Raw genomic sequence first — 57,671 nt, forward strand, 5'->3', positions numbered from 1 at the left:
CCCGGCCGCCCCGGCGGATTTACTTGAGGTGCTTGCGCAGCTTGCTCGGCCCGGCCTTCTTGCGGCCCTTGTAGGGGTTCTTGTCCGATTGCGAGCGCAGGGTCAGGCGGATCGGCGTGCCCGGCATGTCGAAATCGTCGCGCAGCCCGTTGATCAGGTAGCGATTGTAGCTTTCGGGCATCTTGTCGGGATGCGAGCACATGACGACGAATCCCGGCGGCCGGGTCTTGGCCTGGGTCATGTAGCGCAGCTTGATCCGCTTGCCCTGCGGCGCCGGGGGCGGATGGGCCTCGACCATGCCGGTCAGCCAGCGGTTGAGCTGGGCGGTGGTGACGCGCCGGTTCCAGACGTCATAGGCCTTGAGGATGGCCGCGTTCAGCCGGTCGAGCCCGCGGCCCGTCTTGGCCGACAGCGTGACCAGCGGTGCGCCGCGCAGCTGGGGCAGCAGGTGTTCGAAGGCCTCGCGCAGGGCCTTCAGCTTGGCGTTCTTGTCGTCTTCGAGGTCCCATTTGTTGATCGCCACGACCACGGCCCGGCCCTCGCGGGCGGCCAGGTCGGCGATGCGCAGGTCCTGCTGTTCAAAGGGAATCGCGGCATCCAGCAGCACGACGACCACCTCGGCGAACTTGACCGCGCGCAGACCGTCGGAGACGGAGAGCTTTTCCAGCTTTTCCTGCACCTTGGCCTTCTTGCGCATGCCGGCGGTGTCGAAGATCCGCATCGGGGTGCCCTGCCAGTCGATCTGCAGCGAGATGGCATCGCGAGTGATGCCGGCCTCGGGGCCGGTCAGCAGGCGGTCTTCGCCTAGGATCTTGTTGATCAGGGTCGACTTGCCGGCATTGGGCCGGCCCACGACGGCAACCTGGAGCGGCTTGTCCATCCCTGGCAGGACGGCCGCGCCGTCTTCGTCGACCTCGACATCGGTGACCGGCGCGGTCTCGGCGGCCTTTTCCTCGGCCGCGTCGGCATGGGGCATCAGCGCGGCATAGAGATCGGTCATGCCCTCGCCATGTTCGGCCGAAATGCGCAGGGGCTCGCCCAGGCCCAGTTCCCAGGCCTCGATCACGCCGGCATCGGCGGCAGCACCTTCGGCCTTGTTGGCGGCCAGGATGACGTGATCGGCCCGTTTGCGCAGGATGTCGGCAAAGACCCGGTCGGCGGGCGCCAGCCCGGTGCGCGCATCGACGACAAAGAGGCAGACATCGGCCATGTCCACCGCCCGTTCGGTCAGCTTGCGCATCCGGCCTTCAAGGCTTTCGTCGGTGGCCTCTTCCAGGCCGGCCGTATCGATGACGGTAAAGCGCAGGTCACCCAGCCGGGCCTCACCTTCGCGCAGGTCACGGGTCACACCGGGCTGGTCGTCGACCAGCGCAAGGCGTTTGCCGACGAGGCGGTTGAACAGGGTGGACTTGCCCACGTTGGGGCGTCCGACGATGGCGAGGGTCAGGGTCATGGAACCGGCCGATAAGGGAACAGACGCGCCCCTTACCCTATAACGGGCTCAGCGGAAAGCGAACAATTGTCCCCGGGTGCTGACGACATAAAGCGTGTTGCCGGCGACAACGGGGTCGGTGGTCGCCCCGCCCGGCACTTCGATTTCGGCCAGCAGCGACCCGTCGGTGGGCGAAAAGGCGCGCAGGAAGCCGTCATTTGAGGCGATCCAGATCCGGCTGCCGGCCAGGATCGGGCCGTAATGGGCATAGACCGGGCCGCGCTTGAGGGGCTTGTCCTTGATGTATTTCGGCAGGTCGACCGACCAGATCGGCGCGCCGTCCGAGGCATCCATGCGCACCAGCTGGTTCGAATCGGTCAGGGCAAAGAGGCTCCCCCCGGCCGGCCAGACCTGGGTGATGGCACCAAAGGGCGCCGTCCAGCGGCGTTCGCCGGTCGAGGCATCCAGCGCGGCGATCCGGCCCGAGGCATTGCCGACATAGACGGTGTTGCCCACGACCATCGGCGCGCCGGTCACGTCGCCGATGCGCGCGGCGGAACGGCCGGGGCGCTGACCGGCCACGGTGCTGTTCCAGCGGCGCAGCCCGCCCTGGCGGAAGGCGCCGACGATGTCGCCCGAGCCAAAGGCAAAGACGACGAGGTCATCGGCCAGGGCCGGCGCCGGAGCGCCCAGCACGTTGGCGATGCTTTCGGTCACGCTGAGCTGCCAGCGAATACGGCCGTTCGACCGTTCGACCGCCCAGCCGGTATCGTCTCCGGCCACGACATAGACCAGGTCACCGACAACCATCGGCTTGCCGCTGCCCGTGGCGTCAAGCTCCTGCACCCAGCGGGTGCCGCCCGTGGCCGCATCGAGGGCGACAAGATCGCCAAAGCCCAGCGAGACGTAGAGCGTGCCGTCGTCATAGGCCAGGCCGCCGCCGGTGGCATCATCCTTGCCGGCATAGGCCGGGCGGGCATCGACCGACCACAGCACGGCGCCGTTGGGCGCCACGGCGGTCACCTGGTCCCGCGAATCGAGCGTGTAGATCCGCCCGCCGCCGACAACGGGCGCGGCTGTGATGCGGTGCTTGCGGTCGTCGCCCTCGCCGATATCGGTGGCCCAGGCCATGACCGGCACCGGGCGCAGGGCGGCATTGGTCGTGCGGTGGGCCGGCGTGCCCGGGCCCTGGGCCCAGGAGGCATTGCTGACCTGCGCGGGCAGCGAGATGGCAACCGAACGGTTGGCATCGGGATCGGGGTCCTTTCCGAAGGCCGTGACCTCGGCGATGTCCTCGCGGTCGCCCGGCAGCACGACCTCGGGTTCCGAGCAGCCGGCCAGTGCCACGGCGATCGCAAGCGCGGGCAGCAGGATCCGGCCGCGCCCGGTGGTGTTCTCGATTGCCTTGTTCATCAGCCTGTCTGCCCGTTCGTTCCGTGGCCGGCCCCTGCCCCCCGCAGGCGTGCCGGCAGCCTTCTTTTCAGTCGTCCGGCACCCGTGCGGGGCCGTCCCGTTCGCTCGTTCGCGACCCTGGCGGGCGCTGGTCCTTTCAAATGACGGCCGCCCGGTCGGGCGGCGGCCAATGTCGTCATCCGGTGGGGAAAGTTCCGGCCAATGTCCCGGCCGGCCCCGCGGGTCGATACCCGGGATCAGCCCCGGCTGTCGGCCGGTTCACCCCCGAGCGCCACAATCACCTGCGAGGCGCGCTGTTGCAAGTCCGTGGTGACCTCGGCGTCGTCGAGGATGGCCTGCAGCCGGTCGATCGCGGCCTGGTCGTTGCCTTCGCGGATATCCAGCACGGCCAGTTGTTCCTCGGCCAGCAGGCGCAAGGGGCTGCCCGGGGTGGCCAGGGCCTCGAAGCCGGTGCGCAGTTCGGCCGGATCGGCGCTCTCGGATTTCAGGGTCAGCGCCTTGAAGGCCGCGATGTTGCGATAGATCAGCGGTAGGTCGCCATCGAGCGAAATGCCGTCCAGCAGGTCAACGGCCTGTTCGGCCCGGTCATCCGCGGCCAGCGCCGCGGCGCGCAGGAAATCGACAACAGCCCGGCCGCCGGCATCCTCGGTTTCCACCGTTTCCAGCGCCTCGGCCCGGCCGGCGGCATCGTCGGCGGCCAGCGCGGCGGTGATGGCATCGCCCAGGGCTTCGGCCGCGGCCTGGTCGCGCGACTTGGTATATTCGTTCCAGGCCGCCCCGCCGACGATCAGGACAATGGCGAGAATGCCGATCCAGCCGTATTTCCGCATCATGGCAAAGAGCCGGTCGCGGCGCACCTCTTCGGTGACTTCGTCGATAAAGCTGTCGGTGTCGCTCACGCCTCTTGGCCTCCAGTCATTGGTGCCCGGGGGCACGTCCGCGGGCCGGACCGGCCCGTCTTGTCGTTTCCGCCCGTCGCATCGGCGGCCCTGCCCCCGGTCGCGGCCCCGACGGCGATCCGCAGGCCCGCCGTGGTGGCGTTGCGCCCGCTATATCGCGGCGAAAATGCCAAGCCAAGGGGCACGGATGACGGGATCGCGCCACATCGGGGCGAAAAAATCGGGAAATATGTTGATCTGAACTGGTCAGTTCAGAATATGCTCGCCATATATCGCCTGACATGAGGCCAGCCGGGTAGGGCTGTGATGAGTGACGAAGAGGCTATGGCATGCGATTGATCCCCACTCTGACGGCGCTGGTGGTGACGGTAGCCCTGTATTTCCTGGTTCTGGAGCGCGACAAGCTCCTGGCCTTTGCGCGCGGGACCGACCCGGCGACCGAGGCAACCCAGGACGGGGCCGACGCCCCCGCGGGTGATACCGGCATTGCACAGGACAATTCTGCAGAGAATATGAAGACGGCCGCCGACGCGGCGGTGCCCGGCGACGACACGCCGCCGGCGATGGGCGTGGTGGTGCGCCGTTCGGTCGCCCAGCCGGTCGACAGCGCGGTGATCCTGCGCGGCGAGACCCAGGCCATGCGCGAGGTGGCCGTGCCGGCCGAAACCTCGGCCGTGGTGATGTCCGAGCCGCTGCGCAAGGGCGCGCGGGTCGAGGAAGGCCAGGAACTCTGTGTCCTGGACCCGGGCACGCGCCATGTGACGCTGGCCGATGCCAAGGCCCAGCTGTCGCTGGCGCAAAGCCGCATTCCCGAAAGCGAGGCCCGGCGGATCGAGGCCGAGGCAGTGCTGGAACAGGCGCGGATCGATCTGAACGCGGCACAGAAACTCTCGGAAGGCGGTTATGCCTCGGATATCCGGCTGGCCGGGGCGCGGGCGACGATCCGCTCGGCCGAAGCGGCGGTGGCCGCGGCCGAGGCCGGGCTGGAAAGCGCGCAGACGGGAATCGAATCGGCCCAGGCCCAGGTGGCCTTTGCCGAGAAGGAAATCGAGCGGCTGACCATCCGGGCGCCCTTTGCGGGCTACCTGGAAAGCGACACGGCCGAGCTGGGCTCGTTCCTGGCCGCCGGCGGGATCTGCGGCACGGTGATCCAGCTCGATCCGATGAAACTGGTGGGCTACGTGCCCGAAACCCAGGTCAACCGGGTCAGCATGGGCGCAACGGCCACGGCCCGGCTGGCCGATGGCGGCGCGGCGGAAGGCACGGTGTCGTTCATCAGCCGGTCGGCCGATCCGGTCACGCGGACCTTTTCGGTCGAGGTGTCGGTCGACAATGCCGACCTGGCCATCCGCGACGGCCAGACCGCCGAGATCGCCGTCGCCTCGGAAGGCACCCGGGCGCACCGCCTGCCCCAATCGGCGCTGACGCTGAACAATGACGGCAAGCTGGGCGTGCGGATCGTCGACTGGGAAGGCATCGTGCAGTTCCAGCCGATCACCGTCCTGCGCGACGATGTCGACGGGATCTGGGTGACCGGCCCGACCGAAGAGGCCGACGTGATCGTCGTGGGCCAGGATTTCGTGACCGCCGGCCTGAAGGTGGCAGTCAGCTATGAAGACGAGAGCGACGGGGAAGATCAGCCATGACGGGAATCGTCGACTGGGCCGCGTCGCGGGCGCGGATGGTCATTGCCTTCATCGTGTTGTCGCTGCTGATCGGCGGCTTCTGCTATGTCAGCCTGCCCAAGGAAGGCGAGCCGGATATCGAGATCCCGGCGCTCTTTGTCTCGGTCCCCTTCCCCGGGATTTCCGCCGAGGATGCCGAAAGCCTGCTGGTCAAGCCGATGGAAACCGAGCTGGCCGATATCGACGGGCTGGACAAGATGACGGCCACGGCGGCCGAGGGCTATGCCGGGGTGGCGCTGGAATTCGAATTCGGCTGGGACAAGACCTCGACCATGGCCGACGTGCGCGACGCGATGAACTCGGCCTCGGCCGATTTCCCCGAAGGCGCCGAGCAATACACGATCAACGAGATCAATTTCTCGGAATTCCCGATCGTCATCGTCAACCTGACCGGCCCGGTGCCCGAACGGACCATGGCGCGCATCGCCAAGGAGCTGCAGGACCGGCTGGAAGGCCTTGATTCGGTGCTTGAGGCCGGCATCGCGGGCAATCGCGACGAGATGGTCGAGGTGCTGATCGATCCGCTGCGGCTGGAAGCCTACAACGTGACGGCCGCCGAGCTGATCAACGTGGTGCAGAACAACAACCAGCTGATCGCCACCGGCGATTACGAGACCGAACAGGGCAGTTTCGGCGTCAAGATCCCGTCGAACTTCAAGGATGTCAGCGACATCTACCGCCTGCCGGTCAAGACCAACGGCGACCGGGTGATCACGCTGGGCGACCTAGCCCAGGTCAATTTCACCTTCGAGGACCGCGAGGGCACGGCCCGGTTCAACGGCGACGACACGGTTGCCCTGCAGGTGGTCAAGCGCAAGGGCTACAACCTGATCGACACGGTCGACCAGGTGAAGGCCGAGCTGGCAGACGCGCGGACCGACTGGCCGCCGCAGCTGCGCGCGGCGGTCGACCTGGGCACGTCCAACGACCAGAGCCGGCAGGTGGCGTCCATGGTCAGCCAGCTGGAAGGCTCGGTGCTGACGGCCATCGCGCTGGTCATGATCGTCGTGCTGTCGGCGCTTGGCACCCGGGCGGCGCTGCTGGTGGGCTTTGCCATCCCGACGTCCTTCCTGCTGTGCTTTGCCCTGCTGGCGATGATGGGCGTGTCGATTTCCAACATCGTGATGTTCGGCCTGATCCTGGCCGTGGGCATGCTGGTCGATGGCGCGATTGTCGTCGTCGAATATGCCGACAAGCGGATCAAGGAAGGCTCGGGCCCGATGCATGCCTATGTCGAGGCGGCGCAGCGGATGTTCTGGCCCATCGTGTCGTCCACCGCGACAACCCTCTGTGCCTTCCTGCCGATGCTGTTCTGGCCCGGCGTGGCCGGTGAATTCATGGGCATGCTGCCGGTCACGCTGATCTTCGTGCTGTCGGCCTCGCTGGTCGTGGCGCTGGTCTACCTCCCGGTCATGGGCGGGGTGACGGGGCGGATCTCGCGCACGTTCGGCTGGGCCTCGGACGCCCTGCGCGCCCGCCTGCCCTGGGTCGTGCGGGCCGCGCTGGTGCCGCTGGCGCTATACGGGCTGTTCCTGAGCGCGATGCAGGTGCTGAACCCGGCCTACCTGCTGCCGGCCGGCGCGGTGTCGCCGACGATGGGCTCGCTGTTCGGCGGGCTGCTGTTCCTGGTCTTTGCCTTTTCGGCCTCGGTCACCCTTGGCGCGGCCCGGATCGAACGGCGCGAACGCCCCCCCCGGGCCGGCCATCACCGCACCCCGCTGGGCTGGCTGATCACGGCCATTGCCGGCAATCCGATCATGCCGATCGTCACGGTCGTGGTGGTCTTCATGGGGGTCATGGCCGTGTTCCAGGCCTATGGCGAGAACCAGCTGGGCGTGGAATTCTTCGTCGAGACCGAACCGGAACAGGCCACGGCCTATGTCAGGGCGCGGGGCAACCTGTCGCTGGCCGAGGCCGACCGGCTGGTGCGCCGGGCCGAAGAGGTCATCGGCAGCCATCCGGCGGTGATCAACGTGTTCTCCTTTGCCGGCGAAGGCGGGCTGAACCAGAACACCGGCGGTTCCGAAGCCCCGGCCGACACCGTGGGCCAGATCCAGTTCGAGATCCTGCCCTGGGAAGACCGGCCGAAACTGTCCGAGCCGATCATCGATGGCGTGCTGGACCGCGAGATCGCCGATCCGCGGTTCGATGGCGACCTGGTGATCGACCAGCTCGAAGCGCGGCTGGCGCAGATCCCCGGCATCCAGACCGAGATCCTGCCGCTGACCGGCGGGCCGGCCTCGGCCAAGCCGGTGCACCTGCGTATCAAGGCCGATGGCTGGGACCCGCTGGTCACGGCCACCGAACAGGCCCGCGCCCGGTTCGATGCCACGCCCGGCCTGATCCAGGTCGAGGACACCCTGCCCCTGCCGGGCATCGACTGGCAGATCGATGTCGATGTCGAAAAGGCCGGGCGCTATGGCGCCGACGTGGCCAGCGTGGGCGCGATGGTCCAGCTGGTCACGCGGGGCATCCTGCTGGACACGATGCGCGTCGACAGTTCGGACGAGGAAATCGAGATCCGCGTGCGCCTGCCGCGCGAGGACCGGGTGCTGTCGACGCTGGACAGCCTGAAGGTGCGCACGACGCAGGGCCTTGTGCCGCTGTCCAATTTCATCACCCGCCAGCCCGTGCCCAAGCTGGCCACGATCAGCCGGGTCGACCAGCAGCGGTTCTATGACGTCAAGGCCGACGTGGCGCCGGGGCTGGCCAAGGTGGTGACCACCGGGCCCGACGGTGGCGAACAGCGGCTGGCCGTGGTCAAGGATGCCGCGATGGTCGACGGCACGCCCGACCGGCTGTTCACCGCACCCAACGGCACCGATTACGCGTTGGTCGCGCTGACCGGGGCCGAGGATGTCGCGGCGCTGGAAACAGCGTTGGACGATGGGGCGCGTTTCGTGCCGATCAATGCCAACGAGCGTATCGCCGTGCTGACCGAATGGCTCGACAGCGATCCCCTGCCCGCGTCCGTCAGCTGGGAATGGACCGGCGACCAGGAGGAACAGGCGGAAAGCGAGGCCTTCCTGTCCTCGGCCTTTGCCGCGGCGCTGGGGCTGATGTTCATCATCCTGCTGGCCCAGTTCAACTCGATCTACAATTCGGTGCTGGTTCTGCTGGCGGTGGTGCTGTCGACGACCGGCGTTCTGATCGGGATGATGGTCATGCAGCAGCCGTTCTCGATCATCATGACGGGCACGGGGATCGTGGCCCTGGCCGGGATCGTGGTGAACAACAACATCGTGCTGATCGACACCTACCAGGAATATTCGCGCTACATGCCGCGGATCGAGGCGATCATCTACACCACCGAGAGCCGCATCCGGCCGGTGCTGCTGACGACGATCACGACGATGGCGGGGCTGGCGCCGATGATGTTCGGGATTTCGCTGGATTTCATCCAGGGCGGTTACACGATCGACAGCCCGACGGCGCTGTGGTGGAAACAGCTGGCCACGGCGGTGGTCTTCGGGCTGGGCGTGGCCACGGTGCTGACGCTGGTGGTGACGCCGTCGCTGCTGGCGATCCGGGTGTGGTTCGCGACCTACGTGGGCTGGTTCGCCACGCTGCTGGCGCGGCTGTCGATGGGCCGGTCCAGCCGGGCAGCGCGCGACTGGGCGCTGCGCCGGGCGGCGCGCAAGGCGAAGATCCCCGAGATCCTGTGGGGCGACGAGCGCGAGGGCGATGACACCGCCGGATCGCCGGCCATCTCACCGCCGCTCAAGGCGGCCGAATAAGCGGCCGCCCTCACCGGCCCTTCCGGGCCGTCTCGGCACGGGCCAGGCCGTGGGGCGTATAATGCGCCGGCGCCGCGGATCATCTCCGCGGCGCCGACCCGTTGATCAGGCGATCTCGACCAGGGTGACGTCGAAGTTCAGAACCTGGCCGGCCAGCGGATGGTTGGCATCCAGCGTGACATGGCTGTCGGAGGTACCGGCCACGACGACGGGCATGGTCTGGCCGTCCTGGGTGGTGACCTCCAGCTGGGTGCCGGGATCGGTGGGGATGTGATCGGGGATGGCGTCGCGCGGGACGGCCTGGATCTTGGCGTCGTCCCGCGGGCCATAGGCCTCTTCGGGCGCGATGGTCACGGCGCGGGTCTCGCCCACTTCCATGCCGACGACACCCTTTTCCAGCCCGGGGATGATCTCCCCCGAGCCCAGGATGAAGCCCAGCGGTTCGCGGCCCGCGGATTGATCGAAGACGGTGCCGTCGTTCAGACGGCCCGTGTAATGGATACGCAACGTGTCTCCGGCCTTGGCGGCTTGGGTCATGGTCTGTCCTCTGGATTGGTATGAATTTGCCGAGGCCGCTTCGTCACGGGTGCTCGGTCGTCCGTCGGGCCGCCATGGCGACCCGCCCGGGCCCCTGCCACGACGGCAGGGCCCGACCACCGCAAGGATGCGGTGGCACATGGCCGGACCCTAACAAGCCCTCGGGCCAAGCGCAAATGGGCGGGATCCGGATCAGCGGCGGACGGAAAAGACCGTCCAGTTGTCGACCTCTCCCATCCAGATCGCGTCGAGCGAATTGGGCAGGACCTGGGCGTCGATGCCCGGCGGACAGGCAATCAGGATGGCGTCATCGTCCATGAAGGGATTGGTCACCTCGGTCTCGCCGGCCTGGAGACACGGATCGCCCGGCCCGGGATAGCCCTGACCGAAAAGCGCCAGGGAGGCCGGGCCCTCGGGCCGGCCCGGTTCGACCGGCACGTCGCAACCCGCCAGCCAGAGCGCGGAACCAAGGGCAAGGGACATGAAAAGGCGCATGGAGATACTCGCAGGGCTGAATGACAGGTGACCGCGCCGAGTGTCAGCCATGGCGCCGCCCGTGGCAAGGGCCCGCCCTTGTCCGGCCGTGCGCCTCAGGCTGATGGCCCGCCGGGTATTTGGGACCAAGAAGAAGACACAAGCGCGCGCCCCTGCTTCTTCTTGGTCTTAAATACCCGGCCTTGTCCCATCCACTTGGCAAGCCTTCCGGCAAGGGCGGCGGTCAGGCGGCGTCTTCGGCCTGTTGTCGGTCCCACAGCTGGGCATAGCGCCCACGCCGGGCCAGAAGGTCGGCATGGGTGCCCTGTTCGACGATCTCGCCTTGTTCCAGGACTATGATCCGGTCGGCCTCGGCGATGGTCGACAGGCGGTGGGCGATGGTCACCACCGTGCGGCCTTCGCCGGCGCGGCGCAGGGCGCCCTTGATTTCCTGTTCGGTATCCGTGTCCAGGGCCGAGGTAGCCTCGTCCAGCAGCAGGATCGGCGGGTTCTTGAGCAGCGCACGGGCAATGCCCACGCGTTGCTTCTCGCCGCCGGACAGTTTCAGCCCGCGTTCGCCGACGCGGGTGTCGTAGCCCTCGGGCAGGCCCTGGACAAAGTCGTGGATCTGGGCCGCCCGGGCGGCGGCCTCGATATCGGCCTGGGTGGCATCGGCCCGGCCATAGGCAATGTTGTAGCGGATCGTGTCGTTGAACAGCACCGTGTCCTGGGGCACCACGCCGATGGCCGCATGCAGGCTGTCCTGGGTGACATCGCGCAGGTCCTGGCCGTCGATCCGCAGCGCCCCGCCGGTGACATCGTAGAACCGAAAGAGCAGCCGGCCGAGGGTCGACTTGCCCGAGCCCGTCGCGCCGACGATGGCCATGGTACGCCCGCCCTCGACGGCAAAGCTGACCCCCTTGAGGATCTCGCGCTCGGGCTCGTAGTGAAAATGCACGTCCTGCAGCTCGATCCGGCCGTCGCGGATCACGAGCGGAGGGGCGCCGGGCTTGTCGGTGATCTCGGACGGCTGTTCGAGCAGGTCGAACATCTGGCCCATGTCGACCAGGGCCTGGCGGATCTCGCGGTAGACGAAGCCCAGGAAATTGAGCGGGCCGATGATCTGCATCATGTAGGCGTTGACCATGACGAAATCGCCGACGGTGTAGGTGCCGGCCTCGACGCCCCGGGCGGCCATGACCATGACCGTGACCAGTCCGGCATTGATGATCAAGGCCTGGCCGGCATTGATGGCGCTGAGCGAATAGGCCGTGCGGATGGCGGCTTCTTCATAGCCGGCCATGGCCTGGTCATAGCGGTCGGCCTCGCGCCGTTCGGCGCCGAAGTACTTGACGGTCTCGAAATTCAGCAGGCTGTCGATGGCGCGCTGCGAGGCTTCGTTGTCCTGGTCGTTCATGACCTTGCGGATCTTCACGCGCCATTCGGTGACGGCGAAGGTGAACCAGACATAGGCGCCGAAGGTGCCGACCAGGACCACGAGGAACCGCCAGTCGAAGACCCCGACGATGATCGCGCAGATCAGCACCAGTTCGAGCACCAGCGGGCCGATGGAAAACAGCAGGAAGCGGAGCAGGAAGGCCACGCCCTTGACGCCCCGGTCCATCACCCGGCTGAGCGCGCCGGTACGACGGGTGACGTGATAGCGCAAGGACAGGGCGTGGATGTGGCGGAAGGTGCGCAGGGCCAACCGGCGCAGGGCCTGTTGCGAGACCCGGGCAAAGAGCAGGTCGCGGAGTTGTTCGAACCCGACCTGCATCAGGCGCGACAGGCCGTAGGCCAGGGTCAGCCCGACCGCGCCAAGCGCCAGGATCGGCACGCCGCCATCCTTGGCCAGGGCGTCGACGGCGCTCTTGTAGAAGAGCGGGGTCACGACGGCGACGAGCTTGGTGCAGATCAGGGCGGCCATGGCCAGGGCCACGCGCATGCGGATGTTGGGCTCGCCCGGAGGCCAGAGATAGGGCGCGACATCGCGGATCACCCGCAGCCCGGCGCGGCGGTCCTGGGCGGCTGTGCTGGCGTCGGTCATGGGCGGCTTCCGGGGATGGCTGATGAGGGTTCAGACATAGGCGGCGGGGCGGAGGAAGGCCAGTGTGAAGGCAGTGGCCCATGCCCGGGGACGGTGCGGGCGGAGGTGGACGGCCGGATATTTGGGAAGAGAAAGAAGCAGGAGGTCGGGCCTGGGTGGGGAGTGATGTGCGGTGGTTTGGGGGGTAGCCCTTGCCGGGGGACGGTGCGGGCGGAGGTGGACGGCCGGATATTTGAGAAGAGAAAGAAGCAGGAGGTCGGGCCTGGGTGGGGAGCCGTGTGCGGTGGTTTGGGGGGTAGCCCTTGCCGGGGGACGGTGCGGGCGGAGGTGGACGGCCGGATATTTGAGAAGAGAAAGAAGCAGGAGGTCGGGCGTAGATGGAGAGCGGTGTGCGTTGTTTGGCGGGCCAGTAGCCTCGTTCGCTGGCTGAGCCGGCCGGCGGGTATTGGAAGGGTGGCGCTGCCGGGGGCCGGTCAGTTGGGGATGGCGAAGACCTGGCCGGGGTAGATGAGGTCGGGATCGCGGATGTTGTCCCGATTGGCCTCGAAAACCTTGACGTAGAGGAAGCCCGAGCCGTAGCGGTCCTGGGAAATGGCCCAGAGCGTGTCACCGCGCTGGACGGTGACCGCGGCGATCGAGGCGGCGGCGGATTGGCTGTCGTCCCGGGCGGCGGCGAGCACGGCCGGGGCTTCGCGTTTGAACGGGGTTTCCAGGCGTCCTCCGACCTGGCCATCGACGGCCAGCTGGTCGAGGCGCAGGGTGTAGACGCCGGGGCGCACGCCGGTGACCTCGCCCTGCCAGCGGCCGTCATCGCCGATGGGCAGGTCGGCCACGGCGACATTGTCGATATAGACACGCACGGCCGCGCCTTCGGGGGCCCTGCCGGACAGCAGGACCTCGCCGCCGTCGGTGTAGCTGATCGTGTCGAGCGACAGGCGGTCGAGCGCCTCGGGGCGCTGGGGCGTGCCCGGGCGCAGCAGTTCGACACCATCGGCGCCGGCGCGCAGGACGGCCACGGCGGCCGGGGTCTGGGGCGCGGGGGGGGCCGCGAAATCGCTGGGCTCCTGGCCGGGTGTGTCTGGCGCCGCGGGTGCATCGGGACTGGCTGGGGTGTCGGCGGTCACCGGGCGTGGGGCGGTCTGGGGATCGGCGCCGCGGCTGGCGTCGGCCAGGGCGGCCTCGGGCCCTTCGGGCCGGGCGGCCGGGATGACGGGGGCGCCGCCTTCGGCGGCTGTGGGCAGGGATGTGGCGCCCGTGGCGGGGCGGCTGTCGGGTTCGGCCGGGTCGGCGGACATGGTGGCCGGCCCCGGTTGGGCGGTGCCGGGACCCGCGGCGGCCAGCGTTTCGGGTGCCGGCCGGGGCATGGGGGCCAGGATGATGCGATCCTCGGACCAGGCCTGGGCATCGCCCAGCCGGGCCAGGAGGGTCAGCAGGCGCGGCTGATCGGAAGGGTCGAGCGACAGGAAGGCGGCGAACTTGCCCGACGTGTCGATCACGGTGCTGTCAAGCTCGACGTCGTCGAGATGCAGGATGGCCGTGGCGCCGGCCGGGCCGGTGCCGGCAATGACCGTGGTGCCGTCGGGGTCGACGCGGACCAGGTCGAACCGGGGAGCGGCGAGCGCGGGCGCCTCATTGGCGGCGGTGTCGGTGGGGCCCGGCTGGACGGCGGGTTCGGCGTTCGGGGTGTCGATGGTGCCGTCAGAGCTGGTATCGGCCGTGTTGTCGGTTGTCGTGGCACGGGCGGTATCGGCGGGTATCGTGGTGCCCGGGCTGTTGCCACTGGCCCCGGTGGAAGAGTCGGATGCGCCATCGGCGGAAACAGGCGCAGGCGGATCGGCCGGGGCCTCACCGGCTTGCGGGGCGCCGGCGCTTGCGGCAGGGTCCGACACAACGGCCGGCTGGACCTGGCCGCGCAGGTAGACGTCGCGCCCGACAAGGCCCACAACGGCCAGCCCGGCCACGGCCACAGCCATGCTGGCCGCGGGCCCCATCCCGAAAAAGCCGGTCCTGACCGCCATCCTTGTCCTTTCCCATGCCCAAACAGGCCCGGATCACGCCCGGCCCGCAGCTGTCCCCATGCGGCACCTGCCGCCAGTCTCGCACGGCATCCGCCGTCCGTATCCTACGGCGCGTGCCCCGTCAGTACGGGGCGCGGCGCTGCCGTAAACCCGCGGCGCCCGGTCACCGTTGCCATGCGGCCTGCGCCACACATCCCCGGCCCGGGTGCCTCAACTTTTGCCGGGTCATCCCGTCCCGGGTTGAAGCCATTGTATCAACGGGGCAATCTGCGGTCAAAATCCGGGCGCATCCGTCGCGGAGATTAATCCCACCTGTTGCTGACATGAACAAGGACAGAACATGGCGCCCAAATCCGTCTGTGTCTATTGCGGTTCCCGCCCCGGCCGAAACCCGGCCTATGCCGAAGCCGCCAAGGGATTCGGCCAGGCCCTGGCCGGCGCTGGCTGGCGGCTGGTCTATGGCGCGGGCGATGTCGGGCTGATGGGCGAAGTCGCCCGGGCGGCCCAATCCGCGGGGGGCGAGACCTTCGGGGTGATTCCCACCCACCTGATGCAGCTGGAAGTCGGCAAGACCGACCTGACGCGTTTCGTGATCACCGAGACGATGCACGAGCGCAAGAAGGTCATGCTGATGAATGCCGATGCCGTCGTGCTGCTGCCCGGCGGCGCGGGATCGCTGGACGAGATCTTCGAGGCGCTGACCTGGCGCCAGCTGGGCCTGCATGGCAAGCCCATCGTCGTGCTGAACACCGACGGGTTCTGGACGCCCTTTCTGGGCCTGGTCGATCACGTGGTCGCCGAAGGCTTTGCCGATGCCTCGTTGCGCGGCTTCCTGCAATCGGCAGACACGCCCGAAGCGGCGATGGACATCCTGCGCGCGGAGCTGGCCTGAGGGCGGCTCAGCCCGCCCCGCCGGCGGTGCCTTGGGCGATGAGCTCGACCAGGGTGACCTCGGGCGGTGTGCCGATGCGCAGGGGCATCTTGGAATAGCCCACACCTGACGAGATCACCAGGTGGCGCGGCCCGTCGGTGATATGTCCGAAGACAAACCGCCGGTCGATCGCCCGCGGCAAAACCGGCGCATGGCCGAAGACCCGGATCTGGCCGCCATGGGTGTGGCCGGAAAAGGTCACGGCCACGTTGTCGGGCACCCGGGCAAAGACCTGGGGTTCGTGGGCCAGCAGCAGTGTCGGCGCGCCCTCGGGCACGCCCGACAGGGCCGCATCCAGGTCGTCGCGGCCGATGAACTCGCGCTTGCTGCGATAGATCGCCTCCTGGCTGTCCAGCCCGGCCAGCCAGACCCCGTTGGCCAGCTCGCAGGCGCTGTTCGTCAGCACCGTAATGCCCGCGTCCTGCAGGGCCTGCCCGGTTTCCACCGGCCCGGCCTCGCGGGCCTGGGCGGCCGGGTCTTCCCACCAATCGTGGTTGCCCAGCACGGCAAAGGTGCCAAGCGGTGCGCTCAGCCGGGCCAGCCGGGTGGCGATCTCTTCGAGCGGCGGGGTGATGGTGCGGGCCATGCTGGGCCCCGGTGTCAGATCGCCGGGCAGCAGCACCAGGTCGGGCGACAGCGCCTGCGCCCGGGCGATCACCTCGTCCAGCCGGGCCAGCGGCATGTAGGGCGCGCCCATGTGCAGATCAGAGATCATCACCACGCGCATCGGTCGGGTCCAACCCCGGGGCGCAATGCGCCAGCTGCGCGTGATCAGCTTTTGGCGCGGGGCGACAAGCCCTTGCCACAGCTTCTGAAAAAGGCCTGCCGGGGCATCCGGCAGGCCTTTCCCGTTGTTGTCGATTGTCCCGTTGGGGGACATGCCGATCACATCCGGCTGGCGACGTTTTCCCAGTTCACCAGGTTGTCCAGGAAGTTGGTCAGGTAGGCCGGGCGCTTGTTGCGGAAGTCGATGTAGTAGGAATGTTCCCACACGTCGCAGCCCAGCAGAGCGGTCTGGCCGAAGCACAGCGGGTTCACGCCGTTTTCGGTCTTGGTGACCTTGAGCGAACCGTCGGTGTCCTTGACCAGCCAGGCCCAGCCCGAGCCGAACTGGCCGGCGCCGGCAGCGGAGAACTGCGATTTGAACTCGTCGACCGAGCCAAAGGCTTCGACCAGGGCTTTTTCCAGCTCACCCGGCATGGCCGAGGCGCCCGGGCCCATCATTTCCCAGAACTGGTTGTGGTTCCAGAACTGCGATGCGTTGTTGAAGATGCCGTTCTGGGCAACGGCCGAAGGATCATAGGTGCCCTTGATGATCTCTTCCACCGACTTGCCTTCCCATTCGGTGCCGGCGATCGCCTTGTTGCCGTTGTCGACATAGGCCTTGTGGTGGATGTCGTGGTGAAACTCCAGCGTTTCCTTGGACATGCCCTTGTCGGCAAGTGCGTCGTGGGCATAAGGAAGATCAGGAAGTTCGAAAGCCATTTGGGCCTCCCCAGTTAATGAATTGGCTGACAGGTACATGCGGCCATGGCCGCGGCAGGTCAAGGCTTGCGCTAAGAAATGGTCCGGGCGACATGTCCGGTGACAAACCAGCGGTGGCAGAGCAGGCATGTGGACATCATTGCGCAAGACCCTTTACCGGGCGCGTGGCTATCTGGAAACGGATCTGGCCGGGCAGAGGTTCCGGCTGGACCCCTATCATTCGACATTCTGGCGCAAGGCCGCGGCGGGCCGGTGGGAACCCGAGACCTTTGCCACCCTCGCCGCCCATCTGACGCCGGATTGCGATTACCTCGACATCGGCGCCTGGATCGGTCCGACGGTGCTGTATGGCGCGCGCCATGCCCGGCGGGTGATCGCGCTGGAACCCGATCCGGTGGCCTTTCGCGCCCTGTCCTGGAACGTCGAGCTCAACGCCATGGAAAACGTCTCGGCCCTGCCCCTGGCGCTGGCCGACCGGGTCGGCGTGATGCGCATGGCCGGGATGCGGGGCGAACGGGGTGACAGCACGACCAGCCTGCTCAATCCCGGCGGCGAGGCCGGGTCGGACGTGGTGACGATGGATTGGCAGACCTTCGCCGATGCCCGCGACCTGTCGGGTGTCGGGCTGGCCAAGATCGATGTCGAAGGAGCGGAATTCGGGTTGGTGCCCCAGATGGCAGGCTGGCTCGAGGCGCAGCGCCCTGCCCTTTTGCTGTCGACCCATGCGCCCTGGCTGGCCGCCGACGAGCGCGCCGGCCGGATGCGGGCGCTGGTCGATGCGCTGGGGTTCTACGCCCGGTGGCAGCGCCCCGACGGCGAGCCGGTCGACCCGGCCGAGCTGCGCGACGGTGCCACGCTGGACCGGTTCGACACGCTGCTGCTCAAGGGCTGAGCCCACCGCCCGCGCCCGGATTTTTCGAAAAATCCGGGGCCCCTCGGGTGCGGAGCGCTCCGGGTCAATTGGCCGGGGATCTGGCGGCGCTCGGCGCCTGGCCTCCATCCCGCGTCACGCCCCGAAACATCCCCCGCGCAGCCGGCGATCAGCCCGCCGGCACGGTCTTGGTCGGCTGGCATTTGCCCCGGCCGCCCATGCCCTGGTTGTCGGCCCCGGCATAGTTGACACTGACCAGGATTTCCCTGCGGTCAGCGAAATACCGCACGGCGAAATCGGCCCGGGACGACAGGTTGCCCTTGAACTTCATGTCCAGCCCATAGTGGATCTCGTACCGGCCATTGCCGCTCTTGGTATAGCGTTCGACGATCGGCTTCTTGTCGTGGTAATTATGGATCAGACCGTCGTAAACCACGGCAAGATTTCGGCTTTCGTCCAGCTGCAGGAACATCTCGTCGCTGTTGCCATAGCCCCGGCCGTAATTCGACATCTTGCAGCTGAAGGCCGAAACCTGCGCCGCGGCCGCCGTGCCCAGCATCATCGATCCGGCCAGAACCATCGTGGCCAGCCCGGCCCCGGAACGCACCATGTTCATGTGACATACTCCCTGCAGTTGCATTAACCCCGCAAGGAGTAGGCACCCCGGACCCGGCATGAAAGACCAAAGGCCCGAGGGTTGCGCAACGTCAACCGGTTCAGGCTGCCGGCGGGGTGAACAGGTGCACTTCGGAGCCCGGCTGGGCGGCAATCCGCAGCAGGTCATGGACGTAATCGCCGACCGAGCGGAAGCAGATCACGTGAAAGACCCCGTCCTTGCCCAGCCAGATCGCCCCGGCCACCTGGCCCAGCTTGGTCCGCCGCACCATGCCCGGGGTGAACCCCTCCGGCGACATGTCGAGCGGGCAGATCTTGGCCAGCACCTCGCGGGCCAGCGGCCCCGAGACCGTGAACCGCACGCGCATGTCCGACACGTCCAGCGCCATGGCGTGATGCCCGGCCATCGCCGCGCCCAGGGCATCGAGATGGCCGGCAAGATCCGCCGCCGGGCACAGCGCCAGCAGCTCGTCGGGCGACATCCACAACAGCCCGGCCTCGTCCTTGAACCGCCCTTCCAGCGGCCCGGGCATCGCCACGCCCAGGCGGTCGGCGGCCTCTTTCAGCACCGCGGCCGCGTCCTTGTCGCCGCGCAGGGCAATCATGCCCTGCCCCGCCACGGTCCCGATCTCGGCGATGCCGGTCTCGTTGACTGCCTCAGCCATGGAGCTTGCCTCCGTCCTTGTCGTAAAACACCGGGTCGGTGATCTCGGCCCGGTAGGGTTTGCCGTCGGTGCCCGGGAAGCTGAGCACCTCGCCCATGCGGTCGGGCCCGTTCAGCACCAGCCCCATGGCAATGCCCCGGCCCAGCGTCGGCGAGTAATAGGACGAGGTCACCCGCCCCTGCACGTTGCGCTGGCCGTTGGCGTTCTTGCCCTCGGCCACGGCATAGGCCCCGTCGGGCAGGACGGCATCGTCATGGGCCAGCAGGCCGACCAGCTTCCAACGGTCGGGATCGGTCATGTGCACCCGTTCCTGCCCGCGCTTGCCGATGAAATCGTCCTTCTTCTTCGAGATCGCCCAGTTCAGCCCCAGGTCCTGGGGGATCACCGTGCCGTCGGTCTCGTCGCCGATCATGATATAGCCCTTCTCGGCCCGCAGCACGTGCAGCGCCTCGGTGCCGTAGGGCTGGATGTCATGGGCCGCGCCGGCCTCGACAATGCGGTCCCACAGCGCCTGGCCCTGGCCCGCCTTGACGGCAATCTCGAAGCTGAGTTCACCCGAGAAGGAAATGCGGAAGACCCGCACGTCGAACCCGGCCAGCTGGCCATCAGCCCAGGCCATGAAGGGCAACGCCTGGCTGTGCAGGGCCATGCCGCCCAGGCTTTCCAGCACCGTGCGCGCCCGCGGGCCGACCACGGCGATCTGGGCATATTGCTCGGTCAGGTTGGCCGTCCAGACCTTCCAGTCCCACCATTCGGTCTGCAGCCATTCCTCCATGTGGGCATGGATATGCTCGGCCCCGCCGGTCGTCGTGTGACACAGCCAGGTGTCCTCGTCGATCCGCGCCACGACACCGTCATCCATGAGGAAGCCGTTTTCGTTGCACATCAGCCCATAGCGGCAGCGGCCCGGTTTCAGCGTCGACATCATGTTGGTGTACATCATGTCGAGGAACCGGCCGGCATCGGGACCCTTGACCAGGATCTTGCCCAGGGTGGAAGCATCAAGGATTCCAACACCTTTTCGGACGTTCTTCACCTCGCGCGTGACAGCGTCATGCACCGTCTCGCCGGGCCGCGGATAGGCATAGGGCCGGCGCCACTGGCCGACCGGCTCGAAATCGGCGCCATGGGCCTCGTGCCAGCCATGCATCGGCGTCTTGCGCAGCGGCTGGAACACCGGGCCGCGCGCCTCGCCGGCAATCGCGCCCATCGAGATCGGCGTGTACGGCGGGCGGAACGTGGTGGTGCCCGTGGTCGGGATATCCTGATCCAATGCCGCAGAAAGCACGGCCAGACCGTTGATATTGCTCAGCTTTCCCTGATCCGTGGCCATGCCCAGCGTGGTGTAGCGCTTGGTGTGCTCGACGCTCTGATAGCCTTCCTGCGCGGCCAGGTTCACATCCGAGACCTTGACGTCGTTCTGGTAATCCAGCCAGGCCTTGGCCCGCAGGTCGTGGCCGGCCGCGGCGGGCATCATCCAGACCGGGCGGATCGGCGTCTCGGGCGCGTTGGCCGCCACCGGGCGGCGGCGCGTGCGTGCGGCCTTGCCGATCTCGCGGGCGGCATTGCGCCCGGCATCATGGCCGCAACCCAGCACGTCGCCCAGGGCCAGTTCGCCATTGGCCGCCCCGGCGGGCAGGACGAAACCTTCGCCATCGGCGCCGGTCGGCGGGCGCTTGGGATCGGGGCGGAACATGGCCGCGGCCTCGTCCCAGATCAGCTTGCCGCCGCAATGGGACCACAGGTGCACCACCGGTGACCAGCCGCCCGACATGGCAACGGCATCACAGGCCAGCTCGCGCTCGACCGCCCCGCCGGCCCCATCCTGCGAGCAGATCATGACCTTTTCCACCCGGCCCGAACCCTTGACCATGGCAATGGCCCGGCCGGTCTCGATCTCGATGCCCAGGGCCGCGGCCTGCGCGGCCAGCTCGCCCCCGCCCAGCGGGCGGGCGTCGACGATCAGCGGCACCTCGATGCCGGCGGATTTCAGGGCGATGGCCGTGCGATAGGCATCGTCATTGTTGGTCACCACGACAACCCGCTGGCCGACCGCCACGCCGTAGAGTTCGAGGTAGTCGCGCATGGCCGAGGCCAGCATGACCCCCGGCAGGTCGTTGCCCGCAAAGGACAGCGGCCGTTCGATCGCCCCGGTCGCCGTGATCACCCGGCCGGCGCGGATGCGCCACAGCCGGTGGCGCGGGCCGGGCAAGGTCGGGCTGTCGTCGCGCAGCCGCTCATAGCCCAGCACGTAGCCGTGATCGTAGACGCCCGAGCCCATGCAGTTGAGCCGCAGGGTGACGTTTTCCATCGCGGACAGCGCGGCGATTGTCTGGTCGACCCAGTCGGCCGCCTCCATCCCGTCGATCTCGCCGCCATCGCTCAGCACGCGCCCGCCCCAATGGGGCGATTGTTCCATCAGCAGCACCCGCGCGCCACCCGAGGCCGCGGTCAGCGCGGCCTGCAGGCCGGCCACGCCACCGCCCAGGATGACGATGTCGGTATGCACGTGGACATGTTCATAGCTGTCCGGGTCGGCTTCGGTCGGCGCCTGGCCCAGACCGGCGGCCTTGCGGATGAAGGGCTCGTAGATGTCCTTCCAGAATTCGCGCGGATACATGAAGGTCTTGTAATAGAACCCTGCCGGCAGGAAGCGCGACAGCCGGGCATTGATCGCCCCGATGTCGAAGTCGAGCGACGGCCAGCGGTTCTGCGACTGGGCGACCAGCCCGTTGAACAGCGGCGTCGTCGTCGCCCGCTGGTTCGGTTCGAACCGCGCGCCCTCGCCCAGCCCGACCAGGGCGTTGGGCTCTTCGGGTCCGGCCGCCACCGGCCCGCGCGGGCGGTGGTACTTGAACGACCGGCCCATCACCAGCTGGCCCGCCGCCAGCAGGGCCGAGGCCAGGGTATCGCCGGGATGGCCGGTCAGGCGCTTGCCGTCGAAGGTGAAGGGAAGCGTCTGGCCGCTGTCGATAAGCCGGCCCTTGCCGGCGATCCGCGTGCTGGTCATGCCGCGTGGTCCTTGTTGTCGGTCGTCATTTCGCGCTCAGGTCCCGCCAGGTCCAGTCCGGCCGCCGGGCCGTGATCCGGTCCAGGATGTCCTGCGGGGGTTGCGTGGTCTGGGCCGGATAGGTGCCGAAGACTTCCAGCGTCACGGTGCAGCGGGCGGCGTGGAACCACTTGCCGCAGCCATAGGCATGGCGCCAGCGTTCGAAATGCACGCCCCGGGCGTTTTCACGGTGGAACATGTAGGCCGTGAAATCGTCATCCGTCGCGCCCGGCCCGTGGCGGGTCAGGTGCGCCTCGCCCCCGGGGCTGAGTTCGGTTTCCTCGGTCATCGCCCCGCAACAGGGGCATTGCAGCGTCAGCATGGGGTCATTCCTTTGGCGGCAGGCCGGCCACATGGGCCAGGGACGCATCGGTCAGTCTTTGGCGGAGGGTGGCATCGTCGAAGGCGCCGTCGTCGAGCCGGACAAAGCCGCTCATCCGGCGGCGGCCCTGCATCATCGGCGCGACACCGTCGATGGCCAGGAAATCCGGCTCGGCGGTCTTGCCCGGGCGATAGAGCGCGCCCTTGGGCCCGTAGCCGCCCAGCATGTTGCCATGAAGCAGGAAGCAGATGCCGCCGAACATGCGCTTTTCGCCCAAGCCCGGCTCGACGCCGAAATCGGCGCGCATCAGGTCGGCGCGGGCTTCGTCATAGGCCATGGGCGACCTCCCGGCGATATGCGGGGCGGAGCGGCCCTGGGTGCATCCGTGCGAGGTGGCGCGGCGCCGGGCAGATTGGCACAAGGCAGGCCAACGCAGCGGAAAACGGCGCGGGACGGATCAGCCTGGGGCCGGATGGCGCGGGGTTAACCGGCAAGGGGCCACGTGGCGCGGGGCGGATCGGAACGGGGCCGGACTGCGCAGGGCTGATTGGCACCATGCCGGAACGATCGGCCGGGCCATGTGCCACGGAACAGGCTCCCAAACGGTCGGTGCCGGATGCCGGGCCGGCAAACCGGGGCCCGGACATGAAAAACGGATGGGCACGAGGCAGGCCCATCCGGTACTTGTCAAAGAACTGAACTCTCGGCCCGCGCGACGGCTGCGGGCGGCCACGGGCGTCAGTTGCCCGGGTTGACCTCACCTTCGATTTCCGCGCCGCCGGGCAGCTCGATGCGCACGTCGGGCTCGTCACCAATGGGCATGTTGCCGGTGTAGACAACGTAGCCGATGGCGATGAGGGCCACGACGACGGCGCCCAGGATGAAGGCGATCGCCGTGTTGCCGTTTCCGGTCGATTGATGTGTCTGGTCGGACATGTCGGCCTCCTGCAAGTGTCGGTTGCAGGGGTAACCGCGCGGGCCGGCGAAAGGTTCCCGGCCCGGTGCCGGGTTGCCCCGACGTCCGCCGTCCCGCGGCCCAAGATTTTTCCCGGAAAAATCTCGTACCCGTAGCGATAAGCGGCCTGGCCGGTCAATGCGCCACCCCCGCCGCCACGCTTTCGTCGATGAACCGCCCCTCGCTGAACCGGTCCAGCGAAAACGCCTCGCAGAGCGGCGCCTCGCCCTTGGCCATCAGCTCGGCAAAGCCCCAGCCCGAACCGGGGATGGCCTTGAACCCGCCTGTGCCCCAGCCGCAATTGATGAAACAATTGCCCAGCGGGGTCTTGGACAGGATCGGCGAGCGGTCGCCCGTCATGTCGACGATGCCCCCCCATTGCCGCAGCATCTTCAGCCGCGAGATCATCGGGAAGGTCTCGATCAGTGCGCGCACGGTTTCCTCGACATGCTGGAACGACCCGCGCTGGGTATAGTTGTTGAACCCGTCGGCCCCGCCGCCGATGACCATCTCGCCCTTGTCCGACTGGCTCATGTAGCCATGCACGGTATTGGCCATGACGACCACGTCCATGCAGGGTTTGATCGGCTCGCTGACCAGCGCCTGCAGGGCCACGCTTTCGACCGGCAGCCGGAACCCGGCCATCTGGGCCAGAACGCCCGAATGGCCGGCCACGACGATGCCCAGCTTGTCGCAGGCAATGGCCCCCTTGGTCGTCTCGACCCCGGTGACCTGGCCATTGTCGGAGCGCACGCCGGTCACTTCGCAATTCTGGATGATGTCCATGCCCATGGCCGAACAGGCCCGGGCATAGCCCCAGGCCACGGCGTCATGGCGCGCCGTGCCCCCGCGCGGCTGCCACAGCCCGCCCAGCACCGGATAGCGCGGCCCGTCGAGCCGGATGATCGGCACGATCTCCTTGACCTTCTCCGGCCCGACGAATTCGGTCTCGACGCCCTGCAGCCGGTTGGCATGAGCCGTGCGCTGATAGCCGCGCACCTCGTGGTGGGTCTGGGCCAGCATCAGCACGCCGCGCGGACTGAACATGACGTTGTAGTTCAGGTCCTGGCTGAGCCCTTCATAAAGATCGCGGGCCTTTTCATAGATCGCGGCCGACGGGTCCTGCAGATAGTTCGACCGGATGATCGTCGTGTTCCGCCCGGTGTTGCCTCCGCCCAGCCAGCCTTTTTCGATGATCGCCACGTTGGTGATGCCGAACCGCTTGCCCAGGTAATAGGCCGTGGCCAGCCCGTGTCCGCCGGCGCCGACGATAATCACGTCATAGCGATCCTTGGGCTGGGCATGGCGCCAGGCCCGGGACCAGCCCTTGTGGTCGTTCAGGGCCTCACGGACGAGGGCAAAGGCGGAATATCTCTTCATGGTCAGGCGATTCCCCGGATCCGGTCTGTTGCGGACCCTATCGCCCGCATCGCAATTCTAGCCGCGCCTCGTTCCGGCGCAATGATGTCCGGTTGCGACACGGTGACGATCCGCCGGTCGCGGCCTGCCACGCCGCCCCCCCGGTCCGGCGGTGCACGGCCTGTGTCCCGCCCATCCTGCGACCGTTCCCGCAATGATCCCGGGCCGGGAACAGGCAATCCTTCCCATTCCCGGCCCGCGAAGGCTCTGTCTCCCTCTACTCCCATACCACTCTGCCCCGGCATCCGACCCATGCCTGCCCCGTGCCATAGCCTTTTCGCACATCTCCGGCACCTGTCGGCTCCATCTCACGGCCGTTGCCCTTACCCCTCCGGCCAGGCATCCGGCCCGTGTCCACCCCACAGCCCTGCCGGTCCGGCACCAACACCGCCCGCATCCGACGCATACACCGTTCCCCAATCACCCAGCCGTTTCCACGCAATGCCCGACCAGACGCCGGCATCCCCGGGCCTCACGGCCGCGTTCACAAGTGCGACACCGCGCCCCGCCCGGGCAACCCCACCCATTTGCCCCCTTTTTCCCCGGCGCCGCGATCTATAGATCGGGACGGAAACGGAGGTTGCATGATTTTCTGGATCGTCACGATCGCGCTTGCCCTGGCCGTGGCCGGGCTCCTGGTCATGGCGCTCCTGCGCCGGCAAACGGGGGCCGAACCGCCCGCGGCCTATGACCTCAGGGTCTATCGCGACCAGCTGCGCGAGGTCGATCGCGACCTGGCCCGCGGCGTGATCGATGCCGCCGATGCCGAGCGCGTGCGGGCCGAGGTCTCGCGCCGGATCCTGGCCGCCGATGCCCAGCTGCAGGCCCAGATGGCCGAAGGCGGCAAGGCCGGACCGGGCGGGCTGACCCTGGCCGGCGTGCTGGTCGCCCTGCTGGTCGGGGGTACCGTGCTGCTCTACCGCGATCTCGGCGTGCCCGGCTATGACGACCTGCCCCGCGCCCTGCGCATCGAACAGGCCGATTACCTGCGCCGCACCCGGCCCGACCAGGCCGCGGCCGAAGCCGAGATGCCCGCCCCCGGCGCCACCGCCCCGGCCGATCCGCAATATGCCGAGCTGATGGACAAGCTGCGCACCACCGTGGCCGAACGGCCCGACGACCTGCAGGGCCACGTTCTGCTGGCCCAGAACGAGGCCGCCCTGGGCAATTTCGCCGCCGCCTGGCGGGCCCAGGACGAGGTCATCCGCATCCGGGGCGAGGCGGCCGCGGCCTCCGACTATGCCGACCTGGGCGAAATGCTGGTGCTGGCCGCGGGGGGCTATGTCTCGCCCGAGGCCGAGGGCGCCCTGAGCCAGGCCCTGGCCCGTGACCGGCGCAACCCGGTGGCCCGCTATTACTGGGGGCTGATGATGTCCCAGACCGGCCGGCCCGACGTGGCCTTCGGCATCTGGGAGGCGCTCTTGCGCGACAGCCCGGCCGATGCGCCCTGGCGTGCCCCGATCGAAGAGCGCATGCCCGAAATGGCCCGCCTGGCCGGGGTGACCTGGCAGCCCCAGCCGCCGGCGCCCGCCGCCGCCCTGCCCTCCGCCCCGGCCAGCGGGCCTTCCCAGGCCGATATCGACGCCGCGGCCGAGTTGACGCCCGAAGAGCGGATGGACATGGTACGCGGCATGGTCGACGGTCTGCAAAGCCGGCTGGACAGCGACGGCGGCCCGGTCGAGGACTGGGCCCGGCTGATCGCGGCCCTGGGCGTGCTGGGCGAAACCGGGCGCGCCGAGGCGGCCCGTCAGCGGGCCGAAGAGGTCTTTGCCGGGGATGCACAGGCCCGGAACATGATCGCGGCCGCGGCCGCACAGGCGGGATTGTCACAATGATCCACGACGACATCGCAGACTTTGCCGCCGCCCTTGCGCCCCGCCGGGCCATCGCCGGGCTGGATTTCGGCGACAAGACCATCGGCGTGGCGATCTCGGATTCCCTGCGTGGCACGGCCACGCCCATGCAGACCATCCGCCGCCAGAAATTCACCCTCGATGCCGAACGGCTGATGGACCTGCTGGCCGCCCGCAACGCCGCGGGCATCGTGCTGGGCCTGCCACGCAACATGGACGGCAGCGAAGGCCCGCGCTGCCAGAAGACCCGGGCCTTTGCCCGCAACCTGACCGGCGTGACCGACCTGCCCATCACCTTCTGGGACGAACGCCTGTCGACGGTCGCCGCCGAACGCGCCCTGCTCGAAGCCGACACCTCGCGCAAGCGCCGGGCCGAGGTCATCGACCATGTCGCCGCGGCCTATATCCTGCAGGGCGCGCTGGACCGGCTGCGCAACATCGCCCGCGAGGCCGGGGCATGAGCGACGATCCCTGGCGCCGGGACGAGATCGCCTCGCCCTGCATCAACATCTGCGTCATCCATCCCGAGGAACGCATCTGCACCGGCTGCTTCCGCACGCTGGACGAGATCGCCGGCTGGTCGGCCATGGCCGCCGAGACCCGGGCCGAGATCATCGCCGCCCTGCCCGACCGCGCCCCCCGCCTGCAAAAGCGCCGCGGCGGCCGCGCCGGCCGCCTGTCGCGCTAGACCCGCCTCTCGCGCCGCCTCGCGACGCGCGCACGGCCCGCGACAAACGAACATCAACGCCCTGCGTCATGCCGTGCCCAATCCGTCCAGCGCCCGCGATGCGTCGCAAGGCCTGTCACGTGCACAGGCCCACGCTATTCCTACTCCGCTCCCCGCTCCCGAACGCACGGCCCAGCTCCGGCCTATAACGCCCCCGGCCCCGTCGCCCAGTCGCGGGCCAGCCATTGCGCCGTGTCGGCCACCAGCGGCCGGAAGAACACCACCATCCGCCCGTCCGGCGCATCGGCCCCGTCGTCTTCCCAGGGCGCCGTGCCATGCAGCAGGAACCGGTGCATCAGGAACGCCCCGCCCGGCGGCGGTGCCAGGGGAACCGGCCGGATCGTCTCCATCACCCGCGCCCGCGCCGCGCCATAGGCTTCGGTCACATCGGCCAGGTCGGGATCGCCGTCGCCCACGGCCTCCAGCAGCGCCGCGCCGATGATCCGGTGCGAGCCCGGCCAGGCCAGGGTCGGCGCCTGGGCCACTTCGGTCAGCGGCAGGCCCAGCACGAAGGCATGGCGTTCCAGCGGATAGCGCCGGCGGTCCGGCCCGCGGGCCAGAAGCCCATCCACATGGGCCGCCGCGCGCAGAAGCCGATAGCGGTGAGCGGCATCGCTTTCGCTCGCATCGCGCCCGGGATAACCCGGAAAGACCACCGACAATTGCCCCTTCACCCAGCCCTGCACCGGCGTCAGGTCGCGCTGGAACCGGCCTTTGAGCGGCACGTTGTCCAGCCCGCCCCATGGCCCGGACGGCAGCGCATCGACCCCGACGAACCAGGTCTGGCCATGGCGCAGGTTGCGCGCCCGGGCGGCCTCGTCGCGGGTGGCCTCGCGGATCACCTCGCGGGCAACGTTCCGGGCCTTGACCGCCCAGCGACGCGTCTCGGCTTGGACCGGGTAGAGCCGGTAGCCATCTCCGAAGGTCGTCATGCGCGGCCCTGCTCCCCCGTACGCCCATTCCCCGGGCGCTCATCCCCTGTACGCCCGTTCCCTGCGCGCTTGCCCGTGCTCCCGAGTGCCGGTCCCTGGTCCCGATCCGCCCGCTGTTGCCTCACCCGGACATACCGCCCCGGCCCCCCTCGCCGCGCCCCGCTCGCCGACAGGTTCGCCAACTGCGGGCCGCGTAAGACAGCATCACAACCCGCACAGGGCGGGACCGACAGCACGTCACGGGATGAAACAGGCAGGCAATCAGGCATCGCGATCATGGGCGCTCCGGGGCGGGATTGCCGAAAGGATGCCCCAAGACCGGCCCCGATCAAGCCATGCCGTGTCAGACCGGGCCGGAATCGGCGGGAGGCTGCTTACATGCTATTGGCATATAATTGCCGAAGACATACATTGATCCCCGATTCGTTTCCCCCGAAAGGTCGCATTCATGCTCCGGTTCGCCCTGATGCTCGGGCTCTTGTCGCTCGTCGGTCCCTTTGCGATCGACATGTACCTGCCCGCATTGCCCGAAATCGCCCGGGATCTGACCGCCACCGAGGCCCAGATCCAATTCTCCCTGACGGCCTATTTCATCGCCTATGGCCTGGCCCAGATCTTTTACGGCCCGCTGGCCGACCAGGCCGGCCGCCGCCTGCCCATCCTGCTGGGCGCGGCGATCTTCTGCGCCGGGGCCATCGGCGCGACCTTTGCCCAAAGCGCCACCTCGCTGACGCTCTGCCGGGCCATCCAGGGCTTTGGCGGCGCGGCGATGATGGTCATGCCCCGGGCCATCGTGCGCGACCTCTACCGCGGCCCCGAGGCCACCAAGCTGATGTCGCTGGTCATGCTGGTCATCTCGGTCTCACCGATGCTGGCCCCGCTGGCCGGATCGATCGTCATTGCCATGTCGGGCTGGCGCGTGGTCTTTGCCTTCATGGCCGGGCTGGCCGTCATCACCATCTGCGTCACGGTCTTCCTGCTGCCCGAAACCCTGCCCAAGGAGCGCCGCACGCCGATCAACATGCGCCGGCTGGCCGGCAATGCCCGGGCGCTGCTGACCGATGGCACCTTCATGGGCCTGACCTTCATCGGCGGCTTCGGCATGGCCAGCTTCTTTGTCTTCATCGCCTCGGCCAGCTTTGTCTACATGGGCCAGTTCGGCATGGACAGCACCCAGTTCTCGCTGGCCTTTGCGCTCAACGCCCTGGGCTTCTTCTCGGCCACGCAATTCGCCGGCCCCCTGGCCGTGCGCATCGGCGTGTCTCGCGTGGTCCGCAGCGGCGTGGGCATCTTCTTCTGCTCCAACATCCTGCTGGTCTGCCTGGCCCTGGCCGGGCTGGCCCCGCTGCCGGTGATCATGGCCGGGCTGTTCTGTTCCAATGCCGGGCTGGGCCTGGTCATCCCGACCACCGCCGTGCTGGCGCTGGAACCCCATGGCGACAAGGCCGGGCTGGCCTCGTCGCTGGGCGGCACGTTGCAGATGCTGACGGGCGGCGTGATGATCACCCTGTCGGGCCTGTTCTTCGACGGCACCGCCCTGCCGATGATCGGTGCCATTGCGTTCTGTGCCGTGGTGGCCATGGCCCTGGCGCTGACCTTTGTCCCGCGCGAAGGCCCGGCCCCGCTGGTCGACGATCCGCAATCCGACCCCGCGGTCTGACCGCCATTCGGCAAGATCGGGGGCGGCCAGGCCGGCCCCGATGCACCCCTGTTCGGTCGTGTCAGGCCGCGTCGCGCGTCACGTGATCCAGCGCCGCCTCGACCACCTCGGGCCCCGCGCCGGGCCGGGTGGCCTCGGCCGAGAGCACCTGCCGCCAGCGCCGCGCGCCGGGCCGGCCGGAAAACAGCCCCAGCATGTGCCGCGTAACCTGGTGCAGCTTGCCGCCGTCCTCCAGGTGCCGGGCGATATAGGGCAGCATCAGCCGCGCCACCTCGACCGGATCGCGGGCCGCGCCGGTGCCAAATATCACCGGATCGGCCGCAGCCAGCACGGCCCCCGGATCGTGGTATGCCGCCCGCCCGATCATCACCCCGTCCATCCCCTGGTCCAGAAACACCCGGGCCTGGTCGAGCGAGGTGATCCCGCCGTTGACCGACAGGTGCAGATCGGGAAACCGTTCCTTCATGCGCAGGACCAGCGGGTAATCCAGCGGCGGCACATCCCGGTTTTCCTTGGGGCTGAGCCCCTGCAGCCAGGCCTTGCGCGCATGGATCGTCAGCCGCGTGCAGCCGACGTCGCGCATGCGGGCAATGAAATCGGGCAACACGGTTTCGGGGTCCTGGTCATCGACCCCGATGCGGCACTTGACGGTCACCTCGACCGGGCTGGCCGCGCGCATCGCGGCGACACATTCGGCCACCAGCGCCGGCCGTTCCATCAGCACCGCGCCAAAACAGCCCGATTGCACGCGATCGGACGGGCAGCCGACGTTGAGATTGATCTCGTCATATCCCGCCTCGGCCCCCAGCCGCGTGGCCTCGGCCAGCTCGGCCGGACCCGACCCGCCCAGTTGCAGGGCGACGGGGTGTTCCTCGGGGTTGAAAGCCAGCAGGTGCAGCGCCCCGCCCCGCACGAGCGCCGGCGCGGTGACCATTTCGGTGTAAAGCAGCGTCTCGGCCGACAGCAGCCGGTGCAGGAAGCGACAATGGCGGTCGGTCCAGTCCATCATCGGCGCGACGGAGAGGCGTGCGGAACGGGTCAGGCGATCAGGGGTCATGGGCGCTGTCATAGCGGCAAACCCCGATCAGGCAAGGGCCGGGGCGGGAAACGGCGCGGCACAAGCCCGGGCGACGTGCCGCGCGCCGGTTGCCCCAATGCCCCGCCGTCCGGTCAGGCCGCCTTGTCGGCCTCGCGGGCTTCCGACCAGCCGAGCCAGACCGTCGGGCGCATCTCGCTTTCGGCCAGGAAAGTCCTGATGGCGAAGATCTTCATCGGCGCTGCCTGGCGGAACGCCGGCCCCCAATCGGGATCGACGCATGTTTCTTCGACGCCACCGGCCCAGACACCACGCCCGGCAAGAAGGTATTGATCGTCTCGGTCCGTCAGCATGCCGCTCTGTTGCAACCGCGCGAAGGCGCGCAACATTGCGCCATCCATGTGATCGAGCAGATGCACCAGCGGGCAATCGGAGCGTTCGACGCGCCGTTGCAGCACGTGACGGGTGACATGCAGCGCCGAGATTTCGAAGGTGAACCGCCGTCTGCCATTGCGCAGGTGAATACGGGTCCAGGCGATACGGTCCTCGCAGAAGCAAGGCTGTCCCTCCTTGCGAAGGTCCACCGCCAGCGCCGTGCGCAACACGACGACCAGCCCGTCCGCCACCGGCCGCGCCTGAACAACGCCGGGCCGGCCCCGCAGCCTTGCCGCGAACCGCTGACGGTTGCGCGGGTTTGGTGCCATTGCGTGCAGCCCAGCCAGGATGGCCCCCGTGTCCGCGCTGTGACACGCAGCCTGTTCCATCGCCTGCCGCGCGAGGCCACGCGCGATAGATCCGCGGGCATGTTCCAGATCCAGTCGCTCCATTTCTGTCCCTCCGGTTGAACTGGCACATCGAGATTCGTTGACAAATCCATAATTCCGGCCGAGCGTGGCAAAACCTGTCACCATGATGTGGCGGGGCAATTGTTTGATGTGACCGGGTTTTCCCAATGTCCTATGCCAAGGCCGCCGATCTGCTGCGTGTCGCAGAAATGGCCATGTCTCGTTATGACGGGATTGCCCTGTCCGACCTGACCGAGGAATTCGGCTGCGATCACCGGACGGCACAGCGCATGATGCGGTCCTTTGAAACCGTGTTCCGCGACGTGGAGATCACCGAAGACGAAAGCCGGCGCCGACGTTGGCGCATGCCGCGGCACGATCCTCGGTGGTTGCAGGCCCAGGGCGTCCGGGATGCCGAATTGGCGGCGCTGGACATGGCCATCAGGCGGGCGTCCCGCGATGCCGCACCGGACGAGGCAAAGCGCCTGCAGGTGCTGCGCGACCGGTTGCTGGCCGCGATGCCGACCAGTCAGGCGCGCCGCACCGAGGCCGATGCCGAGGCCTTGCTCGAAGCCCAGGGGTTTGCTTCGCGACCGGGTCCGCAGGTCACGCCCGACCTGCGCATCCTGGGCGTTCTGACCGAGGCCCTGCGCGCGCCCTTCACCGTCAGGTTGGCCTATCGCGATGCCGGCGGAGACGAGTCCGAGCGGCTTCTGGAACCCCACGGGCTCCTTTTGGGCATGCGCCGCTACCTGGTGGCCCGCCCGGTCCAGGGCGACGGACAGATGCGCCGTTTTCGACTGGATCGCATAGAAACGGCCGAGATCACAGGCCAGGCCTTTGCCCGTGATCCGGAATTCGACCTGGAGGCGTTTTCCGCCCTGTCATTCGGCTCTTACCATGCCGAGGCCGAGTTCGGCCCCGTGGAATGGCGGTTCTCACCCCGCGCCGCCCCCGTCGCCCGCCAGTTCCTTTTCCATCCGGATCAGCAGTTGACGGACGAGACCGACGGATCGCTCACCGTGCGGTTCCGCGCCTCGGGCCACCTGGAAATGGCCTGGTATCTCTACCAATGGGGAGATCAGGTGACCGTCGTGGCCCCCAAGGCCTTGCGCCGGCTCGTCGCACCGCACCGCCGCGCCGATTTTCCGGCCCTGCCGTGACGCACGACACTTTTTGACACCCTGTATGCGCATGTTGCGAATTGACCGCCCCACGACAACGAAAGGCCAGGCATGCGCATTGACCCGCTGATGACACGAAACCCGGCAACGGGTGCCACGCGGCACGTTACTGATGACCTGCTGGCCGGAACCTACCTGGCGCCGCGCCTCTCCGCCATCGACCTGCAGGAAGCGATCGGGTCGGGTGGTCCCTGGGCCGAAAGCCACAAGGTGGCGGCCGAAGAGACAAGCCGGGCCGTCGAGTCCGGCCTGCTGGCCGTTGCCCGGGCGACGTCCACTCTCGATCCTTCGGACCTGCGCCCCGAGGCTCTGCCCGATAGCCGCGCGCGCACCCACCTGACCGGTCTACGCGATCTCTGGCGCGATCTCGGCCAGCTGCCGGGCCCGTTGCAGACCTGGCACCACGTGATCCGCAGCGCGGCCAGTGACGCGCTGGAGGCCCTGCCGGTCCTCGGTGACCCCTGCGCCTTTGCAACCCCGGCCGAAGCTGCGCTGGACGCGACCTTGCGGGCGCATCACGGCGCGGTGGCGCAGCCACGAGCCGCGTCCCGCGCGGCAGATGGCACGGCCTTGCGGTATGTCCAGGACAACCTGGGCCTGTGCGCGGATCGGGTCACTCCGGACGACGGCATTGCCTGTTTCGGCCTGCGCGATCCCCGCGAAGAGGCCGAATTCGCCGCCGCGCGGGCCCAGGCCATGCTGCAGGACGGCACCGTGGAGACGGCACGGCAGATCGGTCTGCTGGTGCCTGACGACCCGGCCTATGCCCAAGCCCTGCCCGACGCATTCGACCGTGCCGGCCTGCCGCTGTCGGGCCTGCCCCGCGACGAAGCCCGGCGCGACACCGCCGGGGCACTGCTATCGTTGCTGCTGGTTATCCTGGCCGGGCCCGCTCCGCGGACGGCGATGGCCTCGCTTTACGTTGCGGGAGGAATGCCCTGGCCGGCCGAAACCGGCCGCCGAATGGCGCGCGAGGTCATCGACCGCGGGTATTCGCGCAGCGCGCGCCAACTGGGTGGCCCGTCCCGTCAGCTGCTGGATGCACTGCGCCCCTGCGAGACCCCGGCACAGCTGTTCGGCCGGCTTGGCGCCATCGCCCGCGCCGTGCCCCACCTTGACCTGCAACCACGCATCGCTGCGCTGGCCTCCGTCACCGGAGATGCCATCGACTGGCCGCTCCTGCGTCGCCGCGCCACGCCGCGGGATATCGGCGCACAAGGTCACGACCGATTTGTCGAAGGGATCTCGCTGTTCACCGAGTCGGCATTACCCTGGCGCCCGGTCCGCCAATTGATCGTGCTGGGCATGGCCGGGCGGCATTGGCCGCGCCAGCCGGGCACCGATCCGTTTTTCACCGAAGCGGAAATCGCAACGATCCGCAGCAGCGGCCTGCTGCTTGCGGGCCGCCAGCAGAAACTGGAACGCGGCCTTGCACTGATGCGCCGCCAGCTGGGCGCGGCCCGCGACGGGCTGACGCTGCTGGTGCCGGCGTTGGATCTCGGGGGCGTGCGACAGGCCCCGTCGACCGGGATGGCGCTCATCGCCCACCTGCTGGGCAGGGACGATCCAGCCGGTCTTGTTCAGGACGTCCGCAGAATGCCGCCCGGCAAGCGACCTGTCGCCCTGTCCGCCACCTTACCCGTGCCGGGCAATGGCGCACCTGACCTGCCCGCCGACGGGCTGATCCACCTGCAGCGCGGGCTGGGCAGAGATGACCGTCCGGGCACCAATCTTCTGCGCCTGCGCAGTGCGTCCGATGGCCAGGCCCTGCCACAGTCGCCTTCGCGGCTCGAAACCCTGCTGGTAAGCCCGCTGGCCTGGCTGCTCGAAGAGCTGGACGCCACCGACCGGACATGGGCACCCGAGGCGCTGGACGCAATGACGATGGGCACGCTGATGCACCAGGTGCTCGAGGACATCTTCACGGAACGGGCCCCGGTTCCTCCGGACGACGCCATCCTGGCAAGGGTACCAGAGGTGCTGCACGAGGTGCTGTCCCGTCATGCGGACTGGCTGCTGGACGGCGCCTGGGCGACCGAACGGCGCAACCTGGAACGCGAGGCGCGGACGATCTGCCTGGCCTGGGCAGGTTTCCTGCGCCGGTCCGGGGCCGTCATCCTGCACAACGAAATGGCTCTTCGGGGCGATCACGCCGGCCTGCTGCTGAATGGCAAGGCCGACTGCCTGCTCGAATTGCCCGACGGCCGCATCCTGGTCGTCGACCACAAGCGCGCGCGGGCAAAGGGGCGTCGGGAGCGGATGTCACGGGGCTGGGATCTGCAGGTTGCGCTCTACAGGGCGATGCTGGAGCGCCCCGATGAAGAGACCGAGTTGACCCGCCTGGTTCAGGGCGGGGCCCGCGTCGTCACGGCCTATCACATGCTGATGGACGGCACCGTCCTGTCAGATGCCGACGGGGCCGGGCTGACCGGGGTCGAATGCGCGGCCGATGATGCCTCGGCCAATGCCATCGACCATCTGGCCCGGGTCCTCGCCGAAGTCGGCATGGGAACGATCCGGCTCAACCGGCACGGCGATGCCCAGACCTTTGCCAAGGACCGGGGCCTGCCCGCCTATGCGTTGGCCAACCCGCTGGTCGCCGCATTCTGCCTGCCCGACCAGCCGGACGAAATGGAGGCCAGGTCATGAGGCAACTGTCGCTCGTGCCCGCCGGCGCCGGTGCTGGCAAGACCTACCACATTCAGAAGACGCTGGCCGAATGGGTCGTTTCGGGCCAGGTGGCGCCGGGGCGTATCCTTGCCGTGACCTTCACCGAAGCGGGCGCCGCCGAGATGCGCGATCGCATTCGGGCGGAACTGATGGCCCGTGGCCGCATCGACGATGCGCTCGAGATCGACCGCGCCTACGTCGGAACGATCCACGCGCTCGGCCTGCGGCTGCTGACCGAACATGCCTTTGCCGCCGGACGGTCACCGGAGGGCCGGTTGCTGAGCGAGCAGGAACGCGACCTGCTGATCCGCCTGGAAATGGATCGTTGCGTGGCGCTGGAGCCGGTCATGGCCGACCTGGAGCGGTTCGGCTACGCGTGGGATTACAACACCGGCCGATCGGCCGAGGATGCCTTTCGCGCCAATGTGCTGCGAACCGTGGACCTGCTGCGCAGCCTGGGCGAACGCGGCCAGTCGCCGGACATCGTCGCGCCGGCGCTGGCCGCACTGGCCGAGGGTTATGGTCCCTGTGCCGACGATGGCGCGCCTCTGACGGCAGCCCTGCGGCGCGCGGTCGAGGCGCTTCTGGCTCGCTTCCCCGACAGTCTCGCACCACTCTTTGCCGACACGCGCACGGTCCGCGATGCCTTTGCCAGCGACCACCGGCAACTGCGTCGGGCCGCTCAACCCGGGCGGCTCGATGCAGATTGGTCCTGCTGGCAGAAACTGCGGGCTCTGCGGACCTCCAACAACCGGTCGAAGACACCCGATGGCTATGACACGCTGGCCCGGGCCGTCATCGAGGCCGCCGGCTCCTTGCCGCGCCACCCCGGCCCGCTGGCCGACGCCCGGGCGCACCTGACCGCCCTGGTGACCGGGGCGCAGCAGGTCATGGCCAGCTACCAGGCTGCCAAGCGCCATGCCGGGCTGATCGACTACGCCGACATGATCGCCGAGACCGAGGCCTTGCTGCGCACCCGGCCCGAGATCCTCGCATCGGTCCTGGATGACATCGACTGTGTCGTGATCGACGAGTTCCAGGACACAAACCCTGTGCAGTTCGCCCTGCTCTGGCGCCTGGCCCGCGGCGCGGAAAGGGCGCTGGTCGTGGGCGACACCAAGCAATCCATCATGGGGTTCCAGGGAGCCGACCCGCGGCTGTCCGAAGCCTTGCAGGCGGCCCATCCCGACAGCGTGTCGCCCCTGGACCGGAACTGGCGGTCCGACGCGCGGATCATGGAGATGGTAAATGCCTTGGGAGCTTGCCTCTTTGACGCATACGATCCCTTGCAACCCCGCCGCGCCGCCGGCGAGGCCGCGGCGCTGGACATCCTCTGGAAACCGCCCGGGCGCAAGGACACCAGCGCCGAAGCCATCGCGAACCGGATCGCCGACATCCTGGCGGCCGAAACCCCGGTTCTGGACAAGACCACCGGGGCCAGCCGCCCTGCCCGCCCCAGCGATATTGCCGTGCTGACCTATACCCACCAGAAGGCGTCGCGAACGGCCGCGGCGCTCGAAGCGCATGGCCTGCCCGTCCGCATTCGGCAGGACGGCTGGCTGGCCTCACCGGTGATCCGGGCCGCCCGGGCCGCCCTGGCGCTGACCGCCGATCCCGGCGACGGTCATGCCACGCTCACATGGCTGACGCTGGGTCCGCCCAGAATGGCCCTGGAAGAGGCCCTTCGCAATGCAGCGGACGGAGTGCTTGACACGCATTGCTCGCTGCCGCCGCTGCATGCCTTGACGGCCGGGCTCGAAACCCGGTCCGTGCCCGAAACCGTGGCCGCGGTCCTGCGGGCCGCCGGGCTGCGCGATTGGGCCGCCGGGCTGGCCGCGCCGCGCCAAGCGCTCGCCGACCTGGCCCGGCTGGACGCCGCGGCCCAGGATTTCGAGGCCATGGCACCAGAATTGCGTGCCGCGTCCGGGTTCCACGGCGCTGGATTGCAGGTCTTTCTTGGCTGGATCGCCCATCAGGACGGCAAGGATCGGGATCGCCATCCCGACCCGGACGGCTGGTCGTCGACCGGTGTGGAAGTGTGCACCTGGCATGCGTCGAAGGGCCGTGAATGGCCAATCACCCTGGTCACCGAATTCGACCGCAAGATCGCCGAACGCCCGGGCACGCTGCATGCGGATTTCGACGGTTTCGAAGACCTGGACAACGTGCTGGAACACGCCGGCCTTGGGCTGCTTCCCGATTTCGCCGCGCCCGAGAGCCAGGCCCCCTTTGCCGAGGCCCGCCGACCCGAAGAGGAACGCAACGCCGCCCGGGCGCTTTACGTGGCGCTGACCCGTGCGCGCGACCGGCTCGTGCTGGTGCTGCCCCGACCGCCCAAATCCGGGTCGTCCAGATCTCGGTCGGACCATCCGAAGACCATGATCGACCTGCTTCGTGACCGGGCCGGATTCGACATCGACGGGACCACGCTTCGGATTGCCGGCCAGGATTTCCCGGCACATGTGACCGAAGGCCTTCCCGAAGCTCCGGACCACGGAGCCCTCGCTCACCCCGAAGAGGCGCCGCGGTTCGGACATCCCCGGCAAGCTGCGGACATCCAACGGACGGCCTGGCGGCGCAGCCCGTCGACACTGGCCGCCGAGGGCCAACCGGCCCATGGGCGATCCGCCTCGCCGCGGCTGGACACCATTGCCCTGGCCGCAGGGGTCGCCGATACGCGCGCAACCTCTGCCACGGACCGCGGCACCGCCTGGCACCTGGCCTTTCGCGTGACGGCCGAACGCCCTGACATGGCCGATCGCCTGTCCCGCGCGACCGGCCTGTCCGAGACCACCCTGGCCCAGATCAGGTCGCAGGCAAACAGCCTTTTGTCCTGGCTTGGGGACAGGGGCTTTGACCGGCTGCTCTTCGAACTGCCCCTGCAGGAGATCGACCCGGACGGGTCCGAAACCAATGCCGTCATCGATTGCCTGGCCGAAGGGCCGGACGGGCTCTTGATCGTCGACTACAAATCCGGCGCCTGTCCCGACCCGGACGCACGCTTTGCCACGTATCGCCCGCAGCTCGAGGCCTATGCCGCCATGGCGCGCCGGACCTGGCCCGAAAAGCCGGTCGTCGGGCTGGCCATCCTCTGGATGAGCGAAGGCACGCTGTCACTCGACCGGATCGAGTCGGAGGCCTTCGCGTGATCACCGGGCGCGACAGGGACCGGGCGCAGAACAGGACAAGGAGAGATTGAGACCGTGAGGGACGAGGATTATGACCGCTGGCTGCACGACAACGGCGCCCGCAGCCGGAACGGTCGGACCACCAGGATCTTTGCACTGCGCAAGATCGAAAGCATGATGCCGCAGCTGGGCATGGCACAGGCCGACCTGGAGGCCGCCTGGCACGCCGATCGGCTGGACGCCCTGCTGGGCCGGCTCAAGGAGATGCAGGCCGATTTCAAACGCGGTGGTGACGATTACCGCATCCTGATGCCCGCCTCGGAAAAGCCCGGGAACCGGCTGGCCGGCTGGCGCAGCTGGCTGGGGCAATACGGCCGTTTCCTTGCCGAGGTCACATCCGGCCAGGATGACCACGCCCGAATTGATGCAACGCTGGAACAATGGCTTGCGCACTTCCGACAGAGCTTTCCCGGTTTTGAACGGTTCGATTTGCGACATCCCGGATTCGACGCCGGGGAACGCGGCTCGGGGACGGGCAGCAAGCAGGCGGCGATGGACATGATGCAGGCCCGCCTGCCCGGGATCACCGATGCGGCCGGCGCGGCCGAGACGGCCGTGGCCGTCATTCGGCTGTCGCATCTCAACCGGTTCACGCAGAACGTCTTCACCGATGCCATCGCCGCCGCGCCAGGCCCCTGTGGCACGGCCATTCTCGACCTGCTGCAGGCCGAGGGCGAACCGGAAGACCTGGAGGTTGCAGTCGAGATCGTCGCACCGCATGCCATCCGCCAGGCCACGGGCAAGCCCGACAGGGATGCAGCCCGCGCCGGGTTGCAATCGCTCCTGATGTTCGCCCATCCGCAACGGTGGATCGACATCAACCAGGGCCGGCGCAAATCCTGCCTGGCGGCGCTTTATGTCGAGGATCCCCCCGACCCCGCCGCGATCGCCGCCACCGCGGAATGTGATCTGCGCATCGCCCATGACGTCATGAACGGCCTGCGCCGCCGTGGGCTCGTCCCGCGCGACATGATCGACGTTCATGGCTTTCTCTGGGCCGCCTTGCATGCCAGCCGCGGCGCGGAACAGGCCCTAGATGCCACGCCCCCTTCTTCAGACCAGGACAGCCCGGCCATGAGCACGAACCTGATCCTGCACGGGCCTCCGGGCACCGGCAAGACCCACGAAACCGCCACCGAGGCCCTGCGTCTTTGCGGCGAGCCGATCCCGGATACCCGCGAAGAGGTCATGGCGGCCTATGCCCGGCTGCGGGCAGAGAAGCGGATCGAATTCGTCACCTTTCATCAGTCGACCTCCTACGAGGATTTCATCGAGGGCCGCCAGCCCACGACGGATGGAGACAGCGGCAGCGGCTTTCGGCTCGACCCCGTGCCCGGCATCTTCCGCAGGGTAGCGCGGCGGGCCGAGACCAGCCGGGCGACGGCCGCTCCGATCTCGGTGGCCGGCCGCGCGATCTGGCGGTTTCCCCTGAAGCGGTTCGGCGACACCGGGCTGGATTTCACCGAGGACGCGCTGGAATGCGGACGGGTGCGCGCCGTCTCTACCCGCGACATGGACTGGACCGACCGCCGTTTCGACGACGAGGCCGAGATCATGGACGAATTCCGCAAGGCCGAGCCGGACCTGTCGCCACGGTCGTGGCAGGCCATCGAGGCCAAGGCCATCCGCAGCTGGATGAAACCCGGCGACGTGATCATCGCCACCGTGGGTAGCACCGCGTTTCGGGCGGTCGGGCTGGTGACCGGCGATTACCGGTTCGACGCCGGGTCGGGTTTTGAAGGCGCGAGCAGCCTGCGCGACGTGGACTGGCGTTGGCAAAGCGACAAGCCCCGGCCCCTGTCCGACATTTCGCCCTTCCGGGTCGTCGGGCACATGCTGCACGGCATCACGCCAAGCGCCGAACACGAGGCAGCACTTGGGGCATTGCTGGCCGAGCCCGTGGCCGGGGCGGCCCCGGCCCACGTGCTGATCATCGACGAAATCAACCGGGCCAACATTTCCAAGGTCTTCGGAGAACTCATCACACTGATCGAACCGGACAAGCGGCTGGGCCAGGCCAACGCCCTGACCGTGCAACTGCCCTATTCCCGCGAGGAATTCGGTGTGCCGTCCAACCTGCACATCCTGGGCACCATGAACACCGCCGACCGGTCCATCGCCTTGCTGGACACAGCACTCAGGCGGCGTTTCGCCTTTCGCGAGATGCTCCCGCGGCCCGAACTCCTGGCCGAGGCCGCAGAGGCAACCGGGCTGGACCTGCCCCGGATCCTGACCACGCTCAACGAACGGATCGAGTATCTTCACGACCGCGAACACCAGGTCGGGCACGCCTATTTCATCGGATGCCGCGACAGGGCCGAAGTGGACGACGTCATGCGCCATCGGGTCATTCCGCTGCTGGCCGAATATTTCTTCGAAGACTGGGGCAAGGTCGCGGCGGTACTGGGCGAGGACATCCGACGCGAGGCGGGCGGTTTCCTTGAGCGCCGCGAGCTGAAGGCACCGCCGGGGTTCGGGGAAGACGACGGCCTGCCGCGCATCCGCTGGTCGCTGCGCACCGGTCCGTTTGGCTACGACGGGCTGACCGGAGACCCAGCGGACGCACACGGGCTGCCCGGCGGCACAGCGGACACATGATGCGCCGCTGCCTCAGGGAATGGGGAACCCTGGCCCATGGCGACACCCCGGACACGATCCCCGAGCGCCACGCCGAGCGGCTGGTCCAGGTGGCCAGGCGCTCGCAATTTGCCGGCCGGTCCGAGGATGGCGTTCTCGAGCATCGCCGCCGCGACCTTCGCGCCCGCGGGGTCGTCGGTGTCATCGCCACGCCGGGGTGCCAGCTGGAAATCCTGCCCAAGATCGATGCCCCGGGCGATGATGGCCCCGCGTCGGATGCCGCCTTGCGCCGAAGGCTGGTCCACATGCTGGCCGTGGCACGCGACATCCGCCTGGACGCGCTGTCGCCGGCCGAGCTGGGCTGGCAACGCGACACCCTGCTCGAAATCCTGATCCGCTTGTTCTGCCGCCAGGCCGTCAACGCCCTGCGCCGGGGAATGCCCCGCCAATACGTGGCGCGCCATGACGATCTGGCCGCCTTGCGCGGACGCCTCGACGTCGCGCGCCAATTCTCGGTATTGGCCGCGGACCCGGGGAGGCTTGCCTGCCAGTTCGACGAATTGTCGCCCGACATCGCCATGAACCAGATCGTCAAGGCCACGATCAGCCGCCTGTCACAATTGGCCACGGCGCCCGACAACCAGCGCAGCCTGCGCGAATTGACCCTGGCCTATGCCGACATTCGCCCCGTCCCGGTGACGGCCCTGCCTTGGGACCAGGTGCACATCGACCGGGCCAACCAGAGCTGGCGGGACCTGCTGGCCCTGGCCCGGCTGCTGATCGGCCAACGCTACCAGAACACGTCGGCCGGCAGGTCGGACGGCCATGCCCTGCTGTTCGAAATGAACGTCCTGTTCGAGGAATACATCGCCCGCCTGGCCAAGCGCGCCATGGCGGACAGCGGGCTGAGCGTGCACAGCCAGGGCGGGCACCGCGATTGCCTATTCGAAGATGGCACCGGACGTTTCCGCACTCGTCCCGACATCGTGATCCGGAACGGCCGTATCACCGAGATGATCATAGACACGAAGTGGAAGCGTGTCGCGCCCCGTGTCGACGACGAGAAACAGGGGGTCAGCCAGGCCGATGTCTACCAGTTGATGGCCTATTCCCAGCTCTACGAATGCCGCAACGTGATGCTGCTCTATCCCCACCATGCCGGGCTGGGGCGCCATCCGGGAACCCGCAGGTTCGATATCGCCCGCCGAAACGGCAAGAATGCCCTTCTCATCTCGACCATCGACGTCACGGCACCGGCCGCCTCTGTTGTCCGGGCGCTGCGTCGCATGATCGATGACCGGAACGGCCCGCCCGCGATCCCGGCGGGCTGACCTGGCGGCGACTGGTTAAAGGTGCTACCGCCCCCGACGCCGCCGATTTGTGGCGCCTGAACGTCAATTCGCCATGAAAAGCACATGATTTAAAACGACAATTCCTTGACCGCCGAAATGCCTTAACCATACTGGCGGCCAACGCTCTGCCAAGCGAAATAAAATTCCGGGGGGACACGTGCTTCAAGACGTCAGTTACACGATCGGCGTTCAGATCAAGAACTCGATCATCGCGGTTGCCGAGCTGATCACCAAATCCGACAGCAGCCCGGGTCTGATCGCCGCGGCCCTTGTCCTGGCCACGGTTCTGCTGGGCTTGGCCTATTGGTATCGAACGCTGCGCCAAATGCAGGCCGTGACCGGGCTGGACCGCCGCATCCGCGATTATACAGACATCCGGTCCTTTGCCGAAGGGTATGTCGAACTGCGCGACCAGCTGCGCACCGATTTTCGAAGGAAAGGCCCGCGCTACGCGATCTGGGAAGCGTGGGACGAATTCAGTGAAACCGTGGTGGAAGACGACCTGGACGGGCCGATGCGCCTGCGCAATTCGATCCGCCCGGCGTCCTTCCTGAATGTCGAGGACCTGGGCTTCGGGCCGGCGATCTACCGGATCGTGCCCAACACGCTGGTCTCCGCCGGCTTGTTCCTGACCTTCCTCGGACTGGTCGCTGCGCTACACCAGTTCTCGCAATCCATGAACAATGCGGCCAGCGGTGGCATGGATTCGGCGATGCAGGATTTCATGCAGATCGCCTCGGCCAAGTTCGTGATGTCTCTGGTCGGGCTTTTCTGCTCGATCCTGTTCACCTACCTGCTGCGCGCGCGCCAGAACCGGCTGGACCGTGCCATCCATCGGCTGTGCACGGGAATCGAACGCCGGCTTGTCTTCGTCAGCCTCGAGGACATCGGGTTTGAACAACTCAAGGCCGCCAAGGAACAAAAGGCTCACCTGCAGGAAATCGGTACCGGCATGATCGCCCAGCTGCGCGAGCCGCTGGACGCCTTGCCCGAAGCGATCACCACGGCCATCCGCACCGAGATGAACCCGATCTTCGACCGGGTGTCTTCGATGGGCACCAGCAACATGGAAGGCCTTGTCGGCGACCTGTCCCAACAGCTGTCGCATTCAGTGGGCAACGCCCTGACCCGGGCCAGCGAGTCGCTCGGCGAGGCGACCGACCGGATCGGCCTCATGGTCGACCGCATGGGCTCGGCCAACTCCCAGGCCGGCGACGGGATGCGCGATGCGCTCGACCAGATGGCCCGCGCCATGTCCGAGATGCGCAGCGAGGTCGCCGCTAGCGGGCGCATGGCCTCGGATGCGATGAACGAAGGGGCCGACCGGCTATTGTCGGTGATGAACGACACATTGTCCGGCATCCGCGAGAACACGGGTCAAGGCGCTGAGGCCATGCGCAGCGCGGGCGAAGAGATGCGCCGCGCGGCCGAAGGGTTTCGCGACACTCTCGACAGCGCCAGCCGGGACAGCGCCGAGGCCGCGCGGCAACGGATGTCGGCCAGCACGGACGAGGCAGGCGCGGCCATCACCGGCGCCGGACGGGCGCTGCTGGACAGTTTCAACCAGACCAGCGCCGATATTGCCAGGCTTGGCACGGAAATGGGTGACGTCATCGGCGACGAGCTCTTGTCACGTCTCGAGAGCATCGGACACCGCCTGGGAGACATGGCAGATGCCGTGCAGCGCGGCGCCTCCGGCGCACAAAGCGCGGCCCAGGGCCTGACCAGCGGCGCTGACGCCATCCACGGGGCGTCCGAAGGCTTCCGCGCGGCCAGCAACAGCCTGTCGACGGCCGCCGAGCCCATCCGCGCGTCCCATGAACGGATCGAAACAACCCTGCGGCGCGTCGGAGGTCTGGTCGAAACCGTTTCGGAAACACTGATGCAGAACTCGGCCACCGTGGCCGAGAACGCCGCCCATGTGCTGGCAACTGCGCAGACTGCGCTCGGCAATGAGCGCGAGGGTATTCGCAGCAACCTCGAAGCCACCCGCGCAGTCATCGCCCAGCTGTCGGACGAAGCCGAGAAACTGGACCGGATCGATGAAATGCTGGGCCGCGCCCTGACCGACTACAACACCCAGTTGGAGGCCGCGCTTGGCAACGCACAAGACCATGTCGGCCAGATGCGGGACGCGCTGGCCCCCGGTCTCGACACACTCAAGAGCGTTGTGGAACAGGCCGAGACCTTCTTGCCCAGCCAGCCCCGGGGCCGCGCATGAGGGCCCAGGCGAAACAGGTCCGGCACGAAGAGGAAGAAGAGAGCGCCTTTGTCTCGATGACCGACATGACTGTCGGTTTCCTGTTCATCATGATGATCCTGCTGGCCTTCTTCGCCAGCCAGATGCGCGACCCGGATGCGGTGTCGAAGGCCGAGCATGACGCGGTCGCGGCCCAGCGTGACACGTTCGAACGGCAACGCGACGAATGGCAGGCACTGGCCCTGGCCCGGGCCGACCGGATCATCGGACTGGAGGCCTTGCTTGAACGGCTCCGCAGGGAACGGGCAGAGTTGCTGGCGGAACGCGACCGGCTCATCCTGTCGATGGACACCGCCGGGAAGAGGATCGAAACCCTCGAAACACGTCTCGCCGAATTGCTGGCCGAACTGGAGCAAAAGGATGCCCGGATCAGCGAACTGACCCGGCAATTGGCTGAGTTACAGCAGGTCGATCCGCTCGAAGCCTACCTGGCACAGGTTTCCCAGGTGCGCCGGCAGGTGCTGACCCGGTTGCGCGATGCCATACGCACGGATTTCCCCGACCTGCAGGTGGAACTCAGCGAGGAAAGTGACGCGCTGCGCTTTCAGGGCGAAGGCTTGTTCGCGTCGGGCAGTCCGAACCTGTCCCGTGACAAGCGCGAGATCGTCTCGCGCCTGGCACGGCGGCTGGACGAGGTACTGCCCTGTTTCACCCTTGGCTCCGGATCGCATTTCGACGACGGCTGCAATCCGGGTTTTGTCATGATCGAGGCGGTCCAGATCGAAGGGCACACGGACGATGTCGGCAGCGACCGGTTGAATCGCAACCTGTCGGCCAACCGGGCGAACAGCACGTTCTTTGCCATGACCGAGGCAGCGGACGGGATCATGCAGCACCTCAACCTGAAGCTTCAGCCGGTGCTTTCCGTCGCGGCATATGGGCCCGACCGGCCGGTGACGACCAATGAGACCCCCGAGGGCCGGGCCACGAACCGGCGTATCGACCTGCGGTTCATCATGGTCACCCCTCAGGACACCGATGGAATCGACGTCATCCGCGCGGCGCTGGAGTCGATGGACAGCCAGCCATGACCGATGCCCGCACCCAGCGGCAGGGCCTGCGCAGCCTTGTCGGCCGGCTGCCACCGCTGCGCCGCCGCGCCCTACCCCCGCTGGACCAGCTGCGCCGCAGCGTCGACGGCATCATCGCCCGCTGGCCCGATGCCGTGCGCAGACCGGACGATCGGGACCGGGAAAAGCTGGCCCGGGACATGCTGATCCGGACCCGAACCTGGTCCTGGCAGGACATCACGACCCAACGGGTCATCTCGGCGGCTGTGGCGGTCTTTGACCCCGAACGGCGCGAGCGTCCCGACCTGGCACCGGTTCGCGACTTCTACATGTCGGAGATCGGAACCTGCGAACCGGGAGCCTTCCTCGATGGCATGCTCGGCATCTATGTCGACAGCTTCACACCCGGTGCCGAACATACACGCCGATTGGCCATTGCGCTGGCCCGGCGCAAAACCGATCTGGGCGGCCGTCATTTAAAGCTGACGCGCGCCCTGCCCGGCCTGTTTCACCCCCGCGAGGCGCCGGGCCAACTGGCGCAGGTCATGCTGGACGCCGATGATGCCTATGACGAGCTGAAATCCATCGGCATGCCCACCCCGCATGTTTCCGGTTTGGCCCAGGCCGCGCAGAAGACCTTTCTCGAACGGCTGGCGCCGGAACTGGCCGGCGCGGATGCCCGGACCAAATTGTTCAACTGGCTCACGCCGGAAAACGGGCCGACCCTGCAGAACGGCGCCGGGCCGGCCGTCGAAGCACTGCTATCGGCATGGCGAGAGCGTACCCCGCCCGACGACCTGCGCAACGAGCTGGCCGAACAGATCATCGCGGCCTGGAACGACCCCCGCCTGCATTCGGGCGGCATCTGGTCGGGATTCAACCCCGAGCTGCGCGCCATCCTCCTGCGCTGGCTGACCCACCAGGACATGAAATTCTTCTGCAACATGGTGACCGCCACCCAGGACAGCCACATGTGGCCACCGCGCAGGGATTTCTGGCTCGAACTCTTTGAGGATGGCATGATTGAAGAGGCCTGGGTCGCCTTCGGCTCGCAGGCCCGCGAATACGCACGGAACCACCTTGTGCGAAACGGCATGACCGACATGGATCGCCGCTTTGGCCGCCAGCTGGACCGCGGCGGCGGCACCTCGCTGTTGATCATGCGGATCGGCAACAAGATCGTTGTCGACGGATGCCACAGCTACAAGACGCATATCTTCCGCGACAGCGACAGCAAGGCGCCCGAGCTCTACAAGCTAACCTACCACTGCGATTCCATCATGCGCGCCTCGACGAAATCAAAGTCGCACAGTGCCATAAGACACTGGCAACAATGGGTTTTGCAAAATGTCTGACAGCTTGCCCGTCCACACGATCACAGACGACGACATCGAGATCCGCTTTCCGAAGGCCAGGCAGGGTCTGTTGTCGCGCCTTGTGGCCCGGCCCGCCGATCGCAGCTTTACCGACCTGGCCCCGGGCGACCGCGACCTGCTTTTTGCCATGGGCGACCTGCGCGCCTGGGGGGACACCCATGCCGGTGAGGTTGCGATTGCGCCCGACCACCTGCGGATCTCGCATGATGCCGCGGCCAGCCTGTCCGCCCCCGCCGCCGAGGCCCTGGGCCTGCCGCGGACAATCGACATGATGCTGCGCACCGACGTGACCGGCGTTCTCGGCCGCCCCGATTTTCGTTTGCATTACGAATGGTCGCGTCAGGGCCGCCGGGAAAGCCCCAGGCGAACCGGAGCAATTCTGCGGACATCCGAAGGGCCACGCCGGTTGCCGCTCTGGATGAAACGCGCGCTGGACCTCGCCGACGGGTTCGATGCCAGTCACCCGATCGAGGACCATTGGCGCGCGCTCAGCGAATTCCGCCGCGCCATCGAACCGGACGGGGCCGTCGACGCGAACATGCCCGAGAACCGGGACATGGCCGGCCTGTCGATGACCGCCTTCCTGCGCGGCCTCGAAGTGCGCATCGCCGACCGCTTCTCGATCTCGCCCGACAAGACCAATGGCCATTTCGACGTTGTCCCCTATTCCGCTGAGCGGCTGGAAAGTGAAGGAAAAGCCGATGACGTGTCGGAGGCCGACGCGGTGCTGACCGGCGAACCACTGGCCGTCTTTCGCTACGGGCTGCACTCGCTTGGCGCCCGACCGGCCTATCAGCTCGGCAACAATTCCTACCTTGTCATCGACCGGGGCGCGGCCCCCGTGCTGGAGGAAATGGCCCGGGCGCAGAAGGCTCCTCGCGAGGAACGCCGTGCCTTCATCGAGAACCCGCGCGCCTTCATCACCGAGGCCGTCAACCGCCACCTGCAGGACAGCGGCCAGCTGGACGGGCTGGACGATGCCCAACAGGCCGAGATGGTCGAATCGATTGCCGGCCCCGCACTGATCGAGAGCCGGGAATATTCCGAGCGGGTCACCGGAGTGATCGTCTATGAACGGGAACAGGTCGAGATCGAAGGCAGTGGCACGACCTGGCTGCCCGAAGTCTTTGCCGAGCACCTGGTCGAGGCGATCCGATCCATGTCGGACGCCGATCTGCACGCTCTGCGCGATCACATGGCCACCAGCCTCGAAGCCGGCAGCGACACCCCGGCCGAGATCGCGGGCGAGACCGTGCAAGCCAGTCCCGCCCGGCTGGCGGCCATAGAAGGCGAAATCGAACAGCGCGAGAGACGGGCCGCCCCAGCCGAAGATGCCCCCGAGACAGAGCCAGCCCCCGATGGGCCGATCATCCTGGATACGCTGGACAATTTCGATGACCTGACGTGGGAGGCACAGCTGACCCCGCGCAGCCCGACCGTCCCCTTTGCGCTGCCCGACACCGTCACGACCCCGTTGCGCGACCATCAGACCGACAGTTACGACTGGGCCTTGCAGGCTTGGACATCGGGTCTTCCCGGCATCCTGAATGCCGACGAACAAGGCCTGGGAAAGACACTTCAGACGATTGCCTTTCTCACCTGGTTGAAGACCCACATGCGACAGGCGGCCGCGACGGACCGTGGGCCGATCCTGATTGTCGCTCCCACGTCGCTGCTTCGGAACTGGGAGCAGGAAGTCGACACCCATGTCGAAGGTCGCGGTTTCGGCACGCTGGTCCGCCTTTACGGCTCGTCCCTCGGTGCGCAGAAGCGCCGCGATGCCCGGGGCACCGAAACGGCGACCGGACTGCCCCAGCTGGATCTCGACTGGCTGGACGAGGCGGTCGAAGACGGGCGCGCGCATCGTTACTGGCTGCTCACGACCTACACGACCCTGGCCAACTACCAGCATTCGCTTGGCAAGATCCGGTTTTCCGCCATGGTCATGGACGAGATCCAGAACATCAAGAACCGCGCAACCCTGGCTTCCAAGGCCGTCGAGGCCATGAATGCCGATTTCCGCATCGGCCTGACGGGAACGCCCATCGAAAATGCGGCCATCGATCTCTGGACCATCATGGATCGCATCGCGCCGGGCTGCCTGGGCTCGGGCTCGGACTTCCGGGATCGCTATGCCGTGCCGGACGCCGACAACATGGCCGAGTTGCACGCCCGGGTCTTCAGGCCCCGTGGTGGCGTGCCTCCCCTTGGCCTGCGCCGCCTCAAGGATGAGGTCGCCCGCGATCTCCCGGCAAAACGCCGGTTCCTGCATCCGCGCATCATGCCCCCCGTCCAGGCCCAAGCCTATGACCTGGCGCAGCGGACACTGGCACAGCGCGACGCGGGTGCCGCGCTCAGGATGTTGCACCACATCCGTTCGGTCTCGGTCCATCCCGACGCCTCTGCCACTGTCGCGCCCGAGGATTTCATCGCCCAAAGCGCCCGGCTGGACGCAGTCATCGACATCCTGCGGCGGATCAAGGCCGCAGGGGAACGCGTGCTGGTCTTCATTGAACACCGGGACATGCAATTCCGCTTTGCCGAGATCGTCCGGCACATGTTCGGGCTGGATCGCATCGACGTGATCAACGGAGATACGCCGATCCCCCGTCGACAGGAAATCGTGAACCGTTTCCAACGCCATCTCGTGGCGGATGACGGGTTCGACATGCTGATCCTCGGACCAAAGGCCGCCGGCACGGGCCTGACGCTGACGGCCGCCACCCATGTGATCCACTTGTCCCGCTGGTGGAACCCGGCGGTCGAAGAACAATGCAACGACCGTGTTCACCGCATCGGCCAGACCCGGCCCGTGTCGGTCCACATCCCCATGGCCCTGCATCCAGAACTCGGCGCGCAAAGCTTCGACGGCCTCTTGCAGAGCCTGATGCAACGCAAGCGCAAGCTGGCTGAACAGGCGCTCTGGCCGATGGGAGACAGCGCGGCGGATGTCTCGGGATTGACCCAGGCGGTTTCTGCCCCGGCCAGGGAGCAAGCGGTCATCGCCGACAGCATGGCCGAGCAATTCCGCCGGGACAACCTGCCGCCGCCCGCCCCGGATGCGGACGGAGCCTGGGAATTGACATGAGCAAGCCAACCGCCGGGACGACAGATCACATGACAATTTCACGCGGGCTGGTCATCGATGAGCCTTGGATCAGCCATATCCTTCAGGGTCGAAAAGACTGGGAGATGCGGGCCCAGGCAACCTCGGTGCGTGGCTGGTTCGGCCTGATACGAAAGGGCAGCGGCCATGTCGTGGGCCTGGCCCGGCTTGTCGAATGTGGCCAGCCCCTCACCGCCGACGAGATGATCGCCACGCGCGATCACCATTGCATCCCGGAACAGATGATCCGCAGCGGCGCCGTTTCCCGGTGGGTCATCCCCTGGAAATTGGCCGATATCCGCCAACTTGCAGAGCCCGTTCCCTACGCGCACAAGAGCGGGGCCGTCACATGGGTCAGGTTCTCCGACACGGTGTCGGCGCACTTGGCCAAGGGTCTTGCAGGGCCGGGACCTGACGACCGTGATATTCAACCCGATCCGATCCGAACCGTCGGAGAGCATCCGACCGTCGCCATCCGCCCCCTTGAAACTCGCCCAGTCTCACGACCTGCCGGGGCAAGGTCGACACCGGGTTCCAACGCCAAGGAGGTTGTTCTTGGCCGCAGCGTCATCAGCCCCGGCAACCTGCGGAACAATCATTTCTACCTGACCGAATTCATGGACAGGTTTCCGCAAGATTGCATTGGCGGTCGAAACCGGCACGAGGCAGCCCCGCGACAGGTGACCGTGGATTGGGGCGGCCCGGCGCCCGTTTCAACGGATATCGACGGGTCCAAGCGCATGTTTCGACGTCGAGGCTGGGTCGGCCAGCTCTTTGCCGCGTTCGACGCCAGCGAAGGCGACGTGGTCGTCGTGACATCTGTCACGCCCTACCAGTTGCACGTCCGCATCGAACGCGGCTAGCAGCCATCTGCCGGAGGACGCAGTCCGTCGCCCATAAGATCGCGGCCCGTGACACGACCGAGCGGCACGGCGCCATCCGGCCCCCGTGCCGATGGGGTGGATCAGCTCTTGATCCAGGACTTCGCCGCATCGAGATCGGTGTCGAAATACCGCGTTTCCGCGCCGATCACCGCCCCACCGATGCGCGAGGCCAGCTTTTCCCAGCTGCGCTCGCCGACAATCGCCGCCCGGTCGATCAGGCTGCGGTGATCGCGCACCAGCTTGAGATGTTCGGCCACCGCCCCCAGGCCCTGCCAGCCGTCAAACTCGCGCAGGTCCAGCAGCAGGCGGAACCGCGAGTTGGCCCGGATGAAGGCGTTCAGATCCTCGGTTTCCTCCGCATAGACCGACGGGTCCAGCTTGCCCAGCAGCTGCACGTGCAACACGCCGTCGCCCAGATCCGTCTGGTGGATCGCGCCCAGGCTTTCCTGCAGCCAGCGCCGGGCGGCGTCTTCCTGGCCGTCGTCGAAGATCATCACAGGACAGGGCATCAGGATCGACACGCCCTTCAGCGCCTTGCCGATCCAGCCGTCGCGCCCGACCACGGCGATCCGCTCGAACCCGCGCCAGTGCTTGAGGCCCATCCAAGCGTCATCGCTCAGCGCGCCGACGGTGTAATCGGTGCCCGGTGCGATCGTGACCAGCGCGCGCAGGGCGTCGTTGTCTTCCAGCGCGGTGTCGATCGCGGGGATCAGGACCTCTTCGTAATCCTGGCGTGTGACCGCGCCCGACAGGGCAATTTCAAGGATGTTGGTATCCGCTATCCGCGTGCAGGCAATCATGACCACTTTCTCCGCAAAGGCAGGTTGTACCAATGACATAAGCAGGTCGGCGAACGGTTAAAGCCCCCCACCCCGGCGCCGGCATGTCGCAGCCGAGCCGAAGGGAGCTGCGTGGGTTGGAGGGGATGGCCGTTGGGAACGGGATCGAGCGTGAAGAAGGGTCGGATGCCTGATCATGGCGAGACGGCTCAAAGCGGGCGATGGGGGATGGGCAAGTGTGGGGACCGGATCAATCCATGGCAGTCAGGGTCTCCAAACGGATCGATACACGACCGGCAAGGACGCCAATCGAATAGGTCCGCGACAGGCACAGGCACAGGCAGAGGCAGAGGCAGAGGCAGAGGCAGAGGCAGAGGCAGAGGCAGAGGCAGAGGCAAGAATCAAGCCAATGGGGAATGGGCGCTAGCACCAAATGGGTCGATGCCCGGCGGACAAGTTGCCTAGGGGTTCGATGCATGACCGCTTAAGGCGGCAAGCAAGCCTGTGGCACCCCAGGCCCCAATCGGATCAACGCGTGACCAGCCGCCAACCGGATCGTCACACCACCGGCCCGGATACGAACCCCTCCAGATGCCCCCGCCGATCCGGCGCTCAGATGTTCCGGCGCCAGGCGTCCATCTCGTCGAGCAGCAGCTCCGACGACCGGCGAAAGGCCTGTTCGTTGAGCATCTCGGCGGCCCGGTCGGTCATGCCGTTCTCGACCATCCGCGCGATCTGGCCGGCGGATTTGTGAAAGGCCGCATGGGCCGTGACCACGGCCTTGAAATGCGGCGAGCCGGCAACCCGCGCATCGGATTTCAACTGGTGCAGCCAACGCCCGAAGGTGCAGGCGCTGTCGGCCGCGATGCTGCGCGAGGGGCGCGGCAGGCGGCCGTTGCGCACGGCCTGGCGCAGCTTGCGCTTCATCGCCCCGTGGCTGCCCATGGCTTCCTGTATCTGATCGTCGAGTGCCTGCCTGTCGACCTCGTCCATCTCGCCCTCCTGCCCGGCGATGCTGCGCGGATGCGGGCAGTGTCGGGCCGGGGCCGTTGCCAGCCCCTTAACGGGCCGGGCGGGTTCTGCGGGGCATTTTCATCGAATCCGACACGGGCCCCAGGCCATGGCAGCGCCCCGTCCTCAGGGAATCGTCATCGGCGCCACCGGGCGCAGCGGCGGCGCGGCGCCGATGCCGTTGCGCAGGTCGCGCTGGATCTGCTGGCGCAGGGCATTGCTGCGCAGCGTGCTGTTGCGCTGCGCGGCGTCGACATCCCGGGCGGCCTTGCCGGTCCAGTCCTCGTCGAGCGGCGGCAGCGCCGGGTCGGGATCGGTGAACAGGTAATCCGGCCGGGCTGTCGGGCGCGGGCTGGCCCGGGGACCGGCCAGCAGGTCCTGGCGTTGCAGCCGCTGCTGATCGGCCACGCAGGGCTGGTAGGACGGCGTGCCCTGCAGCGGCGCGCAGCCGGCCAGCCCCTGGGCCCCGGCAGCGCCCCCCGCCAGGACCAGGCCAAGGAGCAGCACCGCCCCCAGGCCCGACCCGCGCGGAGGGCACCCGCCGTCAGGCAAGGCTGGGCAGCCAGAGCACGATGGCCGGAAAGGCCACCAGCAGGGCGATCGTCACGGCATCGGCGATGAAGAACGGCGTCACACCCTTGAACACGTCCTGCACCGACAGGTCCGGGCGCACCCCGGCCACGACGAAACAGTTCAGCCCGATGGGCGGCGTGATCAGGCAGAACTCGGCCATCTTGACCACCAGGATGCCGAACCAGACCGCGCACATCGGGCCGGACATGCCAAAGGTGCTGTCGGCGGCCGAGACCAGCTCGCCCCCGTTCAGGGCCATGACCGCCGGATAGACCACCGGCAGGGTCAGCAGCAGCATGCCGATGGCATCCATGAACATGCCCAGCACGGCATAGGCCAAGAGGATGCAGACCAGGATCAGCATGGGCGGCATGGTCAGCGTCGTGATCCAGTCGGAAAAGGCACCCGGCAGGTCGGCAAAACCCAGGAACCGCACATAGATCAGCACGCCCCAGATGATGGTGAAGATCATGACCGTCAGCTTGGCCGTCTCGATCAGCGCTTCCTTGAGCTGGCCCCAGCGCATGCCCCGGGCAAGGGCCATGACAAACACGATGAATGCGCCCACGGCGCCGCCTTCGGTCGGCGTGCCCCAGGCATCGCCAAAGGGGTTGTAGACGAAGAAGATGATGATCACGACAACGGCCACGATCGGCAGTGCGGGCGGCAACGCGGCGAAGCGTTCGCGCCAGGTGAAGCCGGTGACCGGGGGGCCGACACTCTTGAACACCACGGCGATGCCGATGATCAGCACGGCATAGACCACGGCCGAGAAAGCGCCGGGAATGAAGCCCGCCAGCAACAGCTTGCCCACGTCCTGTTCGACGATGATCGCATAGATCACCAGGATGGCCGAGGGCGGGATCAACGAGGCCAGCGTGCCGCCGGCAGCGACGACCCCGGCGGCGAATTGCTTGTTGTAGCCCACTTTCAGCATCTCGGGGATGGCGATGCGCGCAAAGACGGCCGCCGTGGCCACCGAGGCGCCAGAGACGGCGGCAAAGCCGGCGGTGGCAAAGACCGTCGACACGGCCAGCCCGCCGGGCACCCAGGCGAACCAGCGCTTGGCGGCCTCGAACATGGCCGAGGTCAGGCGGGCGTAATAGGCGAGATAGCCGATCAGGATGAAGGTCGGGATCAGGGACAGGGCCTGGGACGAGACCTTGGAATGGGGCACCTGCCCGGCGATCTTGACGGAAATCTCAAGGGCCTTGCCAAAGCGCGCCGGGTCGTAGTCGAACCCGTTCCAGCGCAGCCAGACCAGGCCGACGAAGCCCGCAAGCCCCGCGGCAAAGGCCACGCGCATGCCGATGACGACCATGGCAAAGAGAAAGGCGGTGACCCAGAGGCCAATCGTGATGTCGTCCATCAGGCGTCCTCCTCGAGCGCTTCGGCCTCGGCCCGGGCCTGTTCCTCGATCGACTGGATCAGCGGCACGGCCACCGGGCGGTCAAGGCCCAGGACCAGCGCCCGGCCATAGCCCCAGATCTGCAGCAGCAGCCGCAGCACCAGGACGGCAAAGGCCACCGGCACGACCAGCTTGGACGGCCAGATCGGCAGGCCGATGTCGATGGAGCTGTCACGGCTCCACAGCGGGCGCGACAGGTCGAAGCTGCGGTCGAAATGCGCCCATGATCCCCAGACCAGCATGACGATCAACAGCAGGATCAGCAGCGTCGAGATCAGCTCGAAGAGCCACAGCGCCCGGCCTTTCAGGGACCCCACGACGATGTCCATGCGGATATGGCCGCCGTTGCGCTGCACATAGGCAATGCCCAGGAAGGCGATGAAGGGCATGGCCGCCTCGATCAGGTCGACATAGCCCGGCAGCGGCGCGTTGAAGAACTTGCGCCCGGTGACGGAATAGACCGCCAGGCACATGAGAACGAAAACCGCCAGCCCCGACAGGAGCGCGAAAAAGCGTTCCAGCGGCACCAGCGCACGGTCGAGGCGGCTCAGAAGCGAGCTGTCCTCGAGAACGGTTGAGGATCCGGCCATGGCCTGTCTTCCCTGTTGGCCCGGGGCGGTCTGGCGCCGCCTCCGGTGCTGCAAGTTGTCCCGGGGGTTACCGTTTTCTGCGCAGAAAACGGCCCGGAATTTTCGAAAATTCCGGGCCCCTCGTGGCGGATGGCGCGCGTCAGTTGCCGGCGCGCGTGGTGTTCAGGGTCTCGATCACCAGGTCATAGAGCTCCTGCCCCGGAATGCCCTGGGATTCCATGTCGGCAATCCAGGCCTCGCGGATCGGATCGGCCGCCGTGGTGCGGAAGGCCGCGATGGTGTCGTCCGACAGCATGACCTTTTCGACACCCTTCTCTTCCAGCACCTCGTCCCAGCGGGTCAGCAGCTTGCCGTAGTTTTCCAGGTAATAGTCGATGGCCTCGGGCACCGAGCTGTCGAGCGCCTCGCGCTCGGCGTCGGACAGTGATTCATAGGCGTCGATATTGACCACCACCGGGCAGTTCACCGTGCCGGGGTTCAGGTTGGCCGTCCACCAGTCGGCCTCGTTGATCGTGCCGAAGGACAGGTGGGCGTGCTGGGCAAAGGCCACCGTGTCGACAACCCCCGATTCCATCGCCTGGTAGGCTTCGGACGAGGTCACCGAGGTCGGCACCGCGCCCACCGATTCGAAGGCCTTGCCGATGCCCCCCGTCGCCCGCACGCGCATGCCGTCGAACTCGGCCAGCTCGTCGCGCGGCTCGCCGGTGCCAACGATGTTGTACTGCGGCATGGGCGAGGTCATCAGGTACATCGCGTCCCACTGGGCCATTTCCTCGACAGCCGCCGGATGGGCATAGACCGCATGGCTGACGGCCACTTCCTCTTCCAGCGTGTTCACGCCCAGGAAGGGCAGTTCCAGAACGGTGATCACCCGGTTCTTGTCGGGATGATAACCCGCGCAGAACTGGGCCATCTCGAAGGCCCCGATGGAAATCCCGTCGAGGTTCTCGCGGTTCTTCGACAGCCCGCCATAGGACACGTTCATGGTGAATTCGCCGCCCGTCTTCTCGGACACCAGCTCGGCCAGCTTCTCGATATGCTCGGTGAAGGCCCGGCGCTTGCCCCAGACGGAGACGTTCCATTCGGTTGCCGCGGCCTCGGTCACGAAAGCCACGCAGAGCGCCGCGGTTGCGGCGCCAGTCAGAAATCTGGTCATGTTTACCTCCCGTTGATGCCGCAGTCACCCATGCAGGATCGGGGCCATCCCCCGGCTGTCCTCGACCTGTTCCGAGGCACCCCCGAAAAATGCAATGGCGCTGGCGGCTTGCCCGGAAGGCTAGCGATTGTCGTTCGATGTGCCAAGCCCCCGATCCGCCCGGTTTCCGCTGCGGCAGCGCCTCGCGGCGGCGGGCCGGGCCGCCGGGCGACTCGCACAGGACTTGGCCGGCCCGATCCCGTGCCGCAACGTCATTGTCGGGCGCGCCATCGGGCCGGGCCGGCAATTTGTCACACCACCCCGCCACCCGACCGCGCCCCGGGCTTGGCGCTAACGGACCGGGCTGTTATCTGCGGGTTCGGAAAATGTTGACAGGCAATCGCCTGCCTTGCCGGACCTTTTCCCCTGAAACCGGCCCTGAATTTACAGGATTTCCGGCCTTCAAGAAAAACATTTACAAGCAAATCGTTTCTTTACTTATGCTTATTCCATTATTTTCAAGGCCGGTTATTATCGACCTATCCAGAGGTTCGACGCGCGGACACCGGTCACAGGAGGGCCGGTCTCCGCCGCACTTCCAGGTGAGGAGGAGACACCCATGAACGACATGACCGGCGATCACGCCGCACCCGCCGTCTATGCGCCGTCCGAAGACACCGTCTCGCATGCGCTGATCGACGCGGCGACCTATGACGAGATGTACAAGGCCTCGATCGAGGACCCGGAAGGGTTCTGGGCCGAGCACGGCAAGCGCATCGACTGGATCAAGCCTTTTACCAAGGTCAAGAACACCAGCTTTGCCCCGGGCAACGTCGACATCCGGTGGTTCGAGGACGGCACGCTGAACGTGGCGGCCAATTGCATCGACCGCCATCTCGAAACCCGGGGCAACCAGACGGCGATCATCTTCGAACCCGATGATCCCAACGAGCCGGCCAAGTACATCACCTACAGCCAGCTGCATGTGGCCGTCTGCAAGATGGCCAACATCCTGACCGAC

44 protein-coding genes (1 of these 44 only partly in view) are annotated in these 57,671 nt (G+C 67.5%); 19 read left to right on the forward strand and 25 right to left on the reverse strand.

Annotation, left to right across the window (positions count from 1 at the left end):
* Positions 1-19 precede the first annotated feature (19 nt).
* The 3 genes from der to ACK3BB_RS14705 all read right to left on the reverse strand — a co-directional run bounded on the left by der (position 20) and on the right by ACK3BB_RS14705 (position 3,744).
* Positions 20-1,453 (reverse strand): ribosome biogenesis GTPase Der, encoded by a 1,434-nt coding sequence (gene der, locus ACK3BB_RS14695; protein WP_428925390.1) that lies wholly within the window; start codon positions 1,451-1,453, stop codon positions 20-22.
* Between the two features lie 48 nt (positions 1,454-1,501).
* Positions 1,502-2,845 (reverse strand): PQQ-binding-like beta-propeller repeat protein, encoded by a 1,344-nt coding sequence (locus ACK3BB_RS14700; RefSeq protein WP_428925391.1) that lies wholly within the window; start codon positions 2,843-2,845, stop codon positions 1,502-1,504.
* A 236-nt stretch (positions 2,846-3,081) separates the two neighbouring features.
* Entirely contained in the window at positions 3,082-3,744 is a 663-nt protein-coding gene (locus ACK3BB_RS14705) for a hypothetical protein (protein ID WP_428925392.1), read from the reverse strand.
* A gap of 329 nt (positions 3,745-4,073) precedes the next feature.
* On the opposite strand from ACK3BB_RS14705, the gene ACK3BB_RS14710 reads away from it, so the two are divergent.
* Positions 4,074-5,390, forward strand: coding sequence for an efflux RND transporter periplasmic adaptor subunit (locus ACK3BB_RS14710; RefSeq protein WP_428925393.1), 1,317 nt, complete (start codon positions 4,074-4,076; stop codon positions 5,388-5,390).
* Positions 5,387-9,166 (forward strand): efflux RND transporter permease subunit, encoded by a 3,780-nt coding sequence (locus ACK3BB_RS14715; protein WP_428925394.1) that lies wholly within the window; start codon positions 5,387-5,389, stop codon positions 9,164-9,166. Before ACK3BB_RS14710 ends, ACK3BB_RS14715 begins: the two co-directional genes overlap by 4 nt.
* 105 nt (positions 9,167-9,271) lie before the next feature.
* On the opposite strand, the gene ACK3BB_RS14720 is transcribed toward ACK3BB_RS14715, so the two are convergent.
* The 4 genes from ACK3BB_RS14720 to ACK3BB_RS14735 all read right to left on the reverse strand — a co-directional run bounded on the left by ACK3BB_RS14720 (position 9,272) and on the right by ACK3BB_RS14735 (position 14,242).
* Complete coding sequence (locus ACK3BB_RS14720; protein WP_428925395.1) at positions 9,272-9,703, reverse strand: FKBP-type peptidyl-prolyl cis-trans isomerase; 432 nt, start codon at positions 9,701-9,703, stop codon at positions 9,272-9,274.
* Between the two features lie 192 nt (positions 9,704-9,895).
* Positions 9,896-10,186: a hypothetical protein gene (locus tag ACK3BB_RS14725; RefSeq protein ID WP_428925396.1), complete on the reverse strand. Its 291-nt coding sequence runs from the start codon at positions 10,184-10,186 to the stop codon at positions 9,896-9,898.
* Between the two features lie 235 nt (positions 10,187-10,421).
* Positions 10,422-12,224, reverse strand: coding sequence for an ABCB family ABC transporter ATP-binding protein/permease (locus tag ACK3BB_RS14730; RefSeq protein WP_428925397.1), 1,803 nt, complete (start codon positions 12,222-12,224; stop codon positions 10,422-10,424).
* Between the two features lie 473 nt (positions 12,225-12,697).
* Positions 12,698-14,242, reverse strand: coding sequence for a LysM peptidoglycan-binding domain-containing protein (locus ACK3BB_RS14735; protein ID WP_428925398.1), 1,545 nt, complete (start codon positions 14,240-14,242; stop codon positions 12,698-12,700).
* Positions 14,243-14,582: 340 nt separating this feature from the next.
* Between ACK3BB_RS14735 and ACK3BB_RS14740 the strand changes: the two genes are divergently transcribed.
* Positions 14,583-15,134: a TIGR00730 family Rossman fold protein gene (locus ACK3BB_RS14740; protein ID WP_428925399.1), complete on the forward strand. Its 552-nt coding sequence runs from the start codon at positions 14,583-14,585 to the stop codon at positions 15,132-15,134.
* 7 nt (positions 15,135-15,141) lie between these two features.
* Here the strand turns inward: ACK3BB_RS14740 and ACK3BB_RS14745 are convergent, their stop codons facing one another.
* Positions 15,142-15,900 carry a metallophosphoesterase gene (locus tag ACK3BB_RS14745; protein WP_428925400.1) on the reverse strand — a complete coding sequence of 253 codons (759 nt, stop codon included), beginning with the start codon at positions 15,898-15,900 and terminating at the stop codon, positions 15,142-15,144.
* Between the two features lie 158 nt (positions 15,901-16,058).
* A complete protein-coding gene (locus ACK3BB_RS14750; RefSeq protein WP_428925401.1) occupies positions 16,059-16,658 on the reverse strand; it encodes a superoxide dismutase in 600 nt (199 codons plus the stop codon).
* A gap of 127 nt (positions 16,659-16,785) precedes the next feature.
* On the opposite strand from ACK3BB_RS14750, the gene ACK3BB_RS14755 reads away from it, so the two are divergent.
* Positions 16,786-17,550: an FkbM family methyltransferase gene (locus ACK3BB_RS14755; RefSeq protein WP_428925402.1), complete on the forward strand. Its 765-nt coding sequence runs from the start codon at positions 16,786-16,788 to the stop codon at positions 17,548-17,550.
* Positions 17,551-17,698: 148 nt separating this feature from the next.
* On the opposite strand, the gene ACK3BB_RS14760 is transcribed toward ACK3BB_RS14755, so the two are convergent.
* From ACK3BB_RS14760 to ACK3BB_RS14790, 7 genes are all read right to left on the reverse strand, one after another.
* Positions 17,699-18,145 (reverse strand): hypothetical protein, encoded by a 447-nt coding sequence (locus tag ACK3BB_RS14760; RefSeq protein ID WP_428925403.1) that lies wholly within the window; start codon positions 18,143-18,145, stop codon positions 17,699-17,701.
* A gap of 100 nt (positions 18,146-18,245) precedes the next feature.
* Positions 18,246-18,809, reverse strand: coding sequence for a sarcosine oxidase subunit gamma (locus ACK3BB_RS14765; protein WP_428925404.1), 564 nt, complete (start codon positions 18,807-18,809; stop codon positions 18,246-18,248).
* Positions 18,802-21,819: a sarcosine oxidase subunit alpha family protein gene (locus tag ACK3BB_RS14770; protein WP_428925405.1), complete on the reverse strand. Its 3,018-nt coding sequence runs from the start codon at positions 21,817-21,819 to the stop codon at positions 18,802-18,804. The genes ACK3BB_RS14765 and ACK3BB_RS14770 overlap by 8 nt, the downstream gene beginning before the upstream one ends.
* Before the next feature lie 25 nt (positions 21,820-21,844).
* Entirely contained in the window at positions 21,845-22,180 is a 336-nt protein-coding gene (locus ACK3BB_RS14775; protein WP_428925406.1) for a sarcosine oxidase subunit delta, read from the reverse strand.
* Between the two features lie 4 nt (positions 22,181-22,184).
* Positions 22,185-22,517: a TfoX/Sxy family protein gene (locus ACK3BB_RS14780; RefSeq protein WP_428925407.1), complete on the reverse strand. Its 333-nt coding sequence runs from the start codon at positions 22,515-22,517 to the stop codon at positions 22,185-22,187.
* Between the two features lie 401 nt (positions 22,518-22,918).
* Positions 22,919-23,116, reverse strand: a complete 198-nt coding sequence (locus tag ACK3BB_RS14785; protein ID WP_428925408.1) for a hypothetical protein — start codon at positions 23,114-23,116, stop codon at positions 22,919-22,921.
* Between the two features lie 154 nt (positions 23,117-23,270).
* Positions 23,271-24,515, reverse strand: a complete 1,245-nt coding sequence (locus ACK3BB_RS14790) for a sarcosine oxidase subunit beta family protein (protein WP_428925409.1) — start codon at positions 24,513-24,515, stop codon at positions 23,271-23,273.
* Between the two features lie 623 nt (positions 24,516-25,138).
* Here ACK3BB_RS14790 and ccmI point away from each other — a divergent pair.
* Genes ccmI through ACK3BB_RS14805 form a run of 3 tightly spaced genes read left to right on the forward strand, consistent with a single transcriptional unit; the run spans position 25,139 to position 27,095 of the window.
* Positions 25,139-26,389, forward strand: a complete 1,251-nt coding sequence (gene ccmI, locus ACK3BB_RS14795; protein WP_428925410.1) for a c-type cytochrome biogenesis protein CcmI — start codon at positions 25,139-25,141, stop codon at positions 26,387-26,389.
* Complete coding sequence (ruvX, locus tag ACK3BB_RS14800) at positions 26,386-26,868, forward strand: Holliday junction resolvase RuvX (RefSeq protein WP_428925411.1); 483 nt, start codon at positions 26,386-26,388, stop codon at positions 26,866-26,868. Before ccmI ends, ruvX begins: the two co-directional genes overlap by 4 nt.
* Positions 26,865-27,095, forward strand: a complete 231-nt coding sequence (locus tag ACK3BB_RS14805; protein ID WP_428925412.1) for a DUF1289 domain-containing protein — start codon at positions 26,865-26,867, stop codon at positions 27,093-27,095. The genes ruvX and ACK3BB_RS14805 overlap by 4 nt, the downstream gene beginning before the upstream one ends.
* A gap of 182 nt (positions 27,096-27,277) precedes the next feature.
* Here the strand turns inward: ACK3BB_RS14805 and ACK3BB_RS14810 are convergent, their stop codons facing one another.
* On the reverse strand, positions 27,278-28,066 hold the full coding sequence (locus tag ACK3BB_RS14810; RefSeq protein WP_428925413.1) for a hypothetical protein: 789 nt from the start codon (positions 28,064-28,066) through the stop codon (positions 27,278-27,280).
* 448 nt (positions 28,067-28,514) lie between these two features.
* On the opposite strand from ACK3BB_RS14810, the gene ACK3BB_RS14815 reads away from it, so the two are divergent.
* The gene (locus ACK3BB_RS14815) at positions 28,515-29,726 is read left to right on the forward strand and encodes a multidrug effflux MFS transporter (RefSeq protein WP_428925414.1); all 1,212 of its coding nucleotides are present in this window, start codon (positions 28,515-28,517) and stop codon (positions 29,724-29,726) included.
* Between the two features lie 61 nt (positions 29,727-29,787).
* Here ACK3BB_RS14815 and dusA read toward each other — a convergent pair whose 3' ends face one another.
* The gene (gene dusA / locus ACK3BB_RS14820; protein ID WP_428925415.1) at positions 29,788-30,783 is read right to left on the reverse strand and encodes a tRNA dihydrouridine(20/20a) synthase DusA; all 996 of its coding nucleotides are present in this window, start codon (positions 30,781-30,783) and stop codon (positions 29,788-29,790) included.
* A 113-nt stretch (positions 30,784-30,896) separates the two neighbouring features.
* Positions 30,897-31,589 carry a hypothetical protein gene (locus ACK3BB_RS14825; RefSeq protein WP_428925416.1) on the reverse strand — a complete coding sequence of 231 codons (693 nt, stop codon included), beginning with the start codon at positions 31,587-31,589 and terminating at the stop codon, positions 30,897-30,899.
* A gap of 125 nt (positions 31,590-31,714) precedes the next feature.
* On the opposite strand from ACK3BB_RS14825, the gene ACK3BB_RS14830 reads away from it, so the two are divergent.
* The 10 genes from ACK3BB_RS14830 to ACK3BB_RS14875 all read left to right on the forward strand — a co-directional run bounded on the left by ACK3BB_RS14830 (position 31,715) and on the right by ACK3BB_RS14875 (position 51,133).
* A complete protein-coding gene (locus tag ACK3BB_RS14830; RefSeq protein WP_428925417.1) occupies positions 31,715-32,710 on the forward strand; it encodes a helix-turn-helix transcriptional regulator in 996 nt (331 codons plus the stop codon).
* A gap of 72 nt (positions 32,711-32,782) precedes the next feature.
* A complete protein-coding gene (locus ACK3BB_RS14835; protein WP_428925418.1) occupies positions 32,783-35,380 on the forward strand; it encodes a PD-(D/E)XK nuclease family protein in 2,598 nt (865 codons plus the stop codon).
* A complete protein-coding gene (locus ACK3BB_RS14840) occupies positions 35,377-38,550 on the forward strand; it encodes a UvrD-helicase domain-containing protein (RefSeq protein ID WP_428925419.1) in 3,174 nt (1,057 codons plus the stop codon). The genes ACK3BB_RS14835 and ACK3BB_RS14840 overlap by 4 nt, the downstream gene beginning before the upstream one ends.
* A gap of 54 nt (positions 38,551-38,604) precedes the next feature.
* On the forward strand, positions 38,605-41,187 hold the full coding sequence (locus ACK3BB_RS14845) for an AAA family ATPase (protein ID WP_428925420.1): 2,583 nt from the start codon (positions 38,605-38,607) through the stop codon (positions 41,185-41,187).
* On the forward strand, positions 41,187-42,497 hold the full coding sequence (locus tag ACK3BB_RS14850) for an McrC family protein (protein WP_428925421.1): 1,311 nt from the start codon (positions 41,187-41,189) through the stop codon (positions 42,495-42,497). The genes ACK3BB_RS14845 and ACK3BB_RS14850 overlap by 1 nt, the downstream gene beginning before the upstream one ends.
* A 178-nt stretch (positions 42,498-42,675) precedes the next feature.
* Positions 42,676-44,739: a hypothetical protein gene (locus ACK3BB_RS14855; protein WP_428925422.1), complete on the forward strand. Its 2,064-nt coding sequence runs from the start codon at positions 42,676-42,678 to the stop codon at positions 44,737-44,739.
* Entirely contained in the window at positions 44,736-45,809 is a 1,074-nt protein-coding gene (locus ACK3BB_RS14860) for an OmpA family protein (RefSeq protein WP_428925423.1), read from the forward strand. The genes ACK3BB_RS14855 and ACK3BB_RS14860 overlap by 4 nt, the downstream gene beginning before the upstream one ends.
* Complete coding sequence (locus tag ACK3BB_RS14865) at positions 45,806-47,143, forward strand: EH signature domain-containing protein (protein ID WP_428925424.1); 1,338 nt, start codon at positions 45,806-45,808, stop codon at positions 47,141-47,143. The genes ACK3BB_RS14860 and ACK3BB_RS14865 overlap by 4 nt, the downstream gene beginning before the upstream one ends.
* Positions 47,136-50,252 (forward strand): DEAD/DEAH box helicase, encoded by a 3,117-nt coding sequence (locus ACK3BB_RS14870; RefSeq protein WP_428925425.1) that lies wholly within the window; start codon positions 47,136-47,138, stop codon positions 50,250-50,252. Before ACK3BB_RS14865 ends, ACK3BB_RS14870 begins: the two co-directional genes overlap by 8 nt.
* Entirely contained in the window at positions 50,249-51,133 is an 885-nt protein-coding gene (locus ACK3BB_RS14875; protein WP_428925426.1) for a hypothetical protein, read from the forward strand. Before ACK3BB_RS14870 ends, ACK3BB_RS14875 begins: the two co-directional genes overlap by 4 nt.
* 101 nt (positions 51,134-51,234) lie before the next feature.
* Here ACK3BB_RS14875 and ACK3BB_RS14880 read toward each other — a convergent pair whose 3' ends face one another.
* From ACK3BB_RS14880 to ACK3BB_RS14905, 6 genes are all read right to left on the reverse strand, one after another.
* Positions 51,235-51,954 carry an STAS/SEC14 domain-containing protein gene (locus ACK3BB_RS14880; RefSeq protein ID WP_428925427.1) on the reverse strand — a complete coding sequence of 240 codons (720 nt, stop codon included), beginning with the start codon at positions 51,952-51,954 and terminating at the stop codon, positions 51,235-51,237.
* 591 nt (positions 51,955-52,545) lie between these two features.
* The gene (locus ACK3BB_RS14885; RefSeq protein ID WP_428925428.1) at positions 52,546-52,926 is read right to left on the reverse strand and encodes a CZB domain-containing protein; all 381 of its coding nucleotides are present in this window, start codon (positions 52,924-52,926) and stop codon (positions 52,546-52,548) included.
* A 144-nt stretch (positions 52,927-53,070) separates the two neighbouring features.
* Positions 53,071-53,451: a hypothetical protein gene (locus ACK3BB_RS14890; protein ID WP_428925429.1), complete on the reverse strand. Its 381-nt coding sequence runs from the start codon at positions 53,449-53,451 to the stop codon at positions 53,071-53,073.
* Positions 53,452-53,488: 37 nt separating this feature from the next.
* A complete protein-coding gene (locus ACK3BB_RS14895) occupies positions 53,489-54,886 on the reverse strand; it encodes a TRAP transporter large permease (protein ID WP_428925430.1) in 1,398 nt (465 codons plus the stop codon).
* The gene (locus ACK3BB_RS14900; protein ID WP_428925431.1) at positions 54,886-55,515 is read right to left on the reverse strand and encodes a TRAP transporter small permease subunit; all 630 of its coding nucleotides are present in this window, start codon (positions 55,513-55,515) and stop codon (positions 54,886-54,888) included. Before ACK3BB_RS14900 ends, ACK3BB_RS14895 begins: the two co-directional genes overlap by 1 nt.
* 139 nt (positions 55,516-55,654) lie before the next feature.
* Positions 55,655-56,671, reverse strand: a complete 1,017-nt coding sequence (locus ACK3BB_RS14905; protein WP_428925432.1) for a C4-dicarboxylate TRAP transporter substrate-binding protein — start codon at positions 56,669-56,671, stop codon at positions 55,655-55,657.
* 607 nt (positions 56,672-57,278) lie between these two features.
* On the opposite strand from ACK3BB_RS14905, the gene acs reads away from it, so the two are divergent.
* Positions 57,279-57,671, forward strand: the start of a protein-coding gene (acs, locus tag ACK3BB_RS14910; protein WP_428928744.1) for an acetate--CoA ligase. It continues 1,566 nt past the right edge of the window; the window shows 393 of its 1,959 coding nt (coding positions 1-393); it begins with the start codon at positions 57,279-57,281; its stop codon lies off the right edge, out of view.

The organism is Marinibacterium sp. SX1 (assembly GCF_050389775.1).
GTDB lineage: Bacteria > Pseudomonadota > Alphaproteobacteria > Rhodobacterales > Rhodobacteraceae > Marinibacterium.

Bases quoted from the DNA above. Each gene is read 5' to 3' on its own strand.
- der (WP_428925390.1), bottom strand. From the start codon at position 1,453: ATGACCCTGACCCTCGCCATCGTCGGACGCCCCAACGTGGGCAAGTCC.
- ACK3BB_RS14700 (WP_428925391.1), bottom strand. From the start codon at position 2,845: ATGAACAAGGCAATCGAGAACACCACCGGGCGCGGCCGGATCCTGCTG.
- ACK3BB_RS14710 (WP_428925393.1), top strand. From the start codon at position 4,074: ATGCGATTGATCCCCACTCTGACGGCGCTGGTGGTGACGGTAGCCCTG.
- ACK3BB_RS14715 (WP_428925394.1), top strand. From the start codon at position 5,387: ATGACGGGAATCGTCGACTGGGCCGCGTCGCGGGCGCGGATGGTCATT.
- ACK3BB_RS14720 (WP_428925395.1), bottom strand. From the start codon at position 9,703: ATGACCCAAGCCGCCAAGGCCGGAGACACGTTGCGTATCCATTACACG.
- ACK3BB_RS14725 (WP_428925396.1), bottom strand. From the start codon at position 10,186: ATGTCCCTTGCCCTTGGTTCCGCGCTCTGGCTGGCGGGTTGCGACGTG.
- ACK3BB_RS14730 (WP_428925397.1), bottom strand. From the start codon at position 12,224: ATGACCGACGCCAGCACAGCCGCCCAGGACCGCCGCGCCGGGCTGCGG.
- ACK3BB_RS14735 (WP_428925398.1), bottom strand. From the start codon at position 14,242: ATGGCGGTCAGGACCGGCTTTTTCGGGATGGGGCCCGCGGCCAGCATG.
- ACK3BB_RS14740 (WP_428925399.1), top strand. From the start codon at position 14,583: ATGGCGCCCAAATCCGTCTGTGTCTATTGCGGTTCCCGCCCCGGCCGA.
- ACK3BB_RS14745 (WP_428925400.1), bottom strand. From the start codon at position 15,900: ATGCGCGTGGTGATGATCTCTGATCTGCACATGGGCGCGCCCTACATG.
- ACK3BB_RS14750 (WP_428925401.1), bottom strand. From the start codon at position 16,658: ATGGCTTTCGAACTTCCTGATCTTCCTTATGCCCACGACGCACTTGCC.
- ACK3BB_RS14755 (WP_428925402.1), top strand. From the start codon at position 16,786: ATGTGGACATCATTGCGCAAGACCCTTTACCGGGCGCGTGGCTATCTG.
- ACK3BB_RS14760 (WP_428925403.1), bottom strand. From the start codon at position 18,145: ATGAACATGGTGCGTTCCGGGGCCGGGCTGGCCACGATGGTTCTGGCC.
- ACK3BB_RS14765 (WP_428925404.1), bottom strand. From the start codon at position 18,809: ATGGCTGAGGCAGTCAACGAGACCGGCATCGCCGAGATCGGGACCGTG.
- ACK3BB_RS14770 (WP_428925405.1), bottom strand. From the start codon at position 21,819: ATGACCAGCACGCGGATCGCCGGCAAGGGCCGGCTTATCGACAGCGGC.
- ACK3BB_RS14775 (WP_428925406.1), bottom strand. From the start codon at position 22,180: ATGCTGACGCTGCAATGCCCCTGTTGCGGGGCGATGACCGAGGAAACC.
- ACK3BB_RS14780 (WP_428925407.1), bottom strand. From the start codon at position 22,517: ATGGCCTATGACGAAGCCCGCGCCGACCTGATGCGCGCCGATTTCGGC.
- ACK3BB_RS14785 (WP_428925408.1), bottom strand. From the start codon at position 23,116: ATGTCCGACCAGACACATCAATCGACCGGAAACGGCAACACGGCGATC.
- ACK3BB_RS14790 (WP_428925409.1), bottom strand. From the start codon at position 24,515: ATGAAGAGATATTCCGCCTTTGCCCTCGTCCGTGAGGCCCTGAACGAC.
- ccmI (WP_428925410.1), top strand. From the start codon at position 25,139: ATGATTTTCTGGATCGTCACGATCGCGCTTGCCCTGGCCGTGGCCGGG.
- ruvX (WP_428925411.1), top strand. From the start codon at position 26,386: ATGATCCACGACGACATCGCAGACTTTGCCGCCGCCCTTGCGCCCCGC.
- ACK3BB_RS14805 (WP_428925412.1), top strand. From the start codon at position 26,865: ATGAGCGACGATCCCTGGCGCCGGGACGAGATCGCCTCGCCCTGCATC.
- ACK3BB_RS14810 (WP_428925413.1), bottom strand. From the start codon at position 28,066: ATGACGACCTTCGGAGATGGCTACCGGCTCTACCCGGTCCAAGCCGAG.
- ACK3BB_RS14815 (WP_428925414.1), top strand. From the start codon at position 28,515: ATGCTCCGGTTCGCCCTGATGCTCGGGCTCTTGTCGCTCGTCGGTCCC.
- dusA (WP_428925415.1), bottom strand. From the start codon at position 30,783: ATGACCCCTGATCGCCTGACCCGTTCCGCACGCCTCTCCGTCGCGCCG.
- ACK3BB_RS14825 (WP_428925416.1), bottom strand. From the start codon at position 31,589: ATGGAGCGACTGGATCTGGAACATGCCCGCGGATCTATCGCGCGTGGC.
- ACK3BB_RS14830 (WP_428925417.1), top strand. From the start codon at position 31,715: ATGTCCTATGCCAAGGCCGCCGATCTGCTGCGTGTCGCAGAAATGGCC.
- ACK3BB_RS14835 (WP_428925418.1), top strand. From the start codon at position 32,783: ATGCGCATTGACCCGCTGATGACACGAAACCCGGCAACGGGTGCCACG.
- ACK3BB_RS14840 (WP_428925419.1), top strand. From the start codon at position 35,377: ATGAGGCAACTGTCGCTCGTGCCCGCCGGCGCCGGTGCTGGCAAGACC.
- ACK3BB_RS14850 (WP_428925421.1), top strand. From the start codon at position 41,187: ATGCGCCGCTGCCTCAGGGAATGGGGAACCCTGGCCCATGGCGACACC.
- ACK3BB_RS14860 (WP_428925423.1), top strand. From the start codon at position 44,736: ATGAGGGCCCAGGCGAAACAGGTCCGGCACGAAGAGGAAGAAGAGAGC.
- ACK3BB_RS14865 (WP_428925424.1), top strand. From the start codon at position 45,806: ATGACCGATGCCCGCACCCAGCGGCAGGGCCTGCGCAGCCTTGTCGGC.
- ACK3BB_RS14870 (WP_428925425.1), top strand. From the start codon at position 47,136: ATGTCTGACAGCTTGCCCGTCCACACGATCACAGACGACGACATCGAG.
- ACK3BB_RS14875 (WP_428925426.1), top strand. From the start codon at position 50,249: ATGAGCAAGCCAACCGCCGGGACGACAGATCACATGACAATTTCACGC.
- ACK3BB_RS14880 (WP_428925427.1), bottom strand. From the start codon at position 51,954: ATGATTGCCTGCACGCGGATAGCGGATACCAACATCCTTGAAATTGCC.
- ACK3BB_RS14885 (WP_428925428.1), bottom strand. From the start codon at position 52,926: ATGGACGAGGTCGACAGGCAGGCACTCGACGATCAGATACAGGAAGCC.
- ACK3BB_RS14895 (WP_428925430.1), bottom strand. From the start codon at position 54,886: ATGGACGACATCACGATTGGCCTCTGGGTCACCGCCTTTCTCTTTGCC.
- ACK3BB_RS14900 (WP_428925431.1), bottom strand. From the start codon at position 55,515: ATGGCCGGATCCTCAACCGTTCTCGAGGACAGCTCGCTTCTGAGCCGC.
- ACK3BB_RS14905 (WP_428925432.1), bottom strand. From the start codon at position 56,671: ATGACCAGATTTCTGACTGGCGCCGCAACCGCGGCGCTCTGCGTGGCT.